Genomic DNA, 57,671 nt, shown 5'->3' on the forward strand with positions numbered 1-57,671 from the left:
TTCGCTTCATTATGGATGGGTTATAGACCCTGTTGACAAAAGAAAGGTTGATGAGGTTATATTAAGCATTATGTTGAAGCCGCATTCATATACAAGAGAAGATGTTGTTGAGTTTAACTGTCATGGTGGATTTATTCCTCTTAAAGAGGTATTGCAGATTGTTATTAAAAGTGGTGCAAGGATTGCACAGCCTGGGGAGTTCACAAAAAGGGCATTTTTAAATGGGAGAATAGATCTTGTCCAGGCTGAATCTGTAATAGAGATAATAAGAGCAAAAACAGATAAAGCACTCCGGTATGCGTTTTCGTCGTTAGAGGGCAAATTTACCGAATATATTGTTCATTTAAAAGATTTAATAGCAGAGGCATCTTCGTATTTTGAGGCACTGATTGAATTTCCAGAGCAGGAAATAGATATTGATATAGGTGAGGGATTAAAATTTCTTGAAGGTTCCGCAACACAAGTCGAGTCTCTGTGGAAAGCGGTATCGGGTTCAAGATTTTTAAGAGAGCATGCAAATATTGTTGTTGTGGGTAAGAGAAATGTTGGCAAATCAAGCCTTGTAAATGCAATATTAAAAAAGGACAGATGTATTGTTACACCTGTTCCGGGAACAACAAGAGACATCGTCAGGGACATTGCGGATATAAAAGGTATTCCTGTATGGATAAGTGACACAGCAGGACTTGGGGCAACAGAAAATATAGTGGAAAAAGAGGGGATTTCAAGAGCAAAGACAGAAATCAAGGGCGCAGACCTTGTGCTTTTTGTTCTTGATGCAAGCAGTTTGATTGATGATGAGGACAGGCATGTATTAAAACACCTGCTAAATGCTTCTGTCCTATATGTGTTTAATAAGATTGATATAGAAAAAAAAGAAGTTTATAATACAAGTATTATTGATGGGCACTCTTATATCAAGGTGTCTGCCCTTGAAGGCACCGGACTTGAAGAACTTGAATCCTCTATTGCAGGTATTCTTATGGGGGAAAAAGAAAACTTAAATAGCAGTCAAGGAGAATATTTCCTTGCAAGCATAAGACAATCGTCTGCAATAGAAGAGGTGAAAAATATATTACAGGAGGCCATTACACTTATAAAAAACAGAATGAATATTGAACTGGTTTGTGAGCAGTTAAGGTATTGTATAAAAAAGATTAATGAACTGAAAGGGGAAGGAATAACAGATGATGTTCTTGACCGTATATTTAAAAATTTTTGTATAGGAAAATAAAAAAGGGATGAGCCTTAACCAGAAATTTAGAATTCTAAATTTGAAATCAGTAAAAAAGGGGGGAGGGTGTTTATAACATTTGAAGGGTCTGAAGGCTCCGGGAAAAGCACAGTAATAAAATATATATCTTTAAAACTAAAAAAAATTAAAGTTCCGTTTGTTGCTTTTAGAGAACCGGGTTCAACCGAAGTTGGTGAAAGTTTAAGGAAGATACTTCTTAATTCAAACACAAGAAAGATTTCTATACATACAGAAGCACTTTTATGTCTTGCGGCACGCTCTGAACTTGTATTTGAAAAGATTGTCCCTTCTCTTAAAAAAGGTAAGGTTGTTATATGCGATAGGTTTCTTGACTCAACAATTGCTTATCAGGGATATGGGTTGGGTGTTGATATTAAATGGCTAAAAGAGATTTCAAAAAATGCAAATTTTCATATAATCCCTGATTTGACCATACTTATTGATGTCCCTGTAAGGTTGGGCTTAAAAAGGTCCGGTGCCCGCCCTGACTTGTCAGGGGGCAGACAGGAAAAAGACAGGATAGAGAAAAGAAATACAGAATATCATAACAGGGTAAGGCAGGGGTATCTTGCTATGGCAGAAAAAGAGCCCAGCAGGTTTTTTGTTGTATCAGGTAATCAACCTATTAAAAATATGGCAGAAAAAATTTGGGAAAAGATAAGCAATGGCTTTTAAAAATATTGTTGGTCATAGACTTGCAGGTGAACTATTAAGGGGTGCTATCTGTTCCGGAAGGGTAGCATCTTCTTATGTATTTGTAGGACCTGACGGGGTTGGGAAAAGTTTTGTTGCAAAAACTTTTATCAAGGCATTATTCTGTAAAAATTTTTTATCTGCTTCCTTGCCTAATACAGGGGTGGTTGAGGATGATTCTTGTGATAATTGTATTTCCTGTAAAAAGATAGACAAAAACAATCATCCGGATGTTATGATGGTTTATTCACAGGGGAAGGGAGAGCAAATTAAAATAGACCAGATAAGAGAGGTAAGCCGCAAGGTTCAGCTGAAACCCTTTGAGTCTGATAAAAAAGCATTTATTATACTTGATGCAGATGATATGAAAGAGGAGGCTGCACATGCATTTTTAAAAACGCTTGAAGAACCTCCTGCGGGTTCTTTTATCATCCTTACCACATCCTTGCCCCAGAGACTTTCCAGAACCATACTTTCAAGATGCCAGAAAATAAGATTTGGTTTTATTTCAGAAACCCTTATTTCGGATAGGTTGCAAAAACATTTGTATATAGATAAAGAACTGGCAGAAACACTTGCACATATGTCTGATGGAAGATATGGACTTGCCGTCAGCCTTGCACAAACTGAAATGCAGGAATTAAGATTGAAGATTATTGAAGGTCTTAAAAACCCGAGTCTTTCGTTTATAAATGTTTTGTCCGACCAATCCCGAGAGATTACCTGTCAGAGGCTTGAATGGGCAGGTATGTGGTTCAGGGATATATTGGTATATAAATTGACATCGGATAAGAATAAACTTATATACTTGGATTATAAAGACGATATAGTAAGACAGGCTGAAAGATTTAATATAGATTTTCTTCAAAATATTATAAATAGTTTTCTGACTGCAAGGATAAAAATAAAGTCTTATGTCAATACCGACCTTGTTCTTGGGAATCTTTTGACACAATTACCTATTTAATATGGATATGACAGCAAAAGACTTTGTAAGATTAATTGGAAGACAGAAAAAAGATATCATCGAGGTTCTTTTAAATATCCTACATAAAAAACAAATTCCATACTGCATAATAGGAGGATTGGCAGTAAACGCATATGCAGAGCCGGTGGTAAGCCTTGACCTTGACGTTATTGTGGCTACCAGTAATATAAAATTACTATGTCAGGAAATGAAAAAACATAGAGTAAAGGTAGAAATATTTCAGCATAGTATAAATTTAACTACTCAAGATTCACAATTAAGAATACAAATACAGACTGATAAAAGATATCAATCCTTTGTCCGAAATGCAGTTTGTAAAAATGTACTCGGGTATAAAATGATGGTGGCACAATTAGAGGATGTATTACAGGGAAAAATATTTGCGTATCAGGATAAAGAAAGACGATTAAGCAAAAAGCAAAAAGACCTTGCAGATATTATGCGTATTGTAGAATGTTATCCTAATCTTTTGACACAATTACCATCGTCTGTTCGTCCATTGTTTGAAAATTCTTAAAAACATTGAAAATAAGAAGTTTATACCGTCTTTTTTTTATTAATGTTCAGTCTTATCGGTTGTTTCCTTTCTTCTGAAATCACAATAACTGTTCAAACAAAAAACAGAAAAATCTATCCCTTGAAAGTAGAGATTGCTGATTCCCCTCAAAAGTGGCAGCAAGGATTGATATTTCGCAAGTCTATTCAGGAGGGAATTCCCCTTTTTTTAAGGAGGGTGAGGGGAGATTATCTTTTCGGTTTTGAGATTTGTATCTTGGCAACAGACTACGGGTCTTGCCTGTGCTTGCCCTGAAAAGGAACTGGAGAACTTATAGAATATAATGGCTTAAGGATAAAATTGTTGAGAATCTGAAAGAAATGGTATCCGATGACAAAAGATAAGGCTGAAATTATCTTAGATAAATGCGTAGAATATTTACTATATGCAATGATTGCTTTTATACCCATTTCTATATCAGCAATTGAAATATCTTTTAGTTTAGCCTTACTTGCTTTTTTGATTAAGAAGGTTTTAAAGCCAGATTTTGGGTTTGTTAAGAATTTTACTCATCTTTTTCTCTTTTTATTTTTTGGATTTTGCGCGCTCTCACTATTTAATAGTGAAGTCTATTTTACCAAAAGTTTGAGGGCACTGTTTTTTAAATGGTTACAATATATTTTTATCTTTATTATAGTAGAAGATACTTTGAACACTTCAAAACGCTTACGCAATGCTATATTTATTTTATTAGGTGTAAGTGGTTTGATAGGTCTTTCTGGGATAGTTCAGCAATTTAGGGGTGTAGATTTTTTGCGTCAGCGGGTTTTAGTGGATGGTGGCCAGATAACCGCTACTTTTCAAAACCAAAATAGTTTTGCTGCTTACCTGGTGCCTGTTTTATTATTGGTAACATCGCTGGCAATTTTTCCTCAACTTAAAAAGCAATACAAGTGGATTTTGTTTTTCTTGGGGTCTCTTTTAGGCATATGCTTAATTTTGACCTTTTCCAGAGGCGCCTGGTTAGGGTTTTTTGTAGGATTGGTTTTAATGCTATTAATATTTCGTAATAAAATTAAGAGGACCTTCCTTCCTGTTTGTATTTTTATTATCATTTTAATGTCAATTCCCGCATTAAGACAAAGAGTTATTTCTGTCTTCCAGCCGGGTGGAGATGCAATGAGATTTTCTATCTGGAAAAATGCCTGGGCAATGATTGTAGATAATCCCTTCTTGGGTAAGGGATTAGGCACATTTATGGATCATTTCCCAAAATGTACAAACCTTGAAAGCCCCTACTATGCACATAATTTTTTTTTGCAAATCTGGGCAGAGGCAGGGATATTCGCCCTGTTAAGTTTTCTTCTGTTTGTGGGCTCAATTTTGCATGAGGGGACAAAGGTATTTAAGAAAAGTTCCCCCCAGGGACTGTCTATGGGGTTGTTGCTAGGGTTATTATGCGCAATCTTTGGCTTTCTTGTGCACAGTTTTTTTGACACCAATCTTTATTCTCTTCAACTGGCAGTTTTGTTCTGGTTTATACTTGGGTTAGCAGTAAGTATACAAAGAATAAAATAAATCTATCCACTTTCTAATTTTATCAGACAGGTATATTACAGTAAAAGCCCTGAATATTGTTATAACAGATATTGTCTTGAATAAATAACGGTGGATGGTGTCTTAGAGGTGGAGAAAATTAAAAATGTGTAATGTTTTATTTCTTATCGGCAATTCTGACACACTTAAAAAACAGGCAATTGAGGATATAAAAACAAAGAGATTTAAAGGTTTATCTTTGGATGTTATGATATTCTATCCTGAGGATACAGGAGGTTCACATATTGTTGAGTTTTGCAGACAGACCTCTTTTTTGGGTGTAGCGCGTATTGCTATTATTAAAGATGCGGATAAAATTAAGGCAGAGGACAGAAGGATTTTACAATCGTATGTAATAAATCCTTCAAAACAGGCACTTCTTATATTTGAATTTTCAGATCAAAAAAAGATTAAATCAAGTGGATGGCAGATAAAAGAATCTGCTACTGTTCATTGTTCAAACCCTACGGGGCGTCTGCTCTTTGACTGGATAAAAGAAAGGTTTAAAAAAGAGGGGAAACAGGTCGATGATAATGTTCTGCAGACAATTATTGAAATTTCATCAGGGAATATTGAAGGTGTTTTGTCAATCATAGAGAGGGTGTGTTTGTATGCAGGGGATAGAAAAGATATTAAAAAAGAGGATGTTTTAAGAATATCTGAAAAGACATTTGAAGGGGATGTTTTTAAGATGCTCCACCTGTGTTTTTTGAATGATAAGAAAGGTGCGTTCCGTGTACTTTCGGACCTTATTGTTTCAGGAGAAGAGCCAAAGAAGATAATGGGAACAGTATCCTGGCATGCAAGGGTGTCTCTTATTGTAAAAATTCTTTTAGAAAAAAAATGTAATGATATAGAAGATAAACTTGAAGAATTTAAAATAAAACCAGGAGCGTATTATCTGTGGAAGAATATTATATCAGAAACACCATTACAGAAGATTAAAAAATATGCCAGGCTTGTTGAGGATATAGACTATAGAATAAAAACAGGCAGAATCCCTGAAACAGTTGCTCTTGAAATGCTTCTGGCCAACGTTTAAGGCCTTGTTGCATCAACTCTATGTAATGCAGATGCAAGTCTTGATTTGTGTCTTGATGCCTTATTTTGATGAATAATTTTCTTTACCGCCGCTTTATCAAACCTTGATGAAATAACCCTTAAAGCATTTTTTGCTTCCTCAAGTTTTTTTTCTTTTAAAAGACTTCTAAATTTTTTAACCCTTGTATGCAATTCAGACTTTATTTTCTTATTTCCGACCGCCCTTTTTTTTGCCTGTCTCAATGCTTTTACTGCTGATTTACGATGTGCCAATTTTCTACCTCCTTTCGTAAGTTCAATGGTGCCGGGACCCAGAATCGAACTGGGGACGCCAGGATTTTCAGTCCTGCGCTCTACCTACTGAGCTATCCCGGCACAATAGATTCAAAAACCCCCGACACAGTCGAGGCAAGAAAACCAGTCTCCAGTATTGAAGTTAAATTTTTTTTAAAACCCAAGAGTGTCTAAAATAAAACCAGAGATTGGCCAAACAAACCAATCTAATATGCCAAGAAACATTGCGGCAAACAATATGAATATTCCATAAGGCTCAATTCTGTCATAATATTCTGCAATATTATGTGGAAGAAGTCCCGATACGATTCTACTTCCATCAACAGGTGGTATAGGAATAAGATTAAAAACCGCAAGTGCGATATTTATACGACTTATGTACCGAAATATCAATGGCAAGCCAGAAATTCCTGCTCCTGATATTATATGATATACAAATGCACTTATTGTTGCGATGATAAGATTTGTCAAAGGGCCTGCAAGACCAATAAGAAGCATTGCTTTTTTGGGATTGGCAAGAAGATATGGGTTCACAGGAACAGGTTTTGCAAACCCCAGAAGAGGGGAACCCGCCACCCACAGCAGGATTGGCAGAAGTACTGTTCCAAATGGGTCTATGTGTGCAAGTGGATTTAGTGTAAGTCTACCGGCCATGCGGGCAGTAGGATCGCCGAGTTTGTTTGCGACAAATCCATGCGCATATTCATGAAATACTACTGATATTACCACAACTGCAAATAAAAATATAAAATCTGTAATATTCATTTGTTCTTCTGCAATTCCCTAAGCGCTCTTATATTTTCAACCACAATAACCTGTGTTTTCCATCCCTGTGCCTCTTTAATTTCCCCCCATAATGCAACAGGTATATGTGTGTATCTATTAAGATTTAAATTATTGCTTTTTAAGAAGTATTGTATCTGCCCTTTTTCATCTATAAGTTTGTGTGTGCCCGGTCTTCTGAATATCATACCAAGGTCATCTATTACTCCTGTTGCAATGGGAGGAGGTATTTTTTCCTTTTTAGTGCCCGACAATTCCAGTATTTTTTCTTCAAGTTTGGTTTTTGCTTCTATGTATTCTTTTCGTGCCGATTTTAATTTTAATTCAAAAAGCCTCTTTCTAGCCTTCTGTTTCCACACACCATCTGGATATTTGTCGGATAAAAGATTTTTATATCTGTCCACCAAATCTTCAATGTTCATCTGCTGTATATCTTTTTTAGATTCTTTATCATAAATCTTTTCTGTTTGCTCAAGCAACGCCTGTGCTTCTTTTTTTATCTGCATCTGTTTGCGGTAGGTTTCTATATCCATCTCATATGTAATATAGTCTCCAAATATATATCCTGAAAATGCGTCTGTGGGCTTTACCTTGAGCCATTCTTCACCAATGCTTATTATTTGGAAGGTATCGCCTTTTTTTGCATTTCCGACAACAGGCGAACGTGTGCTTGGACCTGTTCTTACATTTATATTATCTTTTTTAGTCTTTGCAACATTTTCTTGAATATCTGTAAGTTTTTTATAGATATATAATGGTATATCATCAGGTATGTTAACACAAAACCAGTTGGCGGTTTTACCCTTTACAATAAATAATTTCCCCACCTCTAATGTTCTAATAACAGGCGTATTTATATCTGGTCCTGAACGCAGGTTGACTCTGTCAGCATTTAGTTTGCCGATGAACGGAAATTCTTCCGAGTATAAAGAAAAGGGTATCAACAACAGAAGTAACAATAGAATTGATTTTTTCATTTCTCTTCTTTTTTTATTTTTGTCTGTGTTGTTTTTTCAGGAGCAACCGGGACTGTTGTGCTTGCGGCTTCTTTAGGTTTTTCCTGTTTTGCACCCTTCTTCATCTTAAAGGTTGTTACCTTTATTTTGGGAAGTCCAAAGACAGATTGTCCCTGTTTCCACTTGTCATCTGCCATTAGTTTTTTTAACCTTTCAAATCTTTTAAGAACACTTCTTTGTTTTGCAAGTTTGTCTATTGAACGAAGACTTCTATGTATTGACATTTTTCCTCCTCATTTAGGTAGCAAGATTTCGGGGTTCACCCCGTTAGATACAGAAAATGCAAGGTTTCTGGGGGTAAAGATTTTATCTGTTTAGAAATTTATTTCTAACGGGGTCAACGACCCCTTTTTAGTTTTCTGACAAAACTATCGTTATGTAATTTACGATAGTATGGTAATCTGTTTTTTGCGCTTCTCCAACTATCATATTTACCTGCACATATTATGAAAAATTTACCATCTTTTATTAAAAGAGGGTCTAGTCCTTTCTTTTTTAGTTTTGATATTTTTTGCAACGCCCTATTTTGTGATTTATATGTTACAAGCTGGACCGTAAAGACTGTTTTTTTCCGTTCTTTTGGCGGCAATGTTTCTAATTTTTTGTCTTCTCTCTTAGGAGGTAAAACGGCAATCCTGGCATCTTCTTTTCTAATATCTTTTTCTTTCCGGATGTATTTTGCTAAAGATACCCGTTGTGGCTTATCGGGTTGTTGTATTCTGTTTTTTTCAATATTTGCATCTATTCTGTATCTATGCGTTCCATAAAAGAAACCGGCGCCAAAAGAGCATATCGTACCTATTATAACAAATACTGAAATAACAAGCAGGTTTCTCATTCGTGGAACAGATGAAAGCCCGCAGTTCTTTTTTTTGTACAGGTGTCCTTCATTTACAAACAGGTCTTTTTGCCTGTAAGATCCTTTGTTCCACATTTTATCCTCTAAATAACAGGTGTAAAACTTACCTTTGGTTTTTGTATATCACCGCTTATTTCAAATAAAAATTTGATAGATTCTGTTTGAGAACCTGAAAAAATCTGTTTAAAGATAGTAGGCACAGAGTTATCTTTTATTTTTTGTGGATAAAATATTATATCAAATTTTGCATTTATTAAAGAAGTTTTTGTCATCGGTTCTTGTTTTAAGGAAAGATTTCCATATATGTTCAGTATACTTGCCTCTGTCTTTATATCGGATAGTAATAGTTTTGTTTCATCTAAAAGTACATCTGATGTTATATTTTCAAATCCTATTGTTCTGATGTTTATCCCCGCCATTGTCCACATAGTTTGCTGTTTTGTCATAATACTTACATTTTGCAACAGAATATCACCTATCAATCTTTTTTGGGCAAGCGGTAAGAAGGAATAATTTAAAAAGGCATTGTCTACAGCTATAACTGTTCCGTTTTTTGTTTTTAGTTCTACATTATTAAGATGTATCTGGCGGAATACATATATTTGAGTACTACCGATATTTAATGTTGCGCCAGTTTTCTCGCTTACAATTTTTGATAATTGTCTTGCAATATATTCGGATCTTATCGGATATTTATTTAGATAAAAAAATATACCTGAAAATATAATTATTAGGAATATAAAAACACCTAATATAAAATAAATAATTTTTTTAATCATTTCGCCCTCCTGAAAATTTTTTCTATATACTTTTTTATGTGGCCCAATAAATGATCACTTATTCGTAAATATTCAATCAACAACATTGCGCACCTATTAAACCATCGTAAATATTCACTAAACACCGTTCATATTTTAGGCACAGAGGCACACAGGCACAAAGTGGACTGTCCTTTTAGATTCTTTTCTCATGTTTTGTGCCTTTGCTACTCTGTGCCTTTGTGCCTTCAGGCAACACATGTTGACTGATTGTTTACATTATACATATGTAGTATAGATTTGTCAAGGCAGTGTATAAGTTATACACATATGCGACATATTAACTCTGTTTAGAGGTTTTTTACTCCTAACAGGGTTAGTACTTTTAATAAAATACTCTATAAGGTTTTTAAGACCAAGTGTTTTATAAGGTCTTACAGTGTTATAGAATATCAAATAATCAGTAAGATGTTTATTAAAAAAAGTGGCTTGTTGTAAATAATATCTAAGTAATTATTTAATAAACTCTTCTTGAACTGTTCTATTATAGCGTTCAATATAGGTATTAATTTTAAGGCAGCAAGGATAGAAAAAAAATTTTAGTTGTTCATCCAAGGCCACAATATTTTCCACTCCGTAAAACCCGTAGTTTGTATCCCGTATATCGTATATTGTAAAAAAACAGACGACAGAATATGAAGGACAGACAACGGGAATTGATTCCTGATGAAAAAGTTAAGATGCATATGCGACATTGAAGGTCAGGTTTTTTCTGGTTTTTGGTTAATTTATTTATATAAATTAAGTAATCAGCCCTTGACACCAATGGTCTGATGTGATAGCCTACTATATTCTAAAATGATAGCAGACAATATTAGAATTGTAGAGTTTCAAATACAAAAGGCTTGCACTGCAATTGGAAGAAGATGCGAGCAGATAAAGATTGTGTGTGTTACAAAGTATGCAGATGTCTCACAGATTAAAGAGGCTGCTGCATCGGGAATCAAAGATATAGGTGAAAGCAGTGTTAAAGATGCAAGAGAGAAGTTTAACACAATTGGCAGCGTTGTACAGTGGCACCTGGTAGGGCATCTTCAGACAAATAAGGTAAAACATGCGGTGGAGTTCTTTGATTATATACACTCGCTTGATAGTATTTATCTTGCCAATAAATTGCAAAGATATTTAGAACAGAAGAACAGGTTTATAAAAGCGTTTGTACAGGTAAATGTATCAGGGGAAAAAACAAAATCAGGAATAAAACCGGAAGAGGCAGAAGATTTTATCAGACAGTGTATTGCTTTTAAGAATATAAACATAATAGGACTTATGACTATTGCGCCTTATGCCGAAAATCCGGAAGATGCAAGAAAATATTTCCTGACTCTCAGACAAATAAGAGATAGAATAAAAAAAGATGTTTCTGAAAACATTCATGAACTGTCCATGGGAATGACACAGGATTATGGGGTTGCAGTAGAAGAGGGTGCTACATTTGTAAGGCTCGGGTCAGCGATATTTGACAGAACTACCAACAGGTAATAATCTTAAAAAGAAAGATGGATAAGATAGGTAAAAAGATTGGTTTTCTTGGCTGTGGGAATATGGCATGTGCAATTATCTCTGGATTGCTTCTTAAAAAAGCAATATCTGCTTCTGATATAATTGCAAGTGATAATTTTGATGAGAAGATAAAGGTAGCAAAGAAAAATTTTAAGATAAAAACAACAAAAGATAATAACCTGGTTGTAAAAGAATCTGATGTGATTATTCTTGCAGTTAAACCGCAGGTTTTAAGAAAGGCCGTTGAAGATGTTTGTACAGAGATTAAAAAAAAGGTTTTTATTTCAATTGCAGCAGGGATACAAACATCTTTTATTGAAAATATTTTAAAAAAAAGAGCCCCTGTTATTCGTGTAATGCCCAATATACCTGCACTTGTAGGACAGGGAATAAGCTGTATCTGTGCAGGCAGATTTGCAAGGGTAAAAGATTTGAATATTGCAAAAAAGATATTTCTTTGTGTGGGCAAGGTTGAACAGGTAGAAGAACAAATGATAGATGCTGTAACTTCTATATCAGGTAGCGGTCCCGCATATTTTTTCTATGTATGTGAGGCAATGATAGAATGTGCAAAGGAATTTGGATTTTCTGATGGCGTTGCAAGAGCAATTGTCATTCAAACCATCAAAGGCTCAAGTATTCTTCTTGAAAAAACAGGTGAAAATCCTGAAGTGTTGAGGCAAAAAGTAGCATCAAAAGGCGGAACTACTGAATCGGCAATAGATATTTTTGAAAAAAATAAACTTAAAAATATAATAAAAAAGGCAGTATCAGCCGCATACAACAGAAGTAAACAATTAGCAAGATAGAAGTTGAGAAATGGAAACCAATTATCGCAATACATTGAACCTACCAAAGACAGATTTTCCGATGAAAGCAGAACTTCCCAAGAAAGAACCTGAAATATTAAAAAGATGGGAGTCTATCGGATTATATTCAAAGATAAGAACAGCCCGGGGCGGTTGTGAAAAATATGTTTTGCATGACGGTCCTCCATATGCTAATGGTGATGTTCATTTAGGAACAGGTCTAAATAAAGTATTGAAAGATATTGTTGTAAGGTTTAAGACAATGGAGGGCAAGGATTCACCATTTATCCCGGGATGGGACTGTCACGGTATGCCCATAGAATATAATGTTATAAAAAACTCAGAAAGTTCAGAAAAAATAAAGGATAAGGTTCTTTTAAGAAAACTTTGCAGGGAGTATGCGGCAAAATATGTAGATATACAGAGAGAACAATTTAAGAGGCTCGGTGTATCAGCAGACTGGGAAAATCCATATCTTACGATGAGTTCTGATTATGAGGCAACAATCCTTGAGGCATTCGGAAGGCTTGTCCAAGAAGGATATATATATAACGGGTTAAAGCCCGTATTCTGGTGCGGGCATTGTCAGACTGCACTTGCTAATGCAGAGGTTGAGTATGAGGATATAGAATCGCCCTCTGTTTGTATGAAATTTCCTGTTCTCAGTGATATTGAGGGCGAAAAGAAGGCAGAGACTTTTATTCTTGTATGGACAACGATGCCCTGGACACTTCTTGGGAATGTTGCGGTTGCCGTGCATCCTGATTTTGAATATGTCTTGGTTGAAAAAGACATAGAGGTTTGGATTCTTGCAGAGGCTCTGCTTGAAGATGTACTGACAAAAAGTGGGTCTCAAAAAGGAAATGTTGTAAAAAAAATTAAAGGCAAAAAACTTGAAGGCTTAATATGCAAGCCTCCTTTTCTTGAAAGAGAATCAAAGATTGTTTGTGCAGATTTTGTCACATTGAAACAGGGAACAGGTTGTGTTCACATCGCACCCGGACATGGTTTTGAAGATTTTTCTGTCGCATCAAAATATGGCCTGCCTGTTTTTACTCCTGTTGATGAAAGGGGAAGGTTCACCATAGATACGGGGGAATTTTTATCCCTGTATGTATTTGATGCAGATGAAAAGATAATATTAAAAATAAAAGAGCAAGAAAATCTTGTTTATTCCCAAAAAATAGTTCACTCATATCCTCATTGCTGGAGATGTAAAAAACCAGTTATATTCCGTGCAACACAGCAGTGGTTTCTAAGTCTTGAGGTGAATAGTTTAAAAAGCAGAATGCAGAAACAGATCCCCGGTATCAGATGGATACCCCAATGGGCAGAAGATAAGTTTAAAGATACAATAGGTTCAAGTCCGGACTGGTGCATATCAAGGCAGAGGGCATGGGGCGTGCCCATCCCTGCACTTTCTTGTTCTTCTTGCAGGTTTGTGCTTCTTTCGGGGGAGGTGGTGAAGAATCTTTCAGAACTTGTAAGACAGGAGAAACTTGAGGTATGGTTTAAAGAAGGAATTGAAGAAAAGGTCGCAAAGGGAATAAAATGCCCTCGGTGTGGTTGTGATAAATTTCAAAAACAGACTGATATACTTGATGTGTGGGTTGATTCTGGGATGAGCAGTGTTGCGGTTCTTGATAAAAATCCGGCGCTTCCAAATCCTTCTGATTTGTATCTTGAAGCAGTGGACCAGCATAGAGGGTGGTTCCAGATATCTCTTATCATAAGTATGGCACTAAAAGACAGGGCACCATATAAATCTGTTCTTACACATGGGCTTATACTTGATGAGGCCGGCAGAAAAATGTCAAAACTATTGGGGAATGTTATAGCCCCGCAGGAGATAGTTGCAAAATACGGTTCTGATGTTTTAAGACTTTGGTTTGTATCTGTTGATTATACATCGGATATGAGAATGTCACAGAAAAACCTTCTGACACAGGTTGATACATATAGAAAAATAAGGAATACCTGCAGGTTTCTTCTGGGAAATATTTATGATTTTGACCCGGAAAAAGATTTTATTCAGAAAGAACAGATGGTTTTAATGGACAGATGGATACTTGCCTGTTTGAATAAAATTCTAAAGTCTGTTCTATCTTCTTATGGGGAATTTTCGTTTTATAAGGTTATATACCTGTTGCACAATTTTTGCACAATAGAGTTGAGTTCTTTCTATCTTGATGTTTTAAAAGACAGAATGTATGCATCAGAAAAGAATAGCATTGAAAGAAGGTCGGGGCAGACTGCGATGTATCTTGTACTTAAAGCATTGACAAAAGCGGTTGCACCGATAATTCCGTTTACAGCCGATGAGGTGTGGATGTACATCTCTGGGAGGAAAGAAGAAAGTGTTCACCTGTGCAGGTTTGATGAACTAAAAGAATACGAGGATGAAAAGATTATCAAGTACTGGGAAGGCATCTTAAAACTTAAAAAGGAGGTATTAAAACATATTGAAATTGCAAGAACAGATGGTATCGTACACGAATCATTAGAATTAGAGATTTTATTTTCCTGCGATGATAAAAACCCTTTAAAGATTTTGATTGAAGAGTGGCTGCCGTTGTTACCTACTGTTTTTATCACATCATCCGTAAGGTTAGTCCAAGAAGAAGGACATCAGAAGATACCTGTCTGTGGAATATCCGGTTTAGATGGAAAGCAGATAGACGGAAGCGTAGGAATATCTATAAAAAAGGCTGAAGGCAAAAAGTGTCAAAGATGCTGGATGTTTGATATAAGTGTCAGTAAAAATGAAAAACACCCATCTCTTTGTAAAAGATGCGCAAGAGTGGTATCTTGCACATTTTAGGAGGAATAAAACAATGACAAAAAAGCAGATGGAAAAGTATAAGAAAATACTTCTTAAGATTAAAGAGCAACACACAGCAAAAATGAATGACTTTGAAAATACAACAAGACAAGAAACTCCACGGGAGTCATCTGGTGAAGTATCAGGGTATCCTACGCATATGGCAGATATGGCATCAGATACATATGATAGGGACTTTGCACTAAACAGAGTAAGTATGGACCAGGATATTCTTTATGCCATCAATGAGGCGCTTAACAGTATAGAAAATGGCACATATGGTACCTGTGAAAGTTGCAGTAGTAAAATTTCACAAGAAAGACTTCTTGCAGTTCCGTTCACATCTCTGTGTATTAAATGTCAGGGTAAAAAAGAAAAAAGACAAAAAGTTTAAAATATGAATAAAATTTATAACAAACAAAACAATGCCCTTCTTATAAGCATGGGTGTCTCATTTTTTGTAGACAGGATAACAAAATATATAGTTTTAAAAACTCTTGGGGAAAAAGTTTTTTATTTTGGTTTTATAGAGTTGATGATTGTAAAAAATACCGGGGCCGCATTTGGAATTCTTGAAGAAAATACCATTGCTCTTGGTGTTCTTGGAATACTTGTATTGGTTTTTTTCTTTTACCTTGTTTGTGTGGGAAGTTTTAAAAATCTTTTCTCAAAAATTTCCACAGGCGTACTGTTGGGTGGCATTATGGGAAATACCTGGGACAGAATATTTTTTAGGTTTGTTATAGATTTTATGCACTTTCCATTTTTTCCTTTGTCCGTGTTTCAGGTATTTAATATTGCCGATATCTGTATTACCTTCGGCGCCGTGGGTCTTGTAATAGATAGTTTAAGAGGAAAAAAGTTATGAGACAGATACTTTTTCATATAGGACCTTTTGCAGTATATAGTTATGGTCTTTTTTTGGCTATAGGTATCTTCCTCGCTATGGCTGTCATAAAAAAATTCTCAAGAGTAAGTCCCTCAATAGTAAATTCCCTTTCAATATGGACTGTAATAGGAGGAATAATTGGAGCAAGACTTTTTTATGTGTTTCTTAATATTGCATATTATATTCAAAGTCCGCTTGAAGTTTTTGCAATACATAAAGGAGGGCTTGTCCTTTACGGAGGTATTGCGGGTGGCCTTATCTTGGGTTTTATATTTTGTAAAATAAGAAAATTAAACTTCTGGCAAATTTTAGATGATGTTGCAATGGGTCTTCCTCTTGGCATGGCATCTGGAAGACTCGGCTGTTTTTTAAATGGGTGTTGTTATGGGAAAGAAACACAGGTTCTCTGGGCGGTAAAATATCCGGACATCCTGTATAAAGTACACCCTGTTCAGATTTATGAGGCGTTGCTTCTTGTCTTTCTTTTCTTTGTTATTTATGGATTTAGAAAAGCATTTAAGGCAAAAATCAGAGGAGATGTATTTCTTTTATGTATTATTTTTTATGCAATCATAAGATTTTTTATGGAATTTTTAAGAGGCGACCACCCTGAAGGAGTTTCAGGTCTGTTCCAGATTATAAGTATTTTTATCATAGTATCATTTACAGGTATAATGCTCTACAGGCATGGAACACAACGAGGATAAAAAACATTTGTTTTTTGTAAAAATTGGTATAAAAGAAGACAGAATCAGGCTGGATAGATTTATTTGCTTGATGCTTCCTGACGTTTCTCGTTCCTGTGTTCAGAGGTGGATAAAAGACGGTTTAGTGCTTGTTAATGAAAAGAAAGAACCCTGCAACTACAGGGTAAAAGAAAACGATAAGGTAGAGGTATCTCCTCAAAAAACAAAAGTAACGGAATTTGTCAAATCCCAGGATATCCCCCTAGACATTGTTTATGAAGATGAGCATCTCCTTGTAGTCAACAAACCAGCAGGTATGGTTATACATCCTGCACCCGGGCATTATGAGGGGACACTTGTCCATGCACTTCTCGGCAGGGTAAAAAAACTCTCAAAACTCGGGGGGGAGTTTAGGCCCGGTATTGTACACAGACTTGATAAAGATACATCAGGACTTATAATTGTTGCAAAGGATGAAAATGTACATTATAAGATTTCTGAACAATTTAAAAAAAGAGAGGTTTTTAAGTCTTATGTTGCAATTGTAAGCGGAAGGGTTAAACAGCAACAGGGAACCATTGCCGCATCACTTGCAAGACATCCAAAAGATAGAAAAAAGTTTTGCATTCAGCATGATAAAGGAAGAGATGCAATAACAAACTACAAGGTTATAGAAAGAAAAAAGGATGCCACACTTCTTGATGTTTTTCCGATAACTGGAAGGACGCATCAGATAAGGATTCATCTTGCATATGCAAGACATCCAATAGTCGGCGATCCGGTATATGGAAAAAAACAAGGATTTGACAGACAGGCGCTACATGCCAGGATAATAGGTTTTCATCATCCGGTAACAAATAAATACTTAAAAATAGAATCACACCTGCCTGATGATATGAAAAAAATGTGGGAGTCTCTATAATAATTAGATGTCAGGGATACTGTGTAGAAAATTTAAAAATTAAGATTTTTTAATTTTTGATGTTTGACATTTCTTCGTGTTGTGGGTGGAGAGGTGCCGGAGCGGCTGAACGGGCACGCCTGGAGAGCGTGTAGCCGATAAAATCGGCTCCAGGGTTCAAATCCCTGCCTCTCCGCCAGTTTTTGGCAATGCCAAAAATTGGCGGTGTTTTTTTGAATAAAATCCAACAAAATGAAAGGATAGGCGAAGATATGAAAGCATTAATTATGTTAGGCGGGGAATTTCATCCCTTTGATTCCTGCGGGAAAATCTTAGAAGATTTTCTAAAAAAAACAAAGATATGTGAGCCTGTTTTGACAGATGATAGAAATAGGTTTAAGGATTTAAAAGATTATGATCTAGTTATCGTCTATACCCAGGGTGGAGAACTCACCTCAGCGCAAGAAGAGAGTCTCTGCGGTTTTGTCAGGAAGGGAGGCGGACTTATTGGCATCCACTGCGCTTCGGACTCCTGGGTAAAAAATAAAGCATATCTGGAGATGCTCGGCAGTCATTTTATTGGGCATGGCCCAGTAACTGAATTTTTAGTAAGAATCTCTCATTCCGAGCATGATATCACCCGTAGAATTTCCAATTTTAAAGTCATCGATGAGTTCTATATCCTGGAGGAAAAAACATCAGACTTTGAGGTGTTAGCGGAAGGTATCTGGCAGTTTAAAACTCATCCTTTAGCCTATATTCGCAACTATGGAAAAGGGAAAGTTTTCTATACTGCTTTGGGTCATGATGAAAGAGCTTTTAAAAATCCCTTTTTTCAGAAGTTCATCTTTCGCGCTGGTCGCTGGACAACCAATCAAAAGGAAAGAAGAAAGGTGCGTTGTGGAGTTGTTGGTTACGGGGGCGCCTGTGATATGGGCAAGTACCATGCCGATTCAATCTCTAAAACTCCTGGGCTCAGTCTTACCGCTATCTGTGAAATAGATAAGAAAAGGTTGGAGATTGCCAGTAAAAATCACCCCGAGGTTAAAACATATGCCGAAATAAAAAAGATGCTTTCGGCTGAGATTATTGATTTGGGGGTAGTGGTAACGCCGCATAATACGCATAGTAAGATAGCTTTATCTCTGATCGATGCCGGAAAAAATGTAATCTGCGAGAAGCCATTTGCTATTACTGTAAAAGAATGCACTACTATGATTGAAGCAGCAAAAGAGAAAGGGATAATGCTTTCCGTCTTTCATAACCGACGCTGGGATGGAGATTTCTTATCCATTAAAAGGGTTATTGATGATGGTCTTATTGGCGAAATCTTCCATATAGAGGCCTATATTGGAAATTATGCTCATCCTGGATACTGGTGGCGATCGGAAAAGCCTATCTCTGGAGGGATAATCTATGACTGGGGAGCGCATTTTGTTGACTGGATTCTCAATTTAATGCCCGGAAAGATGGAGACTGTCTATGGTATCTTCCATAAAAGGCTCTGGTATGATGTTACCAGTGAGGATCAGGGGGGAGCGATTATCCGTTTTGAAGCAGGTCGTTATGCTGAATTCCAGATATCTACTATTGCCGCTATTGGCAAGCCAAAGTGGCGCATCTTAGGGACAAAAGGAGCCTTAACTATTAATCAAAACGAGGACGAGGTTAATGTGGTTACATTTGTCAATGGTTACCGGGAAGAATTAAAGACTTCTTTTATGGAAAGTTGCTATGACAATTACTATATTAACATTGCCGACCATCTTTTAACAGGGGAAGCGTTGAGCGTAACGGCTGAATCTGCCCGCAGAGTAATTGCTGTATTAGAATTGGCTGAGAAGTCAGCAAGGACTGGCAAGATTCAGCCTGTTCCATATGAAAATTGACCTTTTAGAACTCTGTATAAAGACATCCTATAAAGAGTAAAGATGAATTTTAGTAAATATGTCAAGGAAAATTGTTTGACGGTTTAAAAAAGAAGAGTTAAAATAAAATGGTCTTTTGAAAAAGTAATATGGGGTTTACTGAGTTTACACCATCTTTTTATCTATATTATGAACGGAAAGAGGACATCTGTTCATACAATTTTCTATCTTTATGTGAATAATGCGTGGTTATACAGGTTCTGAGGCAGAGGTAACTAATTTTTTGTACCCATCTTTTATACCTCTTATGTATTTGGTCTCCGCTTTACAGCCGATTGTTTGATTGTCTAATGATAAAACCTGTGTAATTTCTCTTACAGAGTTTGTTATAAATGCAGAAGATGAATTTAGCAGAGCCTTTTTCTTAAACCTTCCAGTTTTTATCTTTAACCCCATATTTTTTCCGATATTGATTACAATCAGTCTTGTTATGCCGCTTAATATGCCACATTCTTCTGAGGGGGTAAAAAGGGTTTTGTTTTTTATCCAGAATATATTTGCAAAACTTGTTTCTGATACATACCCTTCTGTATCAAGTAGAAGCCCTTCGTCTTTTTTGTTTTCAATCGCCTCTATTTTTGAAAGTATAGAAGGAAGGTAATTTAATGATTTTATACCGCTTAGCGGGTCTGATGGATTTCTTTTAAATGAAGATGTAAAAAGGGAAACAGGACCTGTAGGACCAAGTCCAGAGCAGGATAAAACAGTTCTTCCTTCAAAAGGACCTTTTGAATGAGGTGAAGGATACTTATTTCCGGCGGTAATTGTTATTCTAATTCTCATACTGCTGATGTTATAATACTGAATAAGTTTTTTTATTCCATATTTTATTTTTCTAATAGACGGAATCTTTATTTTTAAAAAAGAGCATCCTTGTTTTAAACGTTTGATATGTCTATCTAACATAAAAGGGTAATTGTTATATACACGGATTGTTGTAAATACGCCCTGCCCATACAAAAGTCCTCTGTCAGATACAGGAATATGCGCTTCTTCAACTATTCTGTTGTTAATCCAGTAAATTGTTTTATTTTTCATATTGCCTTTATCATCGCCTCTGCTTTATAAAATGTCTCTTTATATTCCAAATATGGTTTTGAGTCTGCAACAATTCCCCCACCTACAGAAAAGTATATTTTGTTATTCTTTGTAATCATTGTTCTTATTGCAATGGAAAGTTCCATATCCCCTGAAAAACCCAAATAGCCTATGGAACCGGTATATATACCCCTTTTAAAAGGTTCCATCTCTTCAATAATCTGCATGGATCTTATCTTTGGTGCACCTGTTATAGAGCCTCCGGGAAATGTTGCTTTTAATATATCTATCCTGTCACAGTTTTTTTTCACCTTTCCCTGGACTGTGGATACAAGATGCCATACCTTTGCATACTTTTCAACTTCCATATTTTTTTTAACCCTTACACTTTTGTTTTCACAAACCCTTCCAAGGTCGTTTCTTTCAAGATCAACTATCATTATATGCTCCGCCCTGTCTTTGGCGCTCCGGGTAAGTTTTTTTGCAAGCATTTTGTCTTGTTTTTCGTTTTTCCCCCTTGGCAGGGTCCCTTTTATAGGTCTTGTTTGCAGAATCCTTGTTTCAGGATTATATATAAGAAAACACTCTGGGGACGAACTTAACACTTGAAAATCAAGGTGTTCAATATATGCGCTGTAAGGGGCTGAGTTTACATTTCTCAATATACTATAAATCTCAAATGGTTCTTTATCCGTTTTGCAATGCAGCCTTTGCGAGAGATTCACCTGATACACATCTCCTGCATATATGTATTCTTTTAATTTTTCTATACTTTTTATATAGTCCGTTTTTGTAAAACAGGATATTAAATTTTTTGTTTTTTTACCAGTTGCCATTGTTTTTTTAAAAAATGGTTTTTCTTGTTTTATAACTACATCTATTATTCGTTTAAATTGTTCTTCACTGTGTTGTGAAAATCCGGCATTTACAATCCAGAACTTTTTTTTAAGATTATCCCATCCAAGAACAATATCATAAAAACCAAGATAGATGTCAGGTATTTCCATATCATCTTTTGAAATATCGGGCAGGTTTTCAATCTGATGGCACAGATCATAAGACAAGAAACCTGCTGCTCCTCCATAAAATGGGATACCCTTATACTTTGCCTTATATTTTTTTAATAAATTTCTTAAAGTTTCAAGTGGCTCTCCATCAAATACTTTAAAATGTTTTTTTTCTCTTATTTCTACCCTTGTTTTTTTGCAGGTAAATTTCAAGAACGGCTCAACTGCAATAAATGAAAGTCTGCCGTATGAACAAGAAAGGCTGCTATCAAGCCATAAAAATCCATCCATTGTCTTTAGTTTTTGTGCAACATATTCAGGTGGAATATACTTGAGGTACTTTATCATTCGGGTATATTTTATTAAATAACATCCTGCAAGGCAATACAAAATACTTGTCAAAATTAAAAGTTTAAGGTAAGATAATAATACGGGTTTTGGTTTTTACACCTCATAGAAGGAATAAGATATGGCAGAAAATAGCGTGATATCCATCGTTGGTCACTTCGGGGTTGGAAAGACAAGTCTTTCGGAACAGATTCTTTTTGCCTCAGGAGCAATACAAAAATGCGGTTCTGTGGGTCAAGGCAATACTGTTAGTGATACAGACCCTGAGGAAATATCAAGAAAAATATCAATAAATGCAAGTGTTCTTCATTGCCAGTATAATAACAGAAGGCTTTATTTTATAGATACACCAGGTTTTACTGATTTTATAGGTGAAACCATATCAGGTTTATCTGTAAGCACCGGTTCTATTATTGTGGTATGCGGCGTGAACGGTCCCGAGGCAGGAACAGAAAAGGTGTGGGGTCTATGCGACCAGAAGAACATCCCGAGGATTATATGTATAAATAAGTTTGATAAAGAAAATTCGGATTTTGTAAAAACAGTCAGCGCTATTCAGGAGATGTTGGGCAAAAAATGTGTTCCAATTCAAGTGCCGGAGGGCAAGGAGGCAAATTTTAAATCAGTGTTAGACCTTGTTTCTGATGTAACTGATAAGAAAAATGTCCAAAAATTGAAAGACCAACTTGTTGAAGCAGTTGCTGAAAGTGATGATACACTTGTTGAAAAATATCTTTCCGAAGGAGCGCTAACAGAAGATGAGTTAAAAAAAGGGCTCCGGGATGCTGTAAAAAAGGCAATTTTATTTCCTATACTCTGCGTTTCTTCTGAGAAACAGGTAGGAGTCCAAGAATTGTTGAACGCGGTTTCAGACCTTTTGCCTGTTACAGGTCAGACGCAAGAAGTGTTGGGTAAAAATCCGATAAATCAAAACGATGAAAAACGTTCTCCTTCGGAAGACCAACCCTTCTGTGCCCAGGTTTTTAAAACAATCTCGGACCCATATATCGGTCAGTTAAGTATAATGAGGGTGTATTCGGGGAAAATTGAAGCAAACAGCAGTTTTTTTAATTCAACAAAAAGTATGAAAGAAAAGTTTGGTGCGCTATACCTGCTTCAAGGCAGACAACAGATTGACACAGTCAATGCTGTATCAGGTGATATTATTGCAGTTGCTAAACTAAAAGATACAGCAACGGGCGATACACTTTGTGATGAAAAATCGCCTATAGTACTTCCGCAAGTTCTATATCCTGAGCCTATAGTATCTTTATCCATTCAGCCCAAGACAAGGGCGGATGAAGAAAAAATATCTATTTCTCTGGCAAAAGTTGCGTTAGAAAATCCGACAGTTCGCGTTGTAAGAGATTCTCAAACAAAAGAACTTCTTTTAAGCGGTCTCGGGGATTTGCAGATTGAAATAATTATAAATAAATTGAAAAGACAACATGGTGTTGAGGTTATTGCAGGCATACCCAAGGTGGGATATAAAGAAACAATAACCGCAAAAGCAGATGCGCATTATAAACATAAAAAACAAAGCGGAGGCGCCGGTCAGTTTGGAGAAATTTGGTTAAGAGTAGAACCACTATCCAGAGGAAGTGGTTTTGAATTTGCAGAAGAGATATTTGGAGGTGCAATCTCGGCACAATTTATTGCAAGTTGTGAGAAAGGGATAAGGAGCGTACTTGATAAGGGAGTAATTGCAGGATACCCGGTGGTTGATGTAAAAGCGGCTGTATACGATGGTAAGATGCACCCTGTTGATTCAAAAGATATTGCATTTCAGATTGCGGCCCGTCAAGCGTTTAAGGAGGCATTCAGAAGCGCCAAACCGGTACTTCTTGAACCTATTATGGAAATGGAGATATCTGTTCCGGGTGATTGTATGGGTGCGGTTACGGGTGATATAAGTGGAAGAAGAGGCAGAATCCTTGGCGTTGATGTAAAAGGCAATCTCCAGATAGTTAAGGTAGCAGTGCCTCTTGCAGAGGTTTTAAGATATGCAAGTGAACTTCGTTCAATGACACAGGGCAGAGGTTCATATGCAATGAAGGTCAGTCACTATGAAGAAGTTCCGCAAAGAATTACACAGTCTATTATTGAAAAATTGTCCAGGGTCAAGGAAAAGGAGGAGTAGATATGTCCGGTCATTCAAAATGGGCTACAACAAAACATAAGAAGGCAGCAGTAGATGCAAAGAGGGGACAGATTTTTACAAAAGTTATAAAAGAGATAACAACAGCGGCCCATCAGGGAGGCGGGAACCCTGATGCAAATTCCAGATTAAGAACTGCTATTGATAGGGCACGTGCTGCAAATATGCCAAAAGATAACATTGAGAATGCAATTAAAAAAGGGACGGGTGAACTGCCCGGTGTTACATATGAAGAAATAATATATGAATGTTTTGGTCCTCAGGGTATAGCAATTATGATAGAAGCACTTACAGACAATAAAAACCGTTCAACAGCAGAGATAAGAACTATTCTTTCAAGAAGGGGCGGCCATATTGGTTCTCAGGGTTCCGTAAGCAGATTATTTCATAAAAAAGGATTTTTTCTTATAGACTCAAGGGTTGCAACCGAAGAACAGATAATGTCCGTTGTTCTTGAAGCAGGAGCAGAGGATTTGACAAAAGAAGATGGAGATATCTTTCAGGTAACCTGCGCCATTTTAGATTTTGAAAATGTGAAAAAGGCATTACAATCTGCAAACATCCCTGTGCTTTCTGCTGAAATAACAATGCTTCCTGTCGCAACCGTAAGGATAGAGGATAAGAATACAGCCTCTTGTGTTCTTGGACTTATGGATGCACTTGAAGCCCATGAAGATGTTCAAGAAACATATGCAAATTTTGATATCCCTGACAGTCTTATAAAAGAAATAACAGGAGAAAGATAACAGATGCGTATTGCAGGTATTGACCCGGGCCTCTGTATAACAGGATATGGTATAGTTGAAAAAAAAGCCCATCAGCTACATCTTATTGATGCGGGGACTATACGAAATCCTGTTAGTTTCCCTCTTGAAAAAAGATTAAAAAGATTGTTTGAGAATGTAGATATCTTATTTAAAGACCATAAGCCTGATGTTGTAGTAGTAGAAGAAATTTATTCTAACTATAAATATCCCTATACAGCGGTTCTTATGGGACATGCAAGAGGAATTATATATCTTGCATCAGCAGTCAATAGCATACCTGTGCACAGTTTTAAACCCACACATGTAAAAAAAGCAGCCACAGGCAACGGTCACGCATCAAAAGAACAGATAGCAGGTGCTATATGTTCAATATTCGGTATAAAGAGGTTTAAAGGATTTTTTGATGTTACAGATGCACTGGCACTTACGGTTGCATATGAGCATCGGGTTCGGTAAATAGTAGGTAGAAGGTGGTAAGTAGTAGGTAGGAGGTAGGAGGTAGGAGGTAGTAGGAAATAAAATCCCTATCTACAGTCTACTATCTACTACCTAATACGATATACGGACAATGGAATTTAGGAGGATAATGGAATGTATATATTTTTAATCTTTCTATTCTTGGTATTTGTGATATTCCCGTTTTTTTTCTTTTTTTATATTGCTATATTTTTAAAAGATGATATACAGGCTTGTTTTGAAAGAGACCCTGCCGCAATAAGTTTTTATGAGGTTTTGCTTACATATTCAGGGCTTCATGCGGTTGCATTCCACAGGATTGCTCACAGTTTATATATAAAGAAAATTCCGTTTTTACCAAGACTGATTTCACAGATTGCAAGACATGTTACCGGTATAGAAATACATCCACTTGCAAGTATCGGAAAGGGATTGTTTATAGACCATGGGATGGGAGTTGTAATAGGTGAAACCTCTGTTGTGGGGGATAATGTTACACTATATCAGGGAGTTACGCTTGGAGGAACAGGGAAAGAAAAGGGGAAAAGACATCCTAATATTGGCAATAATGTTGTAATAGGAGCGGGTGCAAAAATATTAGGAAACATAACCATAGGCGATAATGCGTTGATAGGTGCAAACAGCGTGGTAATAAAAGATATAGATGAAAATTGCACGGTTGTAGGAGTTCCTGGCAGGATAGTAAGAAAAGGTGATGAAAGAATTTCTTCGCTTTTCCTTGACCATACTGCTTTACCTGATCCTATCGTTGAAAGACTTGAGGAATTACAGAAAGAGATTATTAAGGTAGAGAGCATGTTAAAGGAAAAAAAAGAACATACAGACCGATAAGGTTAAAAAACTCTTAGATTGTAGATGTTATTAGCAAAATGAATTTGAGCAGTCTAATTTTACTATAATCCCCGATGTCAAATAACAAATGTCAAATCAATCCTGTTAGAGAACTTAATATCTATAAACACTTTTGGCATTAAGTAGATCTCTGACAGGGTTCAGGGTCAAATGCTTAAATGTCAAGGGTTTTAGTCATTTGAGATTTGTCATTTGTCATTTGAGCTTTGGAATTTGGATTTATGTAAAAACTCAAAAAGAAAACCAAGTACTCATTTTCATCTTGCATACGACCTGCTGCATAGTAGAGGATACAATGTTCTTTTTCAAGATAACTATGTAGAAAATGGTGTGCTTAATTATTGCAGGTAATCGGAAAAGAAATTCCACAGGAGGGGGGTAAGATGAGTAAGTGCCCAAATCAGGAAAGAAATAAAAAGAACTGTCCGTGCACATATGAACCCTGTGACAGGAAAGGGATTTGCTGTGAGTGTCTCGCATATCATAGAAAATTAGGACAGAAACCTGCGTGTATGAAGTAAAAAATAAGGAGGTTCTGGAGTGTCAGTTTGTAACCACATCTTGAGTCCAGAACATATAATTTATACACTATATTGACAAAATGTTTATGGCTTGATAGGGTAATAGCTAATATCTGTGCATAAAAAAGGAGGAGAAGATGGCAGATCTAAATGCGATTAAGGAAAGCCTTATCGCGGGAAAGGCAATGGAAGTAAGGACCCTTGTCCAGAAAGCACTGGATGAGAAGGTGCATCCTCAGAATATCCTTAACGAAGGACTTATTGCTGGGATGGATGTGGTAGGGGTAAAGTTCAAGAATAATGAGTTTTATATCCCTGAGGTTCTTATTGCTGCACGCGCTATGAATGCAGGGTTAGTTCCATTAGAACCGGCGTTAAAAAAGGCTGGTGTCCAACCACTGGGAGAAGTTGCAATAGGAACTGTAAAAGGAGACCTGCATGACATTGGAAAAAATCTTGTTGTTATGATGTGGAAGGGTGCCGGTTTTCAGGTTAATGACCTTGGTATAGATTGTCCACCTGAAAAGTTTATAGAAGCGGCAAAAAAGGGTTCACAGTTAATTGGAATGTCAGCTCTTCTTACAACAACAATGCCGGCAATGAAGACAGTAGTGGATGCACTAAACAGTGCCGGTTTAAAGGGTAAGGTAAAGACATTAATCGGTGGCGCACCTATAACACAAAATTATGCAGATGAAATAGGTGCAGACGGATATGCACCAGATGCAGCCTCAGCAGCCGATAAAGCAAAAGAGTTACTTGGAATATAGGGTAAAAGATTTAAAAAATTAAACGACCCGCTATTGTGGGTACCCCGAAGTCAAATTCCAAGCGCCACACCCAGAGGGTGTCCAAAATCCCAAAACCCTCAATTCCGAAGTTTGTAATTTAAGATTTGAAAATTGAGTATTGTTTGGTTATTGTAATTTAGTTATTGTTTGGTGTTTCAGGCACCTTCTGGGTGTGGGATTTGTTCTAATTTTATGACACCTGATACATTATTTGTAATGATATTTGATTTTTGATATTTTAAAAAGGGGCTGGGCTTTTATAGAATAGACTCTTTCAGACTCGGTCCCTTTTTCATTTGATGGTAAATATATGGCTTTATTTGGAAAACCTAAATACACAATAGTAAGGCTAAGAAAAAAAGAAATTCCAAAAGGACTTTGGACAAAATGTCAGAACTGTCAGGGTATGATTTACAATAAAGACCTTGAGGATAATCTTATGGTATGTCCGAAGTGTAATTATCACTACACAATTGGGGCAAGAGAAAGAATAAGATACACTGCAGATGATGGGACATTTCTTGAGCAGGATACAGACATGGAGTCAAAGGACCCCCTTGATTTTAAGGGTCCAAAAACATATCAGGAAAAATTAAAAGCAGATCAGACTCTTACAGGTCTTAAAGAGGCTGCAATATGGGGATTATGCAAAATAGAAAATACCGAAACTGTTCTTGCTGTTACAGACTCCCGTTTTATTATGGGCTCTATGGGTTCTGTTGTTGGGGAGAAGATTACAAGGGCAGTTGAAAAAGGTATAGATAAAAGGCTTTCTGTTGTTATAATCTCTGGCTCAGGAGGAGGTGCCCGCATGCATGAGGGAATGTTTTCCTTAATGCAAATGGCAAAAACAAGCACTGCAATTGCGAAACATAGCGAGGCAGGGCTTTTTTTTATTTCTGTTCTTACAAACCCGACAATGGCAGGGGTTCTTGCAAGTTTCGCATCACTCGGTGATATAATAATTGCAGAGCCAAAAGCACTTATAGGTTTTACAGGACCAAGGGTTATTGAACAAACCATACACCAGATTCTTCCTGAGGGTTTTCAAAGGTCAGAATTTCTTCTTGAGCACGGACTTATTGATATGATAGCAGAAAGAAAAGACTTAAAGCACACAATAGGAAGAATACTTAAATATCAAACACTAACATAGTGCTGTGTCAACTAATTGAGCCCTCGGAAGAAAATAGAGGAAAAAACTCCCAGAGTGCTCAGTTAGTTAAAAATTAAGGAGAAATATGCGCATTGGTATAATGGGTATAAAAGGTTATGCAGGGGAAAAACTGTTGAGGATTTTAATAAGACATCCTGATGTCCAGGTTAGTGCGCTTTCTTCAAGGGTAGGAGAAAAAACACCCATATCAGATATATTCCCCTGGGCAAAAGGCATTTTAGATGATCTGTCCTGTGAAGATTACACCGCTGAAAGGATTTCAGAGGTTGCAGATATTGTTTTTCTTGCTCTGCCGCACAGAGCATCTATGGATATTGCATATAAGATTCTTAAACTGGAAAAAAAGGTTATAGACCTAAGTGCGGATTTCAGGTTAAAGAATATTTCAAAATATGAAAAATATTATGAAAAACATAAATACCCCGAACTTCTTAAAAAAGCGGTATACGGTCTTCCTGAAATTTATAGAAAGCAAATTTCAAAAGCAGATCTTGTTGCAAATCCAGGATGTTATCCTACAAGTATAATACTTGCGTTGGCTCCTATTGCGGGGGGCGAATTTTTAGACAAAAACAAATGTATAATTATTGATTCCAAAAGCGGCGTAACAGGTGCTGGAAAAAATCTGAAAGAAGAACTTCTTTTTGCACAAGCCAATGAAAACATCAAGGCATACAGTGTTAATTCTCACCAACACACACCGGAAATAGAGCAGGAACTATCTTACCTGGCAGGTTCTGATATTTCAATTGTGTTTGTCCCGCATCTTGTTCCTATGAATAGAGGAATACTTTCTACCGTTTATGTTCCGTTAAAAAAAGATGTTGATGAATTTACACTTAAATCTTCATACAGGGATTTTTATAGAGGCGAACCCTTTGTTCGTATCAGGTCTGCCCCTGATTATCCGGAGACATCAGATGTTTTTGATACAAACTTCTGTGATATATGTGTGGCTTTTGATAAGAGTAAAAATCTTGCAATAGTTATAAGTGTAATAGACAATCTTTTAAAGGGAGCATCCGGGCAGGCTGTTCAGAATATGAATATTATGCTTGGGTGTAATGAAAAAGAAGGATTGCTATGAAAGGGATTACAAAGCCTAAAGGTTTTTTTTCATCTGGAATATCTTCTGGCATAAAAAAGAAAGAAAAACTGGATCTTGCACTTATATATTCTGAGGTTCCCTTTTTTGTTTCGGGTGTGTTCACTAAAAATTCATTTAAAGCCGCACCGGTATTATATTGTATGGGTATTGTAAAAAAAGGGACAGCACAGGCTGTCATTATAAACAGTGGCAATGCAAACTGTGCAACTGTGGATGGCGATAAAGATGTTGTAAGAATGGCTGAATATGTTGCAGGTAGCCTTTTAATATCAAAAAAAGATGTTCTTGTATGTTCAACAGGGGTTATAGGAAGAAAGATTCATCTGAAAAAAATTGAAAGAGCAGTTCCTGAACTTGTATCAAGTATAAGCAAAAAAGGCTCCAACGCTGCACTTGCCATCATTACAACAGATAAGGTCCCAAAAGAGGTTGAAAGGAGTTTTAAGATAGGTTCAAGGGTTATAAATATAGGTGGTATGGCAAAGGGTTCGGGTATGATTGCTCCGGATATGGCTATGCCTTCTGCTACACTGCTTGCATTTATCACAACAGATGTAAATATAGGTTTAAGTGCCTTAAGAAAAGCAACCCAGTATGCTGTGGATTGTTCTTTTAACAGGATAAGTGTAGATGGCAGTATGAGCACCAATGATACTGTTCTTGTTATGGCGAATGGTCTGGCTGGCAACAAAAGGATGGACGAAGGTAAAGATTTTGAAACTTTCAAAAGGGAACTTACCCTTGCTATGCAAGAACTTTCTAAAAAGATTGTTAAAGACGGGGAAGGTGCCACAAAGATTATTAAGATATGGGTAAAGGGTGCCTATTCAGAAAAAGATGCTTATCTTGTTGCAAAAAATGTTGCAAACTCAAACCTTGTAAAAACCGCAGTATATGGTTCTGACCCAAACTGGGGAAGAATTATATCTGCTGTTGGCTCAAGCACATCAAAGGTTGACCCTAAAAGGTTAAGTCTATGGATAGACAAAATACAGGTGTTTAAAGACGGTGCGCCTGCAAATTTTAAGATAACAGATGTAAGAAAAGAGTTTAAGAAAAAAAATATAAGTGTGTATATAGACTTGGGGATTGGGAATTATTCGGACTTTTTCTGGACCTGTGACCTTACAGAAGAATATATAAGAATAAACTCATCCTATACAACCTGAATTTACACAACCCCAGTTTTTTCATCAAAGGTTTTACTATGAGCAGGGGTTGTATAAACATCAAATTCCGGAAGACGCAGGATTTCTTTCCCCTGCTTTTTGCAGGATACAGCCCAGTGCAGGTTTTCATCCATTGTTTGTATGTATTCCAATTTTATTGAAACCTCAAGGATTTTATCAAAATATGCCTCTATTATTCTCTCATCAGAAACATTTATCTTTCCTTTTTTGTCAAGTATTATGCTAATCTGAGTTTTTGTATCAGGGAATAAAAACATCAGTTCATCGCACTGTTGCACATCTTCAAAATCAACCCTGAAATATAAAAATACATCATTGAATCCGTACCATACCTTTTTTATAATTTTTTCCGTCCTTTGCATGGCCCCGAAATCAGGGTAAATGTAGCCTGCATCTGCCCATTCAAAATAATCTGTGTCAAGTCCGTCTAACTTAGGGTGTATTTTACACACTGGAAATTTGCCGGGCAGTGTCTTCGGTCTTTTTATAGGTATATGTAATTGGGGCGGAACATTCAGTCCTGCTTTTTCATATGCAGAAATAAGATATGCCCTGAACAGTCTATCAAACTCAAGTTTATTAAGTGTCTGATTGTCGTCTCCATACCACCAGTTCCAGTCGCTTCCTTCTGCAGTGTATATGTGCTTTAGTATTTCACTATCATTGGTCTTTGAAAAAACATCTTCTCTTGCCTTATATAATAATTCCCAGGATTTGTTTTTTTCCGAATGTCCTATCCATATTTTAAATGTTCCGTCAACCCATGAGCCCGGAACAATATGAGAAAGGGACCTTGCATTTTCTTCAAAATTTTGTAGATACATAGAAGGGGTTACAGGTTTTATTTTGCTGTCGGATGATATTGTTTTATAAAGCGTTCTTAAAAAGTCTTCACCATCATTTTTGTAATATTCCCATGCATTTTCACCGTCAAGAACTATTGTTGCAATACAGGGTTTGGACTGTTTTAGCACATGTGTAAAGTCCAAAACAGCGTCCTTGGCCTCCCATTTTGAATATACAAACCCTATCCTGTCTGAAAGTATATGGTCTCTGAAAAACATATTGAGATTTGAAAATTTATATATACAGTTTCTCTCTTCACTTTTTAATCTGTTTCCTGTAGACCTTTCAAGTATGATTTCATCTGTTGCAACCCATTTTATGCCTGATGAACTTATTATATTTAAGGCCTCTTCACTTACAGAACCTTCTGATGGCCAGAGTCCCTGTGGCTGACTATTGAAGTATTTCTGATGAGAACATAAAGCCTCTCTTATATGCCACTCTGCATCTTCAGGGTGTTTAAACCTTATGTTTGGGAGTTTTGTATCGGGGTCGCTTATCTTTGCAATATCCGTATCGCAAAGAAGAGGCAGTATAGGATGAAAATAAGGGCTTGTGGAAATCTCAATTCTTTTTTCTTCCAATGCCTTTTTATAAGAAGGTATAATCCTTTTTATTATATCTATATGTTTTTGAAGAAGAACTGTTTGCTCTTGATATGTAAAATCTCTTTGTTTTTGTATAAGACCTGTTAAAAAAGCATCATTTTTTATATGGAGAGGGTCTATCCATACAAGGTTAAACCATACGATAATATCTGTTATATCTTGCTCTGTAAAACTGTCACTTACACTTTTCAATGAACAGGGATCTGTTCTTGCGCCTCTTTTATAAAAAAGTTGCGCGTATCTTTTATGGGGAAGTATCATTGTGGGCGGATTACAGAGAAAGAAGTTTGAAATGACAAACAGTTTTTCCTCTTCCGTCATGCCTTGCGCTTTTAATTGTGAGATATGATAAAACCTATCTGTTTTGCCTTTTGTGTAACCATCTATCTGTTCCAAAAGTGATGGAACAAAATTAAATGTTATGAAAAGACCGGGGAATTCTTCTGTTATAAGAAGCATATCAAGATAGTCTTTTATACAGTGAAGCCTAACCCAGGGAAGTATAAACTCACCTGTTTTGGGATCCTCATAACAGGGTTGGTGCATATGCCAGATTATAGAAAGATAGATTTCAGACATAATATGTAGGGTCTTCTGAAAAACTCCTATCAGACCCTGATTCCACAGATTAAAAAACAGATTACACAGATAAACCCCGTTAGAGATCTACTTCTAAACGGGACAAAACAAATTTTTAATCTGTGTAATCTTTTCAAAATCTGTGTAATCAATAGTATTTAATGGCGTGCCCGGGGAGACTTGAACTCCCAACCATTGGGTTCGAAGCCCACTACTCTATCCTGTTGAGCTACGGGCACACATTTAAGAATTTAAAAGAAATATACAGGCATTGATTATATCTTCAGGGGAAATTGATTCCATACATTGCCTTTTTCCCAAAGGACACTGTGCTTTTTCACAGGGAGAGCAATTGAGCATACTTCTTACAACCACTGCCTTACCTCCTCTTGGTCCATATTTTGCCGCATCTGTTGGCCCAAATATACCAAGAACAGGGACATTCAGTGCATTTGCAAGGTGCATAAGGGCGGTATCATTTGATATAACAAGTCTGGATTTTTTAAGTACAGCTCCTGAGGTTTTTAAGTCTGCCTGTCCACTAAGATCAAAAGCCTTGTTTTTCATTTTTGAAAGTATATTTTCACAAATATGTTTTTCACTTTTTTCTCCAAGAAGAACTATATCAAAACCCATCTGTGTAAGATTATCTGCAACAGATGAGAAACTATCTTCCGGATATCTTTTTAAGGAACTTTTTGCTCCCGGGCAGATACAGATAAACCTCTTACTAAAAAGAGAATATTCATTAAGAATCTCCAAGGCTCTTTTTTCATTCTGTTTTGATATAACAACTCTGAGGTTAGCATTTTTTGTATCAAGTTTTAATTTTTTTAAAACCTCCAGTGACCTATCTACCGAATGAATATTTTTTTTACCCCCGCCATAATTGACGGCAAACCTTTTTGGAAATACAAGATAGGGAATTAGTGAATTTCTTAAATCAACCACAAGGTCAAACCTTTGCTTAAAAAGATTAAAAACAAGACAGGCTTTTCGTTTAAGTCCTATTTTTTTATTATAAGGAATTATTTTATATACATAAGGGTCATTTTCAAAGATTTCCCCTGCTCTTTCACCACATAAAACAAAAATCTTTGCTGAAGGAAATCTTGTATGTAAAATATCTATTATCGGTGTTGTAAGTATTGCATCCCCAATGTTTGTAAGAGTGATAAAAAGTATTTTCATATTTATATTATACCACTTTTGCCCCTGTCCACAAGAGCGGAATGTCGTTCCCCGATCTAATCTGAGCAAAGATACCATAAGACCTTATCGGTAGGTAGAATTTTGTATCTATCAAAGAAGTTTAACATTTCTTTTAATATGCTATAATAAACGATAGAGTCTAAAAGACGAGGAGGAATAATGGCAGAAAAAACCTTAAGTCTAACAAAAGAACTTTTACCGGAAAACCTAAGAAAGGTTTGCAATCCGAATATATTTAATTTTAATACAACACAGGAGGTTCAGCCTTTACATGGAACTATCGGACAGGAAAGAGGTGTTCATTCAATAGAATTTGGGCTTAATGTGCTGTCAAGGGGTTTTAATATATATGTGGCAGGACCTCTGGGTACAGGCAAAAGGTCCACAATAAAAGCCATTCTTAAAGAAAAAACAGAATCGCTTCCTGTTCCCGGTGACTGGATATATCTGAATAATTTTGAAGATCCTGATAAGCCGTTTGCTGTCCAATTATCAGCAGGTATGGGTAAGGTGTTTGTTTCTGATATGGACAACCTGATAGGACACTGCAAGGTGGAAATTCCAAAGGCGTTTGAAAGCGAAGAGTATGAAAAGCAAAAAACAGCAGTACTTCAGGAATATCAGAAAAAAAGAGAAGAATTTTTAAACCAGTTACAGCAGAAGGCAAAAGGCATTAATCTTTCTATCCAGATTACACCATCAGGTATTGTAACGGTTCCTATTGTTGACGGCAAACAGTTAAAACAAGAGGAGTTTGAGAACTTAAATGAAGAGCAAAAACAGCAGATAAGAACATCGGGTGAATCAATACAACAGGATATAAATATATTTATAAACAGGGTAAGAAAGATTGAACAAGAGACAAAGAATAAGATCACAGAGATGGATAAAAAGGTTGCACTTTTTGCGGTTGGACACCTTTTTGAGAGTTTAAAACAAAAATATTGTAATGAAAAAAAGATATGTGATTATCTTGAGAAGGTTCAAGATGATATTGTATCACACATAGATGAGTTTAAGCCATCTGATAAGGAACAGCATCAATTTTTGGGACTTGAAATGATGAAAGAAGAGGCATTTATATCAAGATATAAGGTAAATGTGTTTGTTGACAACAGTCAGTTAAAGGGTGCTCCTGTGGTGTTTGAACATAATCCTACATATTATAATCTTTTTGGAAGGATTGAGTATAAGGCGCATTTAGGTATGATGACAACAGATTTTAGTATGATAAAATCAGGCGCTATACACAGGGCAAACGGGGGTTTTCTTGTTGTTGAAGCATTGGAACTTCTTTTAAATTATTTCTCCTGGGATGCGTTAAAAAGAACACTAAGAAGCGAGCAATCTGAGATAGAAAATATCGGAGAACAGTTTAGAACATTTCCCGCTGCAAGTTTAAAACCCGAACCTATGCCTATAAATATAAAGGTTATATTGGTTGGCAACTACTATATTTATCAGTTGCTGTATCATCTTGATGAGGATTTTAGAAAACTTTTTAAGGTAAGGGCTGATTTTGATATAAATATGCCAAGATCAGAGGAAAATGAGAAAAACTATGTATCATTTATAAGCGCAAGGTGCAAAGAATCTAAACTTCTGCCATTTACTCCCTCTGCCTGTGCAGGTATTGTAGAATATGGTTCCTGGCTTGCAGAGTCCCAAGAAAAACTTTCAACAAGGTTTCTTGAACTATCAAACATTATAAACGAATCATCACACTGGGCTGTGACAGAGGGATGTAGTATTGTTGAGGCAAGGCATGTCAACAGGGCAATTGGTGAAAAAACATACAGAAGCAATATGGTAGAGGAAAAACTTTCTGAACACATAAAGTCCGGAGTTATATTAATAGATGTAACCGGAAGTATAGTAGGACAGGTAAATGGTATATCACTTATTGATATGGGGGATTATACATTTGGGAGACCATCAAGAATTACTGCAAGAACATATTCAGGACAGGCAGGGATAGTTAATATTGAAAGAGAAGTAAAACTAAGTGGACCAATACACAACAAAGGGGTGATGATACTTTCATCATACATTGCGGGTAAGTTTGCACAGGATAAAGTCTTGAATCTTTCTGCATCTATTGCATTTGAACAGATGTATGAAGAGATAGAAGGAGACAGCGCCTCAAGTGCTGAACTTTACGCACTTATATCAAGTCTTTCCGGCTTTGCAATAAGACAGGATATTGCTGTTACAGGTTCTGTAAATCAAAGAGGACAGATACAACCAGTTGGTGGTATAAACAGAAAAATAGAGGGATTTTTTGATACCTGTAAAATGAATGGCTTAACAGAAACACAGGGTGTTATTATGCCAAAACAGAATGTAAGGCACCTTATGTTAAGAACAGATGTTATAGAAGCAGTAAAACAGGGAAAGTTTCATATATATGCAATTGAAAATATTGAAGAAGGAATTGAATTGCTTACGGGCAAATTTGCTGGAAAGCCGGGCAAAAACAACCGTTATACCAATGGAACAGTATTCTATTCTGTGGATGAAAGATTAAGAGAGTTTTCAAGACAGGCTGAAAAGAAAAAGTCCAAGAAATAGATTTTTTAGTTTTATAAAATATTGCATTATTTAAAAATAAAGATTATAATATGGCACAGGAGTTTGTTACCCAACTGCCAAACCCAAATAGTCCATAGACATAGATTATGGACTGTAAGTTTAAATTTTTCCCTGTTGTTGTTCAGCCGATTTTAATTTCTATCTATAAATTTTAAATTAAGATGGAATGGGGTTGTGGTGTTCACGGGCCCCTTAATACTGCATATGAATTAGAACTGAATATTACATATTTTCTCACCCTGACAAAAGCCATTCTTTTAAGAATATAACCTTCAACAATGTGATTACAAATTATTCCCCTTTATAGAAAGGGAATTATAGCAAAATATTTAACCTTTGAAACTTAAGGAGAGCATCTTAAATGAAAATTGTCTTAATAGATGGCAACAACCTTTGTTATAAAGCATATTATGCGATACATAATCTTTCTACCTCATCGGGAATGCCTACAAATGCAATATATGGAATGTTCATAACACTGAGGAAACTAATTTCCGAAGGAAAACCCGATGCGATTGCAGTATGTATGGATTCAAAAGGTCCTACCTTAAGACAGGAACAGTTTGTTTTTTATAAGAAAAGCAGAAAGCCTATCCCGGCTGACCTTTTAAAACAGATGCCTTATATTAAAAAAATGATGGAATTGTTAGGTATAAAAACCATAGAAATGAAAGGATATGAGGCGGATGATATAATAGGTTCTTTGACAAAAAAAGCAGTCTGTTATGGATTAGATGTTGAGATTATATCTTCGGATAAGGATCTGCTACAACTTGTAGGGGAAAATGTTTTGGTAAGAAAAGAGCAGGAAAAGCCCCCGATGGATGAACAGGCCGTCAGAGAGGTCTATGGTATTTCTCCTTCACTTATCCCTGATTATCTTGCACTTGTCGGGGATAGGATAGATGATATACCGGGTGTTCCAGGAATAGGACCAAAGGCTGCAAAAGAACTTATTTTAGGATACGGAACAATTGAAAATATACTTTCAAATGTAGAAAACATCCCCAACCCGAGGGTAAAGCAGGCACTGAATAATTTTAAGGAGCAGGCAATAATTTCAAAACAACTTACCCATCTTATTGATATAGATATAGATTTTAATATCCATGAATTTCTGTTAAAAGAGCAGAAAAAAGGTGAATTGCTTGAATTTTTAAGGCAGATGGAGTTTAGAACATTTCTTACAGAATATTCCAATAAAAACAACAAAGAGATTTTTTTCCAGAAAGTGAAAACACAAGATATAGCAAAAGATGTTGAAGAAATTCTTTCCTGTGCAGGGGTATCTGTTATGTTCAGTGAGAAAATAGGTTGTGCATTTTCAATTCCATCTTCAAAAACTTTTTTCTTTGAAATAACAGATATAGATTTATGCTTGAAAATATTTAATTCTCACCTTCCCAAGTATGGATATAATTTTAAAGACATAATTAAGTTTTTGATGGATAAGAATGCAAATATCCAAAATATTGCAGGAGACTTATTGATAGAAACACACCTTTTAAGAGGAAACAGAGGTGCGCCGGGTGTAAATGAAATTGCTGCTGAATATCTTTTAGAAAACCCTGTATCCTGTTCCGAGCAATGGGAAAAGATTTGTTATTGTGCAGATGCCATATCAAGGGTTCATAAAAAAATAAGGAAACTGATTAAAGAAGAGGGAATGGAAAGACTTCTTCTTGATATTGAGATTCCTCTTACGCTTACGCTTGCAAGAGCAGAAAAAGCAGGAGTATGTCTTGATACAGAATTGTTAACTGGATTAGGAAAAAATATTGAGGATAGAATCAATAAAATAAAAATTCAGATGTGTGAAGAAGCAGGTATTGATTTTAATCCTAATTCACCCAAACAGGTATCTGATGTGCTGTTTAATAGATTAAAATTGCCGGCAAAAAAGAAGACCAAAACCGGTTATTCAACAGATGCACAGGTGCTATTGGAGCTTTCTGAAAATACTCCATTTGTCCGAACACTTCTTGAGTACAGGCAGACAAAAATTTATTCTACATACATTGAACAGTTATCTTCTTCAAGAAACACATCAACAGGATGTATCCACACACTTTTAAGCCAGACAGATACCGCAACAGGAAGGCTTTCAAGTTCTGAGCCAAACCTTCAAAATATCCCGATTAAGACAGAGGTAGGGCGTCAGATAAGAAGGTGTTTTATTCCAAAATCGCAGAACAGATGTTTTATTTCTGCCGATTATTCGCAAGTGGAATTAAGGGTGCTGGCACATTTCAGTAAAGATGAAAACCTTATCAGCGCATTTAGCCAGGGTTTAGATATACACTGTGCAACTGCCAAACTTATATACGGGACCAATAAGATTAATGATTCTATGAGAAGTTTTGCAAAAACTATAAACTTCGGCATTATATATGGAATAAGCCCGTATGGGCTTTCAAAAGAGTTGAAGATATCTGTAGAAGAAGCAGAGGGATTTATCAGTGCATATTTTGAAAAATACTCAGGTGTTAGGAATTATATAAACAATTTTATCAAGTGTGCATATACCGACGGTTTTGTGAGAACACTTTTTGGAAGAAAAAGATTTATACCTGAATTAAAAAATTCTGAACAACAGATAAGGCAGTTAGGAGAAAGAATAGCAATAAACACACCCCTGCAGGGAAGTGCCGCTGAAATTATAAAAATTGCAATGATAAAATTAGATTCACATTTACAAAAAGAAAGACTTGGTGCATCTATTGTTCTTCAGGTTCATGATGAACTGTTATTAGACGCCCCGCAGGATATAGCAAAAGATGTTTGTAGGGCTGTAAAAAATATTATGGAAAATGCTGTTAATATAAGTGTCCCGCTAAGGGCGGATGTGAAGGTTGGGAAAAACTGGTTGGAGATGCAAACAGTATAACTAATAACACAGACGGAAAAATGATAAAGGTTTTATATTGTGCATCAGAGGCAGTTCCTTTTGTCAAAACAGGCGGGCTTGGGGATGTTGCAGGTTCACTGCCAAGATTTATAAAAGCACAAGGTGTTGACCCTGTTAGAAATAAAAAATTTCTAAACGGGGTTGACCCCGTTAGAAATAAAAAATTTCTAAACGGGGTTGATATAAGAATGGCAATCCCTTATCACAAAAAATTCATCAGTAAGAATTATTTAACAAAAGAGGTTTCACCTGGTATTTATCAGGGTTGGGAAAAAAATGTGCCTGTATATTTTATAGACCAGCCCCAATATTTTGACCGTGGCGGTATGTATGGAGATGAGAAGGGTGATTATACTGATAATTTGGAAAGATTTGTTGCATTTTGTGAAGAAATTCTTAAAATAGTCAATAACACTGGTTTTATTCCTGATATAATACACTGCAATGATTGGCAGACTGCGCTGATACCTGTTTTTATTGCCGACCGTTCAAAGTCCGATAAAATCCTTTCTTCAATAAAAACAATCTTGACGATACACAATATGAGTTATCAGGGTATTTTCCCGTTAAAAGATGCCGACAGGATTAAGGTGAGCAGGGAATTTTTTACATCCCATGCGCTTGAATATGATGGCAGACTCAATCTTTTAAAAGCGGGGATATTATATTCTGATTTTATTACAGCAGTAAGTCCGACCTACGCAAAAGAGATACAAACACAGGAACTAGGGTTTGGATTAGATGGAGTGCTTAAAAAAAGAAGCAACAAAATTTTTGGGATTCTCAACGGCATTTATAATATTAAATGGGACCCTCAGAAAGATAAAGCAATAAAACAAAATTATAGTAGCGAGGATATTCTGTTAAGAAAAATCAATAAAGAATTTTTACAAAAAATCTGCGGTCTTGAGGTTTCTGACAGACCATTGGCTGGAATGGTTGCCCGCCTGGTAGAACAAAAGGGATTGGATATCTTAATACCTGCTATTCCAAAACTTATTGAACAGGGCTGGCAGGTTGTCGTATTAGGCACAGGCATGGAAAATTATCATCACCTTCTTCGTAATCTTACAGAGCAGTACTGTAAAAATTTTTTTGTTGCATTAAGATTTGATGATATTTTCGCAAGACAGATATATGCAGGAAGCGATGTTTTTATTGTTCCTTCAAGGTATGAGCCTTGCGGAATAAGTCATATGATTGCAGCAAGGTATGGGGCCGTTCCTGTGGTAAGAAAAACAGGAGGACTTGCCGATACTGTCCAAGATATTTCACTGCGGGATTTAAGTTCCACACATATGCGGGGTTTGGGTTTTGTTTTTAATGATTATAGTGCAGATGTATTCTCTAACTGCATGCAGAGGGCAAAAAATGCTTTTCAGGACAAGCCAGCGTGGAATGAGATTATAAAAAAGAATATGCAAGAGGATTTTTCATGGGAGTATTCCGCAAAAGAATACGTAGGGATATATAATAGATCAGTAAGCCCTTAAGTAGCAATTCAAGTTGTTCTCCACAAATATGGTATCAAGATTTTATTTATGAAAATAATAGGGTTAACAGGTTGTATAGGTTCAGGGAAAACAACGGTTGCAAAAATTTTAAAAAGGCTTGGAGCGCAGATTATAGAAGCAGATGCTGTCTCGCATCAGCTCATCCAGCCAACGCACACAGGGCCCTTAAATGCATGGAAAAAGGTAGTAAAGATTTTTGGCACAGATATACTTTCTGCCGATAATAGAATTGACAGGAAAAAACTTTCTGAGATTGTATTTTCTAACCCTTCTTGTTTAAGGAAATTAGAATCTATCCTTCATCCTATGATTATAAATAATATAAAAAAACAGATTTTATATTTTAAAAAACAATCGGCAAGTTTTATTGTTATTGAAGCTCCTCTTTTAATAGAAACCGGCCTTGATAAAATTGTTGATAAAATAATAGTTGTAAAAACCCCGCAAGATATAAGATTAAGAAGAGTGTCCAAAAAACTTAAAATCACCATCAAAGATGTAAAAGAAAGAGAAAAACATCAATTAACACAGAAACAAAAACTGAAATATGCAGATTTTGTTATAGATAATTCAGGAAGCATTAAAGAAACAAGAAAACAAGTGGAAAAAATAGTAGGTAGTATTGTAGGAGGTAGTAGGTAGGAGGATGATTGGCACTCCATAGGACATAGTCCATCGACTATGGACTAAGTTCATTCCCTATCTACTACCTACTATTCCCTGCCTACTATGTTTAAGGAGAAATATGGAAATAGATATAACCAAACTTCAGGGGATGAAGATTTCGGGGCTTACAAAGATAGCAAAGGAATTGCATATCAGTGGTACAACAAGCATTAAAAAACAGGACCTTGTTTTTAAAATTCTTCAAACACAGGCTGAAAAAGAAGGATTTATGTTTGGACAGGGCGTTCTTGAGATATTGCCCGATGGTTTTGGATTTTTAAGAAGCCCTAAATATAATTATCTTCCCAGTCCGGATGATATTTATATATCACCTTCGCAGATAAGAAGGTTTAATCTCTTAACAGGAGACACAGTAAGCGGACAGATGAGGCCCCCCAAAGAGGGAGAAAAATATTTTGCATTACTTAAAGTTAAAGCAGTGAATGATTCTGATCCTGAATTGTCAAAAGATATTCCGCTTTTTGATAATCTTATTCCACTGTATCCGCATGAAAGATTAGTCTTAGAAGTACAATCAGAAGAAGTGTCAACAAGAATAATAAATCTTCTTACCCCCATTGGTAAAGGGCAGAGGGGTCTGATAGTTGCTCCTCCGTATAGTGGTAAGACTGTTCTTCTTCAAAAAATAGCAAATGCAATAACAACAAATCATGAAGAGGTCTATCTGATAGTTCTTCTTATAGACGAAAGGCCTGAGGAAGTTACGGATATGCAAAGGTCTGTAAAAGGAGAGGTGATAAGCTCTACATTTGATGAGCCTGCTGAACGACATGTCCAGATTGCAGAGATAGTTCTTGAAAAGGCAAAAAGGCTTGTTGAACATAAAAAGGATGTGGTAATTCTTCTTGATAGTATTACCCGTCTTGCACGCGCATATAACACAGTTGTTCCACCTTCCGGGAAACTGCTTTCAGGCGGTGTTGATGCAAACGCACTTCACAAACCGAAAAGGTTTTTTGGTGCCGCAAGGTCTATTGAAGAAGGGGGAAGCCTTACAATCCTTGCAACTGCTCTGATAGATACAGGTTCTCGTATGGATGAGGTAATATTTGAAGAGTTTAAAGGCACAGGAAATATGGAACTAACACTGGACAGGTCCCTTTTCCAGAGAAGGATTTATCCAGCAATTGATATAAAAAAGTCAAACACAAGAAAAGAGGAGCTTTTACTTACCCCAGAGGAATTAAGGCTGATGTGGGTATTAAGAAAGGTATTAAATGAGATGAACGGTATTGAGGCGATGGAGGCTCTTGCAAATAGATTAAAAAAGACTAAAACCAATGCAGAGTTTTTAAAGAATATTACACAGGGGTTGTGAATGTGATACAATATTTTGGGGTCTGATGAGGTTTCTAAATAATAAAAAGGAGCGATATGAAAGAAAAAATACATCCCATGTTAAAAGAAACAACAATAACCTGTGTGTGCGGGAATGTTATAAGGACACGCTCTACAAAAGAAAATATAAGAGTAGAAATATGTAGCAGTTGTCATCCTTTTTATACGGGCAAACAAAAATTTATTGATACCGCAGGACGCATAGATAGATTCAAAAAAAAGTATGGAAAAAAGCCTTGAAGAAACTACAAAAAAGTATTTTGAAGGTCTTTTAAACAGAATAAAAGAAATTGACGCTCTGTTCTCCGGCGGAACCTCTGATACATCTTCTTATATAAATCTTGCGAAGGAAAAAAATAAAATCCTTCCCTTGGTTGAAACATACAACAGGTTCTGCTCTATTTGTAGACAGTATGAAGATACAGAGCAATTACTTTCAACTGTTCAAGAAGACCAACAGATTATCGAACTTGCCAGAGAAGAATTAACAAGCCTTCAAAATGAAAAGGCAGAGATTCTTACAAAACTTGAAGATTTTCTCATCGGTGAAAAAAAGGAAGAGAATCAGAATATTATACTTGAGATAAGGGCCGGAACAGGAGGGGCAGAAGCAGCACTTTTTGTTGCCGACCTTTGCCGTATGTATAACAGATATGCACAATCAAAAGGCTGGAAGTGGGAATCTATGGATACACACCCTTCGGAGTTTGGCGGATTAAAAGAGGTGGTTATTAGTATAGAGGGTGAAAGTGTCTATAACCTGATGAAGCATGAAAGCGGTGTGCACAGAGTCCAGAGGGTTCCGGTTACAGAGGCAGGCGGCAGGATACATACTTCTACTGCAAGCGTGGCTGTTATGCAGGAGGCAGAAGATATAGATATAAAAATAGATCCTAAAGATATAAAAATAGATGTTTATCGTTCAGGTGGTAAGGGTGGACAGGGTGTAAATACAACAGATTCTGCTGTTCGTCTTACACATGTCCCCAGTAAGATGGTTGTAACCTGCCAGGATGAAAGGTCGCAATTGAAAAATAAAAACAGGGCAATGAAAGTATTAAGGGCAAGGCTATATGATTTATATAAAAAAGAACAGGAAAAAGAACTTGCAAAAACAAGAAAATTGCAGATTGGAAGTGCAGAAAGAAGTGAAAAAATAAGGACATATAATTTTTCCGAACACAGAATAACAGACCATAGAATTGGGCTAACAGCTTATAGGCTACAGGAAGTAATGGACGGGAATCTTGATATAATATTAGAACCCCTTCTTACTTTTGCAAGAGAAGAGCAGTTGAAAAAAATTTTAGTATGATTCAAACTCCAATTAATGTTGTCCAAGAGGGAACGGGGCTTCTTTCTGATGTAGATGGAATAAAAAATCCTGAACAGGAGGCCGCTTTTTTATTCAGAGAATTGTTTGGAGAAGAATATTGTTTTTTTGAGGGAGAAATTTTAAAATCCCGTTATTCTAAATATATTGAATATATAAATAAAAGAAGAGCTCTTTACCCTATCCAATATATAACCGGAAAGGCATATTTTGATGATATAATTTATGAGGTTGGCGAGGGAGTTTTTATACCGAGGCAGGATACAGAATTACTTATAGAAGAAGCAGTAAGGGTTTATAAAGGCGGTAACATACTTGATATATGCACAGGCTGTGGCAATATAGCCATTAGTCTTGCAAAAAGATTTAAGGAAAGCAGAATATTTGCAACTGATATATCACAGAAGGCAATCTCTTGTGCAAAAAAAAATGCACACAGGATCCTTCCCTGTTATGATATAAGATGGATGTGTACAAATTTGTGGAATGGAATAAGCAATACAAAATTTTCTCTTATTGTCTCAAATCCGCCTTACCTTTCATCAAAGGATTTGTTAAATATTCCGGATAATGTCAAAAAAGAACCCATAACAGCATTATATGGCGGGAAAAACGGGTGTGTAATCATTAAAAGAATAATAAAAAAGGCATGGCAGATGTTAGAAGACGGCGGTTATATTCTGATTGAGATAGGAGATAATCACAAAATAGATGTTTTAAGTATGGCAGAAGGAACAAAACGGTACAAAAGATTTTATACAATAAAAAATTTATTCGGTATTGACAGGATATTGTGCTTACGGGGCTGAATTTATGGATAAATTTGTCATAGAAGGTGGGTATGAACTAAAGGGAAGTATTCAGGTAAGCGGCTCAAAAAATTCTGCTCTTCCAATACTTGCTGCAACACTTCTTACAAATGAACCGTGTGTTATAGAAAATGTTCCTAATCTGAAAGACACCCGCTCTATGATAAAACTTTTAAAGGGGCTTGGTGCAGATATTCAATGGACAGGAACAACCATAATGGTTCATTCAGGTGAAGATATAGGAACAGAGGCTCCTTATGAGATTGTCCGAGAGATGAGAGCATCGTTCTGTGTTCTTGGACCTATTCTTGCAAGAAAAAAAACAGCCAGAGTATCTTTTCCTGGTGGGTGTATTATAGGAGCAAGACCTGTTGACCTGCATCTTAAGGGAATGTCTTTACTTGGTGCAGATATAAAAATAGAAGACGGTTATGTTGTTGCAAATACAAAAGGATTAAGGGGTTCACGGATATATCTTGCAGGAGCCTACGGCTCGTCTGTTCTTGCAACAGCAAATGTTATGATGGCGGCAAGTCTTGCAAAAGGCACCACACTTATAGAAAACGCGGCTTCTGAACCGGAGGTTGCCGACCTTGCAAGGTTTCTTATAAAAATGGGTGCAAAGATAAAAGGCACAGGCAACTCTATTTTAGAAATAACAGGTGTCCAACACTTAAAAGGTATCAGGCACAGGATAATACCGGACAGGATTGAGGCAGGGACATTTGCAATTGCAGGCGCAATGATTGGTGAGGATGTAAAAATAAAAAATTGTATAAATGAGCATATGGGCGCGGTAATTAATTTTTTAAAAGAGGCAGATATTCCCTTACAAGCAAAAGAGGACTACTTATGGGTAAGGAAACCCAAATCAAGAAAAAGTGTAAGCATTACAACACTTCCTTACCCCGGTTTTCCGACAGATCTTCAGGCACAGGCAATGGCTTTAATGTCTATTACACCCGGGATATCTGTTATATGTGAAAAAATTTTTCCGAATAGGTTTACACATGTTGCAGAACTGGGCAGGATGGGGGCAAATATAGGAATAGAGGGGCAGTCTGCTATTGTTCAGGGCGTTAAATATTTAAGCGGTGCGCCGCTTACGGTATCTGATTTAAGGGCGGGCGCAGCACTTGTCCTTGCAGGACTTGTTGCGAAAGGAAAAACAGAGGTTTTGCGTGCGTATCATCTTGATAGAGGATATGAACAGATGGAACAAAAACTCTCTAAACTCGGTGCTTGTATAAAAAGAGAAAAGGAGTGATCATATGGTAGTAATAAGACTAAAAAGATTTGGAACACATAAAAGGCCGTTTTATCGTGTTATTGCTTGTGATAAACGGGTTCCAAGAGAAGGCAGGGCCCTTGAAGAACTTGGGTATTATGACCCAATTCCAAATCCTGCTGTTATAAAATTAAAACGGGATAGAATAGAATACTGGATAAGCAAAGGTGCAAAACTTTCTGAAACAGTGGAAAGTTTGTTAAAATCAAAAAATAAAACACCCATCAGTAGTTAGATATAAGATTTCGATATGAAAATAGATATACTTACACTATTTCCGGAAATGTTTGATTGTATTGTTAAGACATCTATGTGGAAGATTGCCATAAAAAGAAGTGCCGTAGATATACAGGTGCATAACATAAGGGATTGGACATATAATAAGCATAAAAAAGCAGACGACAGACCATATGGTGGAGGGGCTGGTATGGTTTTAAGTCCTGAACCCATATTTGAGGCAGTAGAGCAATTGCGTTCTAAAAGTCCATATCCAAAAGATGTTCATATAATTCTTACCATCCCCAGAGGGGTTCTTTTTACACAGGCACAGGCACAACATATTTCAACATATAAACATATAATTGTTTTGTGTGGACATTATGAAGGTATAGACGAAAGAGTTTCAGAGGTGCTTGTTACAGATGAAATTTCAATAGGAGATTATATTCTTACATCAGGCGAAATTGCAGGAATGGTTATAATAGATGCAGTATTAAGGCTTGTTCCCGGTGTTTTAGGTGACCCAAATTCAAAGTACGAAGAATCATTCCTAACAGGGACATTAGAATATCCTCATTACACAAGACCTTCACAGTACAGGGGATTGAATGTGCCAGATGTTCTTCTTTCAGGTAACCATAAGGCCATAAAAAAATGGAGAAAAGAGCAGGCAGAAAAAATAACAAGAGAAAAAAGACCAGATTTGTTAAAAAAAGATAGGCCTTAAGCTCCTTGCACTTACAGGAGTTAAGGTAAGTAGGAGGCAGAATGGCAGCACTTAATAGCTTAAAAAAAATTGGTTTAATAGAAAGCGGTTTTTTAAAAAAGGATATTCCATCTTTTAGTGTAGGAGATACTGTTCGTATATACACAAAGATAACAGAAGAAGAGAAGACAAGGACACAGATGTTTGAAGGCACTGTTATAAGAAAGTCAGGGAAGTCTATATCCTCAACGGTTATATTAAGAAAAGTAATAGGTTCTGATGCAGTGGAAAAGATGTTCCCCTTACATTCTCCGAATGTTGATAAAATAATAAAGGTAAAAAGTGGCAAAGTAAGACGGGCCCGTCTTTATTACCTGAGGCACAGACTTGGAAAGGGACTAAAAATTGAAAGCTACCAGCCCACCCATGGCGTTGAAAACCTTACCCATTCCACTGGGCGGGAAGTCTTGGCCGAAAAAGGCAGAAAGAAGCAGGAATCAAAAACGGCTCCAGAGACTGCTCCAGCTGGACAGGGAACTTCGCAGTAAGGGTTATAAAACAATCGCAGGTGTAGACGAAGCAGGCAGAGGTCCTTTAGCAGGGCCTGTTGTATCTGCTGCTGTGTGTCTTCTACAAACAGATTTCACATCTGTTATTGCAGACTCAAAGCTCCTTTCAAACAAGCAGAGGCAGGAAGCATATATTGAAATACTAAGAAAAGCATATATTGGTATAGGAATAGCCGCAGAAGGCAGGATTGATGCCGATAATATTCACAGGGCTACGCTTTATTCAATGAAAAAGGCTGTGAACAATTTAATTGTCAAGCCTGATTGTATTATTGTAGACGGTCCTTATACTCCAAAGTTTGATTTTGAAATTCCAGCCTTTCCGATAGTGTCTGGTGATAACAGGTCCTGCAGTATTGCCTGCGCCTCAATTATTGCAAAGGTTACAAGAGACTGGATTATGGACCACTATGATAAGGTTTTCCCTTCCTACGGATTTTCAAAAAACAAAGGCTATGGAACCCCCTTCCATCTTTCTTCAATAAAAAATTTAGGGCTCTCCTCTATTCATAGAAAAACATTTATAATCAAGTCGCTTGCCGCTTCTTATGTTGTTCCTGTAAAACTTGTCCCCTGACTTTTATGTGGGGCAGGTTTAGAATAAATTTAAAATTAGTGAGGAAAATCTCAATGTATATCTCAGAGTTAAAATTATGGATAACTTAGGAAAAACAGGTGAAAAACATGCGGTCAACTTCTTAAAACAAAACGGATACAGGATACAACAATGCAACTGGAAGTGTCCGTTGGGCGAGATTGATATAATTGCATCTGACAGGGATATATTGTGTATCATAGAGGTTAAGACAAGACAAGACCAAGAGTTTGGAGGGCCCTGGGATGCAATAAATGATAGGAAAAAACACAAAATATCAAAACTTGCCCAGTGGTATTGTAGCCAAAAAGGTATAAAAAACAGATCTCTCAGATTTGATGTGGTTCTGTTATGGGCAGATTCCGATGGTAAGATAACAAATACTGAACTTTTAAGAGATGCAATCAGGTTGTAGTGTGGTGTTTTGCTTGTTCCACTTGTCCTGTTATTGTGAATGAAATGAAACAAACCCTGTTTTCATAATACTTAAAACTGCCACCCTGATCTTAAGAGCATTCGGGACAAGTGAGTTTCTGTACTACAGGAATAAAATAATTAGAAAAGAAAAATATATGAAAAAACTCGTTGTCTATTATTCCTTTGAAGGCAATACAAAACTAATTGCTGAACATATTGCAAAGATGATAAATGCGGATATTCTTGAACTGAAACCAAAAATAGAAATTAAAACGAAAGGATTTATGAAATATTTCTGGGGAGGAAAACAAGCTGTGTTGAAAACCAAACCAGAATTATTGCCTTTTGATAAAAGTGTTCAGGATTATGATGTATTATTTATAGGTACTCCTGTATGGGCCTGGACATATACACCTCCGCTTAACACATTGTTTACTTCTTGTCATATATCAGATAAAAAAATAGCTCTGTTCTGTTGCCATGGTGGAAGTAGAGGAAAAATTTTTGATAAAATGAAAAAGGCATTGGGAAACAATCAAATTTTAGGAGAAATTGATTTTCAAGACCCATTAAAAAACAATACTGATGCAAATATCCAAAGAGCAAAAAAATGGGCAGAAAATATAATAAAAAACTTATAACGATTAACACAGTATGATGGTGACAAAACTTCACCTAACACGGCATAAAGGGTTCGTGTTTAACGGTCTTTGTCTAAATTTTTGCTTCGCAAAAACTTCTTTTATGCTGGGAATGTTAGGCGAAATTTTGCGGTCATTTCTATAAGGTATTGTTTATAATACGATTACGATATGGACAAAAAAGAACTCGGGTCTAAAACTGCTAAAGGCGGTTTTGCCAATGAAAAAAGTATATGTAAGAAGTTTAATTCTTGGCAAAACGATAACGAAGCTCAGGAATGGCTTAAAATCATGGGCTACCATATTGATAAGCTGTCTTCAGTTAAAGCAATTCAAATTCCAACCAGAATAAAGAAAACCGATTTAGATAAATTTGAAATAGACGAGGAAGAATATGAAGCGTTAATGAAATTCAAAAAGGCTGATGCTCAAATAAGAATAATCATAAAAATCGGTAATCTCCTGAAAATTGAAAATCTATCTCTAAAAAAGGCTAATTCCGATGCAGATTATAACCAAATTGATAAAAGAACCGTCGAGGCATACCAAGAGATGTGGGGCTTTGATAATGAGATCGCTTTATGGCTAAAACTTTTCACGGGTGAATTAAATCCAAAATCATATTCAAAACTGGTAGGTAAAACCTCATTGAGAGACAAAAGGAGATTATTTATTAATGAAATGCCTGAAAGGATACAGGATAAAATTATCACCTTCTTCAAAAAGAATCGCATTATTGTAGTAAGCGACATATTAAAAGGGAGAGGCGGTCTATCTGCTAATTGGATGCTGGTAACCCGTTATAATAGAAGTGAGGATACAACTATATGGGCACTAAAAGATATCAACACCGCAATGAATTTATTCGGCGGCGGTGATATTAAAATTTCACCCAAAGGTAGCCTTTACATTGGTAGAATCACAGCACAAAGAAAGGGTGGAACTCCTGACCCTACGAAGTTACAGTTCAAGATAAAACCTTGTGAATTATTTGAATTAGGGTAAATATGGAAGTCAATAAGGTTTATTTAGGTGATTGCATCAAAACAATGAGGGATTTCCCTCAAAATTCTGTAGATTTAGTATTTGCAGACCCACCATTTAATATTGGGATTAAGTACGATAAATACAATGATAACCTTTCTTATGTTGAATATTATAAATGGTCTGAAGACTGGATTAAAGAAACCTCCAGAGTTCTAAAGAAAGATGGCTCAATTTATATCGCAATAGGGGATGAATTTGCAGCAGAAATAAACATTATTCTAAAACGCACAGGATTTTATTTCAGGAATTGGATTATCTGGTATTACACCTTTGGACAAAACCAAAGAAAAAAGTTTAATAGAGCACACGCCCATATTCTTTATTTCACAAAAGATAAAGAAAAGTTCAAATTTAATGGAGATACCATCAGAATACCATCTGCACGCCAATTAGTTTACAATGACAGAAGGGCAAATCCACAAGGAAAAATTCCTGATGATGTCTGGGAATTCTCAAGGGTTTGTGGCACATTTAAAGAACGGCTGGGAGAACATCCTTGCCAAATGCCAGAAGCCTTATTAGAGAGAATAATTAAAGCAAGTTCAAGTTCTAATGATATTGTCTTAGACCCATTTGGTGGAACAGGCACAACCGCAGCAGTAGCAAAAAGATTGAAAAGACAATATATAACAATAGAAGCCTCTGAAAACTATTATGATGTAATAGTCAAAAGACTAAATGGACAAATTGAAGAAATAAAAAGAAATGTGAAACCAGACTTACAAAGACAAAGCACATTATTTAATTTTGATTATGACCGCAAAACTTCCGCTAACACAGCACAAACGACAAAGAAATAAATTGCTCCGCAACTTCGTTTGTGCTGGAAACGTTAAGCGAAACGGCGGTTTCAAAATGAATTGTGAATAGTGCTGGGATTCTGTCCGAACATATCTGCTACTTGGTAACAGTTAAACCCTTGGCTAACCAGAAGAATTCCATGCAGCCGGTGGTCATATCGGGACTTATCCGAACGGTGTATCTCTTGCTGAACTGCAATTTTCATAACTGGTGCATCGGCAATTTCCAGTCTTTTCATACGCCTCCTTCTTTAAGGAGGCATTTTATCACAGTTCGGTTTATAACGCAAAATTTATGATGCTATGTATAGTATGCCTTTGCTTGGTCAAAAAGAAGTTTTGAATCTGAAATTAAGTTGTATCCCTTTGCCTCAATTAAAAATCTTTGCCTTAAACTCAGGAATGGCTGGAGTTGGTTCAGTAACAGAGATTATCAAAAAACTTTTGGAAAATGAAGTAGACGAAAAGACAGTTAATGAATTTATCAAACAAAGATATGAAGAGAAAATCCGAGAACGAAAAGCGGTTATTTCTGATGAAGATTTGAAAAAAGAATTGTTAAAATGAAACAAAAAAAGAGATTAAGGAAAAGAAGAAGATAAAGATAGAAAAGACAGAAGAATATGCGACCTTAATTATCCACTCCTTAGAGACTGATAATTTAAGAAAGTGCAATATAAACCTTAAAAATAATGGATTAATCACCAATCTACTTGATGGTTGTTGTGTGGAGGTTCCTGGCCTGGTAAGTAGGGAAGGGATAAGGCCTATCTATATTGGAGATCTACATTTGGGTCCGGCATCCTACTGTAGCAGAATAGTCTTTGCCCAGGCTTTAACCGTAGAAGCTCACTTTTCAAAAAATAAGGACCTGGTCTATCAGGCGCTTTTAGCCGACCCTTTAACCAGTAGCACCTTAAAGATCAATAAGATAGTAGATATGGCAGATGAGTTTTTTAAAAAAGAAGAGAAATATTTTTCACAATTTAAAAAAGAAGATGATATAATAACAGTCAAATAATGTTGGTGAAAACACTGGATCAGGGATAAGATAACCATGGTCTGGGGAGTAGCTCGGTTATATTATAGGTTGTATTTTTTTCTGGGGCTTAATTGACCCTGTGAAGAAGATCAATCAAGCCTATAACCGAATAGTCACCATAGGATTTGGCCCAGAATAGGAGGATGGTGTTTACCGACAAATAGCACTGCTTCAGAAAACTACAACCAAAGAAAAGAGTGTAGCGATGAAGAAATAAATAGGAGTAGATGGACACAAGACAAGGGTGTAGAAGCATTCAAGAAGACACTGAATAAGAGCAATGAGGCAGCGGTAGAATCAACAGGCAACACTTATGTATTTGCCAGAAAGATAAAGGGCAAAGTTAAGGCAGTCAGGATAATCAATCCTACGCAATTTAAGATTATCTCTGCTTTAAGTGAAGAAAACAGATGAGCACGATACGGTAACAATAAGCAAGGTATTTTAAGCAAAGGGTTAATCCTAAGAGATAAGGATGCTCAACAAAAGAAGAATTGCAGATAGCCAGTCTCATATGCACACGGGATAAATTTGTAAAGCTAAGAAATTGTTTAAAAAATAAAATCTACAATATCTTTAATGCTAATGATATAATTATCAAGCGTGAAGTTTTTGGTTCCAAGAAAAAATTAGATAAAGTTTTGGCCCTTGATATTAAATTAAGCTATCAATTTGAGCAGAAGATAATTGTTAAGTAGATACACAGCCTTAACAATTCAATTGACAAGATAAACGAAGAACTTAACAAAGAAGTGTAAGAAATTACAGCATTAGTGCAATCAATGTTCATTGCGATAAGGTATAATCTGTATTTAAAAAAATTTTATTTCAGACCTAAAGCCAAAAAAGGGCAGTGGCAAGGCAATTTATAGATACCACTAGAAAGTTTTTAACTATAATTTACCGTATCTTAAAGAATAAATGAGTGTTTGAAGATTTTAATAAATTCAAACTAGCGATAAATATTTAATAATACGGTTTTTAAAGTAGAAAATTATTGACTGTTAACATAGGATGAAAATGAAAGTTAGAAGATTTAAGCCGGAGGATAGTAAGTCCGCCTCCAAGATTATGATTGAGGCCTTTAGATCTTTCATTGGGGAAAGGCTCAGCCAGTTAGATTTGAAGTCTTTTTCTTCACAAGTTCTCAGAAAGACCAGCAATACCAAAAGAGATAATTCAGAAACAGTCTCTTATGTTGTCGAAGAGGATGGAAGAATATTAGGGTATATACAGGGTTCTGCAACTACCCGCGGTTTGGGTTCTTTGAATGTTGTGGGGGTTGATCCCAAATTTTTCCACAAGGGCATAGGAACAGCCCTGATGAGGAAAATGGAAGAGTTCTGGAAAAGGAAGAAACAGCGAAAGGTTTCTACTTGTGTTTCCGCTCATAATACCAGAGCTCTTGTCTATTATTTGAAGAATCGGTTTATTCCGGTGGGTTATCAAAAAGAACATTTTATGGTGGGGGTGGATGAAATAGTTTTGGATCGATTCTTATAAAAAGTTGTAATATTTTGTTGCCAGGGCCGGCTCACTTATGACCAATTAGTCAAATATGTTTCCGAAAAGTTAAATTTTCCCGTGGTGGAATTTGAGTACGATGGCTTCTACAACTTTGAGCATAACATCGCCAAGGCAAGGTTTATTTTAGGGTATAATTCCCGAGGCGATATCTTCAAAATAGTAGATTCTGCAATCGCTTTCTGTAAAGCAGGCAGGAAGCCGGATCAAAACCAAATATATCGGCTAAAAAGTATATTCGCATACAAAAGAGGAGGGATATATGCGTAAGGATGTTATTTTTATTTGTTCGTTAGTTCTTTGTTTGTTCATTGTTTCGGGTTGTAAAAGACCACTAAAGGCAACAAGACAGGAGATTGCACAAGAGGAGTTGGTAATTGGCTATGCGGTTGGATACAATCCCCGTATTGCAGAAGTACAGCTTCTGTTAAAGCAGGCTGGTTTTGATCCGGGTGTAATTGATGGAACCATGAATTCCTCTACAAGAAAGGCCGTTTTTCACTTTCAGGAATCAAAAGAACTTCGTGCAACAGGAGTTGTAGATGATAAAACATGGGTACGTCTTCAGTCTTTTGCAATAGTTCCAGTAGAAGAATTTGTGCAGACACAAGAGCGTGCTCAAGTAGTACAACCACCCGTAATACCTGTCCAACCCGAGGTAAAAATTCCAGAGAGACCCACAGTTAGAGACATACAAAGAGCATTAAAAAACGCAGGATATGATCCGGGGCCGATAGATGGTATAATAGGAAGAAGGACAAAGAGAGCAATTATTGATTTTCAAAAAGCAAACAGACTTTCGCCAGATGGTATAGTTGGGAGGAAGACATGGGGAAAATTAGGTCCTCATCTTAGATAAAGAGACTTTCTTGGATAATATCTATTTTAAATTATTTGCTAAAAAGTGCATCCTTGTTGTAATCTTGGTTGCACTTTTTGTTTCTTGCTCTGTTTTTTTGAAAGAAATTAACAAAACAAGGCAGAGGTATGACCTTTCAAGCAACTTGCTTGCGAAAAACATGCCCCCAACCCTTGCCCTTGCATCATCTGTTTTAGGAGGGTTCAGGAGTATACTGGTGAACGCGCTATGGATAAGGGCGCAGAACCTTCAACAAGAGGGTAAATTTTTTGAACTTGTCCAGCTTTACGATTGGATTGCCAGTCTTCAACCCCGCCTTCTCCATGTGTGGGCGTTTAGCGCATGGAATATGGCATATAATATCTCTGCTCAACTTTCCACTCCGCAGGACAGATGGTTATGGGTTCAGAATGGTATTGGTGTGATAAGAGATAAAGGATTGCTGCATAATCCCCAAAGCTACTTTCTTTTAAGAGAGCTTGCATGGATTTTTAATCACAAGATAGGAGGGTATTCAGATGATTTTAATTGGTATTATAAACAAAGACTTGCAGAATCTATACAAAGGGCCTTAGGGGGCGGAGATATAAAAACAATCATCGGTATTCCTGAAAGTGAAACAAATATTGACAAGGATATACTTGAATTTTCTGAAAAAATGAGGATGAAAGATTGGAGAGGTTGGGACGACTTTTCACCCATTGAATCACTTGAAAGGATTGAAAACTCACAACAAGAGGAAGCATTTTTAAGATTTCTTGGGGCAAGATATATAACAAAATCTCTTAAGATGGATATAGATTATATGTATTTGCTCCAAAAAAAATATCCCGGTCTTGACTGGAGAGAATCTAATGCACATAGCCTTTACTGGGCATCAAGAGCAGAACCTCTTACCCATGAAGATGATTTTGAGTTTCTTTCCACACAGAGGTTGATATATTCTTCTCTTCTCGGTATTTTCAGACAGGGCAATATTACATTTAGTGAAAAAGACGGTGAAAGATACTTCATATCCGGTCCACAGTTAAAAATTGCAAATAGTATAAACCGGTATTTTGAAGAACTTATAAACAGGGCATGGCAGGATGAAAATATTATATCAGGCGTAAGATCTGCTCATAATACATTTTTAAGAGAGGCTATTATATCGTTTTATCTGTCAAAGAAGATAAAAGATGCAGTCCATTTTTACTCTGTTATAAAAAAATATTATCCCGGTGAAGATACAGGTCTTCCTCTTGAACATTTTGTTTTAAGACAGATTCTTGACATAAGGGATGCAGGCAGAAGCAGAACACTGATGGTTATATATGGACTGATAAATGAAAGTTTTCTTTCACTTGCCACAGGAGATAGAGAAAGGTTTGAGGGTTCATATCAGGTTGCATCTTTTATATGGAAAAAATATCAGGAACAATTTGGTCAGGATGAAAGGACAAGCCTTCCTGCATTAGAGGATATTAAAAAAAGAGTTATTGAAGAATTATCCGGAGTGTTTCCAGAAATATTCAAAAACTTGAAAAACCAGAACCAAAAGGCACTGGAACGATAAAGAGCCTGTGAACTCTAATTCCCCTTACCAAGCACCAGAGCACCAGCCACCTCGTCACCTGTTCTATGGGAGTTGTACTCACAGGCTTTATAATACTGTCTGTGTGGAGAGAGTGTCTTTTTAAAATATATGGATGGAATACTTCTTGTTGATAAGCCTCAGGGCTGGACATCTCATGATGTTGTTGCATATATAAGAAAGAAATTTAAGATAAAAAAGGTTGGACACTGTGGAACACTTGATCCTCTTGCAACGGGGCTTCTTATTGTTCTGTTGGGCAAGTCTACAAAAACTTCAAAAGAATTTTTGCCATATGAAAAAACATACTCAACGGTTATGAAGATTGGTGCCACAACCAACACAGGCGATAGACAGGGGAATATAACACAGGTATTTGAAGATAAGAAATTAGAGAAGAAACAGATTGTCCAGGCACTTCAGACATTTCTGGGCGAGAGTTTTCAAGTGCCACCTATGGTAAGTGCAATCAAAATAAGGGGTAGAAAACTATATGAGATGGCAAGAAAAGGAATAAAGGTGCAAAGAAAACCTAAACTTATAAAAATATCAAAAATAGAATTTATAGAATACAATCACCCTTATATAAGTTTTAATGTTAGATGTTCAGGCGGAACATATATAAGAAGCCTTATAGAGGATATCGCAAAAAAGATTAATACAGGTGCACACATGACATATTTAAGAAGAATCCGTATAGGTGAATTTGATGTCCAGGATGCTCTGCCACCTACACACATATGAGGCTTGTTCAGTGGTTGAAAAATAAAAAGTTATGGAACAAAATCTTATAAGAAATTTTTGTATTATTGCCCATATTGACCATGGGAAATCCACACTTGCAGACAGGTTGTTGCAAGCAACAGGTGCGGTTGGTGAAAGGGAGTTTAAGAACCAAATTCTTGATGATATGGAACTTGAAAGGGAAAGGGGTATAACCATAAAAGCATCGGCTGTTCGTATAAATTATAGAGCAGATGATGGAAATGTTTATACACTGAACCTTATTGATACGCCCGGACATGTTGATTTTTCTTACGAAGTATCAAAGGCACTTGCATCCTGTGAAGGGGCAATACTTGTTGTGGACGCATCTCAGGGGATTGAGGCTCAAACTGTTGCCAATTTTAATCTTGCCCGCGGTCAGGGGCTTAA

59 protein-coding genes and 3 tRNA genes (2 of these 62 running past the window's edge) are annotated in these 57,671 nt (G+C 36.4%); 49 read left to right on the forward strand and 13 right to left on the reverse strand.

Going from position 1 to position 57,671, the window contains the following annotated elements:
* From B9J78_00130 to B9J78_00160, 7 genes are all read left to right on the forward strand, one after another.
* On the forward strand, nt 1-1,234 hold the 3' portion of the coding sequence (locus B9J78_00130) for a tRNA uridine-5-carboxymethylaminomethyl(34) synthesis GTPase MnmE (GenBank protein ID MBA2123348.1). Its footprint begins 152 nt before the window's first position; only the last 1,234 of its 1,386 coding nucleotides appear in the window; its start codon lies off the left edge, out of view; its stop codon occupies nt 1,232-1,234.
* Nucleotides 1,235-1,279: 45 nt separating this feature from the next.
* Nucleotides 1,280-1,930 (forward strand): dTMP kinase, encoded by a 651-nt coding sequence (locus tag B9J78_00135; GenBank protein ID MBA2123349.1) that lies wholly within the window; start codon nt 1,280-1,282, stop codon nt 1,928-1,930.
* Nucleotides 1,920-2,915 (forward strand): hypothetical protein, encoded by a 996-nt coding sequence (locus B9J78_00140; GenBank protein MBA2123350.1) that lies wholly within the window; start codon nt 1,920-1,922, stop codon nt 2,913-2,915. Before B9J78_00135 ends, B9J78_00140 begins: the two co-directional genes overlap by 11 nt.
* A 1-nt stretch (nt 2,916) precedes the next feature.
* Nucleotides 2,917-3,453, forward strand: coding sequence for a hypothetical protein (locus B9J78_00145; GenBank protein MBA2123351.1), 537 nt, complete (start codon nt 2,917-2,919; stop codon nt 3,451-3,453).
* A 42-nt stretch (nt 3,454-3,495) separates the two neighbouring features.
* Nucleotides 3,496-3,747: a hypothetical protein gene (locus tag B9J78_00150; GenBank protein ID MBA2123352.1), complete on the forward strand. Its 252-nt coding sequence runs from the start codon at nt 3,496-3,498 to the stop codon at nt 3,745-3,747.
* Between the two features lie 75 nt (nt 3,748-3,822).
* A complete protein-coding gene (locus B9J78_00155) occupies nt 3,823-5,010 on the forward strand; it encodes a hypothetical protein (GenBank protein ID MBA2123353.1) in 1,188 nt (395 codons plus the stop codon).
* Between the two features lie 124 nt (nt 5,011-5,134).
* On the forward strand, nt 5,135-6,070 hold the full coding sequence (locus tag B9J78_00160; protein ID MBA2123354.1) for a DNA polymerase III subunit delta: 936 nt from the start codon (nt 5,135-5,137) through the stop codon (nt 6,068-6,070).
* On the opposite strand, the gene B9J78_00165 is transcribed toward B9J78_00160, so the two are convergent.
* The 7 genes from B9J78_00165 to B9J78_00195 form a co-directional block, all read right to left on the reverse strand.
* Nucleotides 6,067-6,387 carry a 30S ribosomal protein S20 gene (locus B9J78_00165; protein ID MBA2123355.1) on the reverse strand — a complete coding sequence of 107 codons (321 nt, stop codon included), beginning with the start codon at nt 6,385-6,387 and terminating at the stop codon, nt 6,067-6,069. The genes B9J78_00160 and B9J78_00165 overlap by 4 nt on opposite strands.
* Nucleotides 6,369-6,444: transfer RNA gene (locus B9J78_00170), tRNA-Phe, on the reverse strand. The genes B9J78_00165 and B9J78_00170 overlap by 19 nt, the downstream gene beginning before the upstream one ends.
* A gap of 72 nt (nt 6,445-6,516) precedes the next feature.
* A complete protein-coding gene (locus B9J78_00175; GenBank protein MBA2123356.1) occupies nt 6,517-7,128 on the reverse strand; it encodes a hypothetical protein in 612 nt (203 codons plus the stop codon).
* The gene (locus B9J78_00180; GenBank protein ID MBA2123357.1) at nt 7,125-8,123 is read right to left on the reverse strand and encodes a hypothetical protein; all 999 of its coding nucleotides are present in this window, start codon (nt 8,121-8,123) and stop codon (nt 7,125-7,127) included. Before B9J78_00180 ends, B9J78_00175 begins: the two co-directional genes overlap by 4 nt.
* Complete coding sequence (locus tag B9J78_00185; GenBank protein ID MBA2123358.1) at nt 8,120-8,386, reverse strand: small basic protein; 267 nt, start codon at nt 8,384-8,386, stop codon at nt 8,120-8,122. The genes B9J78_00180 and B9J78_00185 overlap by 4 nt, the downstream gene beginning before the upstream one ends.
* Nucleotides 8,387-8,499: 113 nt before the next feature.
* A complete protein-coding gene (locus B9J78_00190; GenBank protein MBA2123359.1) occupies nt 8,500-9,096 on the reverse strand; it encodes a hypothetical protein in 597 nt (198 codons plus the stop codon).
* An 8-nt stretch (nt 9,097-9,104) separates the two neighbouring features.
* Nucleotides 9,105-9,800: a hypothetical protein gene (locus B9J78_00195; protein MBA2123360.1), complete on the reverse strand. Its 696-nt coding sequence runs from the start codon at nt 9,798-9,800 to the stop codon at nt 9,105-9,107.
* Between the two features lie 837 nt (nt 9,801-10,637).
* Between B9J78_00195 and B9J78_00200 the strand changes: the two genes are divergently transcribed.
* The 9 genes from B9J78_00200 (at nt 10,638) to B9J78_00240 (ending at nt 19,337) form a co-directional block, all read left to right on the forward strand.
* Nucleotides 10,638-11,321: a YggS family pyridoxal phosphate enzyme gene (locus B9J78_00200; protein MBA2123361.1), complete on the forward strand. Its 684-nt coding sequence runs from the start codon at nt 10,638-10,640 to the stop codon at nt 11,319-11,321.
* 17 nt (nt 11,322-11,338) lie between these two features.
* Nucleotides 11,339-12,151: a pyrroline-5-carboxylate reductase gene (locus B9J78_00205; protein ID MBA2123362.1), complete on the forward strand. Its 813-nt coding sequence runs from the start codon at nt 11,339-11,341 to the stop codon at nt 12,149-12,151.
* 10 nt (nt 12,152-12,161) lie between these two features.
* On the forward strand, nt 12,162-14,972 hold the full coding sequence (locus tag B9J78_00210; GenBank protein MBA2123363.1) for an isoleucine--tRNA ligase: 2,811 nt from the start codon (nt 12,162-12,164) through the stop codon (nt 14,970-14,972).
* A complete protein-coding gene (locus B9J78_00215) occupies nt 14,914-15,366 on the forward strand; it encodes a hypothetical protein (GenBank protein ID MBA2123364.1) in 453 nt (150 codons plus the stop codon). The genes B9J78_00210 and B9J78_00215 overlap by 59 nt, the downstream gene beginning before the upstream one ends.
* 3 nt (nt 15,367-15,369) lie before the next feature.
* Complete coding sequence (locus B9J78_00220) at nt 15,370-15,840, forward strand: signal peptidase II (protein MBA2123365.1); 471 nt, start codon at nt 15,370-15,372, stop codon at nt 15,838-15,840.
* Nucleotides 15,837-16,568 carry a prolipoprotein diacylglyceryl transferase gene (locus B9J78_00225; GenBank protein MBA2123366.1) on the forward strand — a complete coding sequence of 244 codons (732 nt, stop codon included), beginning with the start codon at nt 15,837-15,839 and terminating at the stop codon, nt 16,566-16,568. The genes B9J78_00220 and B9J78_00225 overlap by 4 nt, the downstream gene beginning before the upstream one ends.
* The gene (locus tag B9J78_00230) at nt 16,549-17,469 is read left to right on the forward strand and encodes a hypothetical protein (protein MBA2123367.1); all 921 of its coding nucleotides are present in this window, start codon (nt 16,549-16,551) and stop codon (nt 17,467-17,469) included. Before B9J78_00225 ends, B9J78_00230 begins: the two co-directional genes overlap by 20 nt.
* A gap of 87 nt (nt 17,470-17,556) precedes the next feature.
* A tRNA-Ser gene (locus B9J78_00235) sits at nt 17,557-17,647 on the forward strand.
* A 10-nt stretch (nt 17,648-17,657) separates the two neighbouring features.
* Nucleotides 17,658-19,337, forward strand: coding sequence for a hypothetical protein (locus B9J78_00240; protein ID MBA2123368.1), 1,680 nt, complete (start codon nt 17,658-17,660; stop codon nt 19,335-19,337).
* Nucleotides 19,338-19,565: 228 nt separating this feature from the next.
* Here B9J78_00240 and B9J78_00245 read toward each other — a convergent pair whose 3' ends face one another.
* Both B9J78_00245 and B9J78_00250 read right to left on the reverse strand, forming a co-directional pair.
* Nucleotides 19,566-20,414 (reverse strand): hypothetical protein, encoded by an 849-nt coding sequence (locus B9J78_00245; GenBank protein MBA2123369.1) that lies wholly within the window; start codon nt 20,412-20,414, stop codon nt 19,566-19,568.
* Nucleotides 20,411-21,769: an aminodeoxychorismate synthase, component I gene (locus B9J78_00250; GenBank protein ID MBA2123370.1), complete on the reverse strand. Its 1,359-nt coding sequence runs from the start codon at nt 21,767-21,769 to the stop codon at nt 20,411-20,413. The genes B9J78_00245 and B9J78_00250 overlap by 4 nt, the downstream gene beginning before the upstream one ends.
* 121 nt (nt 21,770-21,890) lie before the next feature.
* Here B9J78_00250 and B9J78_00255 point away from each other — a divergent pair, with 121 nt between their 5' ends.
* From B9J78_00255 to B9J78_00290, 8 genes are all read left to right on the forward strand, one after another.
* Complete coding sequence (locus B9J78_00255) at nt 21,891-23,909, forward strand: hypothetical protein (protein MBA2123371.1); 2,019 nt, start codon at nt 21,891-21,893, stop codon at nt 23,907-23,909.
* Nucleotides 23,910-23,911: 2 nt separating this feature from the next.
* Entirely contained in the window at nt 23,912-24,673 is a 762-nt protein-coding gene (locus B9J78_00260) for a YebC/PmpR family DNA-binding transcriptional regulator (GenBank protein MBA2123372.1), read from the forward strand.
* 3 nt (nt 24,674-24,676) lie between these two features.
* A complete protein-coding gene (locus B9J78_00265; protein MBA2123373.1) occupies nt 24,677-25,150 on the forward strand; it encodes a hypothetical protein in 474 nt (157 codons plus the stop codon).
* Nucleotides 25,151-25,357: 207 nt separating this feature from the next.
* Nucleotides 25,358-26,002 (forward strand): serine O-acetyltransferase, encoded by a 645-nt coding sequence (locus B9J78_00270; protein ID MBA2123374.1) that lies wholly within the window; start codon nt 25,358-25,360, stop codon nt 26,000-26,002.
* Between the two features lie 679 nt (nt 26,003-26,681).
* Nucleotides 26,682-27,314 carry a methyltransferase gene (locus B9J78_00275; protein ID MBA2123375.1) on the forward strand — a complete coding sequence of 211 codons (633 nt, stop codon included), beginning with the start codon at nt 26,682-26,684 and terminating at the stop codon, nt 27,312-27,314.
* Between the two features lie 331 nt (nt 27,315-27,645).
* Nucleotides 27,646-28,491, forward strand: coding sequence for an acetyl-CoA carboxylase carboxyl transferase subunit beta (locus B9J78_00280; GenBank protein MBA2123376.1), 846 nt, complete (start codon nt 27,646-27,648; stop codon nt 28,489-28,491).
* Nucleotides 28,492-28,576: 85 nt separating this feature from the next.
* Nucleotides 28,577-29,599: an N-acetyl-gamma-glutamyl-phosphate reductase gene (locus B9J78_00285; GenBank protein MBA2123377.1), complete on the forward strand. Its 1,023-nt coding sequence runs from the start codon at nt 28,577-28,579 to the stop codon at nt 29,597-29,599.
* Nucleotides 29,596-30,789, forward strand: coding sequence for a bifunctional ornithine acetyltransferase/N-acetylglutamate synthase (locus B9J78_00290; protein ID MBA2123378.1), 1,194 nt, complete (start codon nt 29,596-29,598; stop codon nt 30,787-30,789). The genes B9J78_00285 and B9J78_00290 overlap by 4 nt, the downstream gene beginning before the upstream one ends.
* Before the next feature lie 2 nt (nt 30,790-30,791).
* Here the strand turns inward: B9J78_00290 and B9J78_00295 are convergent, their stop codons facing one another.
* From B9J78_00295 to B9J78_00305, 3 genes are all read right to left on the reverse strand, one after another.
* On the reverse strand, nt 30,792-32,843 hold the full coding sequence (locus B9J78_00295; protein ID MBA2123379.1) for a hypothetical protein: 2,052 nt from the start codon (nt 32,841-32,843) through the stop codon (nt 30,792-30,794).
* A gap of 162 nt (nt 32,844-33,005) precedes the next feature.
* Nucleotides 33,006-33,082: transfer RNA gene (locus tag B9J78_00300), tRNA-Arg, on the reverse strand.
* A gap of 4 nt (nt 33,083-33,086) precedes the next feature.
* Complete coding sequence (locus B9J78_00305; protein ID MBA2123380.1) at nt 33,087-34,112, reverse strand: hypothetical protein; 1,026 nt, start codon at nt 34,110-34,112, stop codon at nt 33,087-33,089.
* Between the two features lie 102 nt (nt 34,113-34,214).
* Between B9J78_00305 and B9J78_00310 the strand changes: the two genes are divergently transcribed.
* From B9J78_00310 to B9J78_00390, 17 genes are all read left to right on the forward strand, one after another.
* Nucleotides 34,215-36,626 carry an ATP-dependent protease gene (locus B9J78_00310; GenBank protein ID MBA2123381.1) on the forward strand — a complete coding sequence of 804 codons (2,412 nt, stop codon included), beginning with the start codon at nt 34,215-34,217 and terminating at the stop codon, nt 36,624-36,626.
* Between the two features lie 382 nt (nt 36,627-37,008).
* Nucleotides 37,009-39,534, forward strand: coding sequence for a DNA polymerase I (locus B9J78_00315; GenBank protein ID MBA2123382.1), 2,526 nt, complete (start codon nt 37,009-37,011; stop codon nt 39,532-39,534).
* Nucleotides 39,535-39,554: 20 nt separating this feature from the next.
* Nucleotides 39,555-41,048 carry a hypothetical protein gene (locus B9J78_00320; GenBank protein ID MBA2123383.1) on the forward strand — a complete coding sequence of 498 codons (1,494 nt, stop codon included), beginning with the start codon at nt 39,555-39,557 and terminating at the stop codon, nt 41,046-41,048.
* Between the two features lie 48 nt (nt 41,049-41,096).
* Complete coding sequence (locus B9J78_00325; GenBank protein MBA2123384.1) at nt 41,097-41,711, forward strand: dephospho-CoA kinase; 615 nt, start codon at nt 41,097-41,099, stop codon at nt 41,709-41,711.
* Nucleotides 41,712-41,820: 109 nt separating this feature from the next.
* Nucleotides 41,821-43,074: a transcription termination factor Rho gene (locus B9J78_00330; protein ID MBA2123385.1), complete on the forward strand. Its 1,254-nt coding sequence runs from the start codon at nt 41,821-41,823 to the stop codon at nt 43,072-43,074.
* A gap of 56 nt (nt 43,075-43,130) precedes the next feature.
* On the forward strand, nt 43,131-43,334 hold the full coding sequence (locus tag B9J78_00335) for a 50S ribosomal protein L31 (protein ID MBA2123386.1): 204 nt from the start codon (nt 43,131-43,133) through the stop codon (nt 43,332-43,334).
* Entirely contained in the window at nt 43,318-44,409 is a 1,092-nt protein-coding gene (locus tag B9J78_00340) for a peptide chain release factor 1 (GenBank protein ID MBA2123387.1), read from the forward strand. The genes B9J78_00335 and B9J78_00340 overlap by 17 nt, the downstream gene beginning before the upstream one ends.
* Nucleotides 44,406-45,236 (forward strand): protein-(glutamine-N5) methyltransferase, release factor-specific, encoded by an 831-nt coding sequence (locus tag B9J78_00345; protein MBA2123388.1) that lies wholly within the window; start codon nt 44,406-44,408, stop codon nt 45,234-45,236. The genes B9J78_00340 and B9J78_00345 overlap by 4 nt, the downstream gene beginning before the upstream one ends.
* Nucleotides 45,237-45,240: 4 nt before the next feature.
* The gene (locus B9J78_00350; GenBank protein ID MBA2123389.1) at nt 45,241-46,503 is read left to right on the forward strand and encodes a UDP-N-acetylglucosamine 1-carboxyvinyltransferase; all 1,263 of its coding nucleotides are present in this window, start codon (nt 45,241-45,243) and stop codon (nt 46,501-46,503) included.
* Between the two features lie 4 nt (nt 46,504-46,507).
* Entirely contained in the window at nt 46,508-46,759 is a 252-nt protein-coding gene (locus tag B9J78_00355; protein ID MBA2123390.1) for a 30S ribosomal protein S16, read from the forward strand.
* 15 nt (nt 46,760-46,774) lie between these two features.
* Nucleotides 46,775-47,470: a tRNA (guanosine(37)-N1)-methyltransferase TrmD gene (locus tag B9J78_00360; protein MBA2123391.1), complete on the forward strand. Its 696-nt coding sequence runs from the start codon at nt 46,775-46,777 to the stop codon at nt 47,468-47,470.
* 41 nt (nt 47,471-47,511) lie between these two features.
* Nucleotides 47,512-47,997 carry a 50S ribosomal protein L19 gene (locus B9J78_00365; GenBank protein ID MBA2123392.1) on the forward strand — a complete coding sequence of 162 codons (486 nt, stop codon included), beginning with the start codon at nt 47,512-47,514 and terminating at the stop codon, nt 47,995-47,997.
* Nucleotides 47,876-48,595: a ribonuclease HII gene (locus B9J78_00370; GenBank protein ID MBA2123393.1), complete on the forward strand. Its 720-nt coding sequence runs from the start codon at nt 47,876-47,878 to the stop codon at nt 48,593-48,595. Before B9J78_00365 ends, B9J78_00370 begins: the two co-directional genes overlap by 122 nt.
* A gap of 76 nt (nt 48,596-48,671) precedes the next feature.
* Nucleotides 48,672-49,028: a YraN family protein gene (locus tag B9J78_00375; protein MBA2123394.1), complete on the forward strand. Its 357-nt coding sequence runs from the start codon at nt 48,672-48,674 to the stop codon at nt 49,026-49,028.
* 157 nt (nt 49,029-49,185) lie between these two features.
* The gene (locus B9J78_00380) at nt 49,186-49,671 is read left to right on the forward strand and encodes a flavodoxin (protein MBA2123395.1); all 486 of its coding nucleotides are present in this window, start codon (nt 49,186-49,188) and stop codon (nt 49,669-49,671) included.
* Nucleotides 49,672-49,842: 171 nt separating this feature from the next.
* Nucleotides 49,843-50,676 carry a hypothetical protein gene (locus B9J78_00385; protein MBA2123396.1) on the forward strand — a complete coding sequence of 278 codons (834 nt, stop codon included), beginning with the start codon at nt 49,843-49,845 and terminating at the stop codon, nt 50,674-50,676.
* A gap of 2 nt (nt 50,677-50,678) precedes the next feature.
* Entirely contained in the window at nt 50,679-51,518 is an 840-nt protein-coding gene (locus tag B9J78_00390; protein MBA2123397.1) for a hypothetical protein, read from the forward strand.
* A gap of 50 nt (nt 51,519-51,568) precedes the next feature.
* Here the strand turns inward: B9J78_00390 and B9J78_00395 are convergent, their stop codons facing one another.
* A complete protein-coding gene (locus tag B9J78_00395; protein ID MBA2123398.1) occupies nt 51,569-51,757 on the reverse strand; it encodes a hypothetical protein in 189 nt (62 codons plus the stop codon).
* A gap of 73 nt (nt 51,758-51,830) precedes the next feature.
* Here B9J78_00395 and B9J78_00400 point away from each other — a divergent pair, with 73 nt between their 5' ends.
* The 8 genes from B9J78_00400 to B9J78_00435 all read left to right on the forward strand — a co-directional run.
* Nucleotides 51,831-52,085 carry a hypothetical protein gene (locus B9J78_00400; GenBank protein ID MBA2123399.1) on the forward strand — a complete coding sequence of 85 codons (255 nt, stop codon included), beginning with the start codon at nt 51,831-51,833 and terminating at the stop codon, nt 52,083-52,085.
* Between the two features lie 13 nt (nt 52,086-52,098).
* The gene (locus tag B9J78_00405; protein MBA2123400.1) at nt 52,099-52,539 is read left to right on the forward strand and encodes a hypothetical protein; all 441 of its coding nucleotides are present in this window, start codon (nt 52,099-52,101) and stop codon (nt 52,537-52,539) included.
* 515 nt (nt 52,540-53,054) lie between these two features.
* The gene (locus B9J78_00410; GenBank protein ID MBA2123401.1) at nt 53,055-53,258 is read left to right on the forward strand and encodes a hypothetical protein; all 204 of its coding nucleotides are present in this window, start codon (nt 53,055-53,057) and stop codon (nt 53,256-53,258) included.
* Nucleotides 53,259-53,574: 316 nt separating this feature from the next.
* Entirely contained in the window at nt 53,575-54,063 is a 489-nt protein-coding gene (locus B9J78_00415) for a hypothetical protein (GenBank protein ID MBA2123402.1), read from the forward strand.
* A gap of 283 nt (nt 54,064-54,346) precedes the next feature.
* Nucleotides 54,347-54,943 carry a hypothetical protein gene (locus tag B9J78_00420; protein ID MBA2123403.1) on the forward strand — a complete coding sequence of 199 codons (597 nt, stop codon included), beginning with the start codon at nt 54,347-54,349 and terminating at the stop codon, nt 54,941-54,943.
* A 10-nt stretch (nt 54,944-54,953) separates the two neighbouring features.
* The gene (locus tag B9J78_00425; GenBank protein ID MBA2123404.1) at nt 54,954-56,498 is read left to right on the forward strand and encodes a hypothetical protein; all 1,545 of its coding nucleotides are present in this window, start codon (nt 54,954-54,956) and stop codon (nt 56,496-56,498) included.
* A gap of 129 nt (nt 56,499-56,627) precedes the next feature.
* A complete protein-coding gene (locus B9J78_00430; protein ID MBA2123405.1) occupies nt 56,628-57,260 on the forward strand; it encodes a tRNA pseudouridine(55) synthase TruB in 633 nt (210 codons plus the stop codon).
* Nucleotides 57,261-57,291: 31 nt separating this feature from the next.
* Nucleotides 57,292-57,671, forward strand: the beginning of a protein-coding gene (locus tag B9J78_00435; GenBank protein MBA2123406.1) for an elongation factor 4. It continues 1,408 nt past the right edge of the window; 380 of the gene's 1,788 nt are visible here — the first part of the coding sequence; it begins with the start codon at nt 57,292-57,294; the stop codon falls past the right edge of the window.

The organism is bacterium Unc6 (genome assembly GCA_013626165.1).
Lineage (GTDB): Bacteria > Omnitrophota > Gorgyraeia > Velesiimonadales > Velesiimonadaceae > Velesiimonas > Velesiimonas alkalicola.

Excerpts from the sequence above, each read along its gene's own strand:
- B9J78_00140 (MBA2123350.1), top strand. The coding sequence starts at position 1,920 with ATGGCTTTTAAAAATATTGTTGGTCATAGACTTGCAGGTGAACTATTA.
- B9J78_00145 (MBA2123351.1), top strand. The coding sequence starts at position 2,917 with ATGGATATGACAGCAAAAGACTTTGTAAGATTAATTGGAAGACAGAAA.
- B9J78_00150 (MBA2123352.1), top strand. The coding sequence starts at position 3,496 with ATGTTCAGTCTTATCGGTTGTTTCCTTTCTTCTGAAATCACAATAACT.
- B9J78_00155 (MBA2123353.1), top strand. The coding sequence starts at position 3,823 with ATGACAAAAGATAAGGCTGAAATTATCTTAGATAAATGCGTAGAATAT.
- B9J78_00160 (MBA2123354.1), top strand. The coding sequence starts at position 5,135 with ATGTGTAATGTTTTATTTCTTATCGGCAATTCTGACACACTTAAAAAA.
- B9J78_00175 (MBA2123356.1), bottom strand. The coding sequence starts at position 7,128 with ATGAATATTACAGATTTTATATTTTTATTTGCAGTTGTGGTAATATCA.
- B9J78_00180 (MBA2123357.1), bottom strand. The coding sequence starts at position 8,123 with ATGAAAAAATCAATTCTATTGTTACTTCTGTTGTTGATACCCTTTTCT.
- B9J78_00185 (MBA2123358.1), bottom strand. The coding sequence starts at position 8,386 with ATGTCAATACATAGAAGTCTTCGTTCAATAGACAAACTTGCAAAACAA.
- B9J78_00190 (MBA2123359.1), bottom strand. The coding sequence starts at position 9,096 with ATGTGGAACAAAGGATCTTACAGGCAAAAAGACCTGTTTGTAAATGAA.
- B9J78_00195 (MBA2123360.1), bottom strand. The coding sequence starts at position 9,800 with ATGATTAAAAAAATTATTTATTTTATATTAGGTGTTTTTATATTCCTA.
- B9J78_00200 (MBA2123361.1), top strand. The coding sequence starts at position 10,638 with ATGATAGCAGACAATATTAGAATTGTAGAGTTTCAAATACAAAAGGCT.
- B9J78_00205 (MBA2123362.1), top strand. The coding sequence starts at position 11,339 with ATGGATAAGATAGGTAAAAAGATTGGTTTTCTTGGCTGTGGGAATATG.
- B9J78_00210 (MBA2123363.1), top strand. The coding sequence starts at position 12,162 with ATGGAAACCAATTATCGCAATACATTGAACCTACCAAAGACAGATTTT.
- B9J78_00215 (MBA2123364.1), top strand. The coding sequence starts at position 14,914 with ATGAAAAACACCCATCTCTTTGTAAAAGATGCGCAAGAGTGGTATCTT.
- B9J78_00220 (MBA2123365.1), top strand. The coding sequence starts at position 15,370 with ATGAATAAAATTTATAACAAACAAAACAATGCCCTTCTTATAAGCATG.
- B9J78_00225 (MBA2123366.1), top strand. The coding sequence starts at position 15,837 with ATGAGACAGATACTTTTTCATATAGGACCTTTTGCAGTATATAGTTAT.
- B9J78_00230 (MBA2123367.1), top strand. The coding sequence starts at position 16,549 with ATGGAACACAACGAGGATAAAAAACATTTGTTTTTTGTAAAAATTGGT.
- B9J78_00240 (MBA2123368.1), top strand. The coding sequence starts at position 17,658 with ATGCCAAAAATTGGCGGTGTTTTTTTGAATAAAATCCAACAAAATGAA.
- B9J78_00245 (MBA2123369.1), bottom strand. The coding sequence starts at position 20,414 with ATGAAAAATAAAACAATTTACTGGATTAACAACAGAATAGTTGAAGAA.
- B9J78_00250 (MBA2123370.1), bottom strand. The coding sequence starts at position 21,769 with ATGATAAAGTACCTCAAGTATATTCCACCTGAATATGTTGCACAAAAA.
- B9J78_00255 (MBA2123371.1), top strand. The coding sequence starts at position 21,891 with ATGGCAGAAAATAGCGTGATATCCATCGTTGGTCACTTCGGGGTTGGA.
- B9J78_00260 (MBA2123372.1), top strand. The coding sequence starts at position 23,912 with ATGTCCGGTCATTCAAAATGGGCTACAACAAAACATAAGAAGGCAGCA.
- B9J78_00265 (MBA2123373.1), top strand. The coding sequence starts at position 24,677 with ATGCGTATTGCAGGTATTGACCCGGGCCTCTGTATAACAGGATATGGT.
- B9J78_00275 (MBA2123375.1), top strand. The coding sequence starts at position 26,682 with ATGGCAGATCTAAATGCGATTAAGGAAAGCCTTATCGCGGGAAAGGCA.
- B9J78_00280 (MBA2123376.1), top strand. The coding sequence starts at position 27,646 with ATGGCTTTATTTGGAAAACCTAAATACACAATAGTAAGGCTAAGAAAA.
- B9J78_00285 (MBA2123377.1), top strand. The coding sequence starts at position 28,577 with ATGCGCATTGGTATAATGGGTATAAAAGGTTATGCAGGGGAAAAACTG.
- B9J78_00290 (MBA2123378.1), top strand. The coding sequence starts at position 29,596 with ATGAAAGGGATTACAAAGCCTAAAGGTTTTTTTTCATCTGGAATATCT.
- B9J78_00295 (MBA2123379.1), bottom strand. The coding sequence starts at position 32,843 with ATGTCTGAAATCTATCTTTCTATAATCTGGCATATGCACCAACCCTGT.
- B9J78_00305 (MBA2123380.1), bottom strand. The coding sequence starts at position 34,112 with ATGGTATCTTTGCTCAGATTAGATCGGGGAACGACATTCCGCTCTTGT.
- B9J78_00310 (MBA2123381.1), top strand. The coding sequence starts at position 34,215 with ATGGCAGAAAAAACCTTAAGTCTAACAAAAGAACTTTTACCGGAAAAC.
- B9J78_00315 (MBA2123382.1), top strand. The coding sequence starts at position 37,009 with ATGAAAATTGTCTTAATAGATGGCAACAACCTTTGTTATAAAGCATAT.
- B9J78_00320 (MBA2123383.1), top strand. The coding sequence starts at position 39,555 with ATGATAAAGGTTTTATATTGTGCATCAGAGGCAGTTCCTTTTGTCAAA.
- B9J78_00325 (MBA2123384.1), top strand. The coding sequence starts at position 41,097 with ATGAAAATAATAGGGTTAACAGGTTGTATAGGTTCAGGGAAAACAACG.
- B9J78_00335 (MBA2123386.1), top strand. The coding sequence starts at position 43,131 with ATGAAAGAAAAAATACATCCCATGTTAAAAGAAACAACAATAACCTGT.
- B9J78_00340 (MBA2123387.1), top strand. The coding sequence starts at position 43,318 with ATGGAAAAAAGCCTTGAAGAAACTACAAAAAAGTATTTTGAAGGTCTT.
- B9J78_00345 (MBA2123388.1), top strand. The coding sequence starts at position 44,406 with ATGATTCAAACTCCAATTAATGTTGTCCAAGAGGGAACGGGGCTTCTT.
- B9J78_00350 (MBA2123389.1), top strand. The coding sequence starts at position 45,241 with ATGGATAAATTTGTCATAGAAGGTGGGTATGAACTAAAGGGAAGTATT.
- B9J78_00355 (MBA2123390.1), top strand. The coding sequence starts at position 46,508 with ATGGTAGTAATAAGACTAAAAAGATTTGGAACACATAAAAGGCCGTTT.
- B9J78_00360 (MBA2123391.1), top strand. The coding sequence starts at position 46,775 with ATGAAAATAGATATACTTACACTATTTCCGGAAATGTTTGATTGTATT.
- B9J78_00365 (MBA2123392.1), top strand. The coding sequence starts at position 47,512 with ATGGCAGCACTTAATAGCTTAAAAAAAATTGGTTTAATAGAAAGCGGT.
- B9J78_00370 (MBA2123393.1), top strand. The coding sequence starts at position 47,876 with ATGGCGTTGAAAACCTTACCCATTCCACTGGGCGGGAAGTCTTGGCCG.
- B9J78_00375 (MBA2123394.1), top strand. The coding sequence starts at position 48,672 with ATGGATAACTTAGGAAAAACAGGTGAAAAACATGCGGTCAACTTCTTA.
- B9J78_00380 (MBA2123395.1), top strand. The coding sequence starts at position 49,186 with ATGAAAAAACTCGTTGTCTATTATTCCTTTGAAGGCAATACAAAACTA.
- B9J78_00385 (MBA2123396.1), top strand. The coding sequence starts at position 49,843 with ATGGACAAAAAAGAACTCGGGTCTAAAACTGCTAAAGGCGGTTTTGCC.
- B9J78_00390 (MBA2123397.1), top strand. The coding sequence starts at position 50,679 with ATGGAAGTCAATAAGGTTTATTTAGGTGATTGCATCAAAACAATGAGG.
- B9J78_00395 (MBA2123398.1), bottom strand. The coding sequence starts at position 51,757 with ATGAAAAGACTGGAAATTGCCGATGCACCAGTTATGAAAATTGCAGTT.
- B9J78_00400 (MBA2123399.1), top strand. The coding sequence starts at position 51,831 with ATGCCTTTGCTTGGTCAAAAAGAAGTTTTGAATCTGAAATTAAGTTGT.
- B9J78_00415 (MBA2123402.1), top strand. The coding sequence starts at position 53,575 with ATGAAAATGAAAGTTAGAAGATTTAAGCCGGAGGATAGTAAGTCCGCC.
- B9J78_00420 (MBA2123403.1), top strand. The coding sequence starts at position 54,347 with ATGCGTAAGGATGTTATTTTTATTTGTTCGTTAGTTCTTTGTTTGTTC.
- B9J78_00430 (MBA2123405.1), top strand. The coding sequence starts at position 56,628 with ATGGATGGAATACTTCTTGTTGATAAGCCTCAGGGCTGGACATCTCAT.